Below are 54,050 nucleotides of genomic sequence, written 5' to 3'. Positions count from 1 at the left end.
GGTGCGGCTGGAGGTGGCCACCGACATCAACCCAAACATCCGGGCGCTGCTTTCGCGTGAACTGGGGGTGGAGGATGACGAGGTCTACGTTCTGCCCGCACCGCTGGACCTGCGCGGGCTGAGCGTCATCGGCCGCATTGACCGCGGTGACCTGCACTACCCCAAGCGTGTGCCGCACACCAGCCGCGACCTCAACGAGAGCGAGACGTCCAAGGCGGCGAACGTCTTCGCTGCAATGCGGCGCCGCGATATTCTGCTGCACCACCCGTATGACTCGTTCTCCACATCGGTCCAGGCATTCCTTGAGCAGGCAGCGCTCGATCCCAAGGTTCAGGCCATCAAGCAGACCCTGTACCGCACGTCCGGCGACTCCCCCATTGTTGACGCACTGATCGATGCCGCGGAATCCGGTAAGCAGGTTCTTGCGCTGGTGGAGATCAAGGCGCGTTTCGATGAGCAGGCCAACATTTCCTGGGCGCGCAAGCTGGAACAGGCCGGGGTTCACGTGGTGTACGGAATTGTGGGCCTGAAGACGCACTGCAAACTGTCACTTGTGGTGCGGCAGGAGATCGACGGGCTGCGCCGTTACTGTCACATCGGCACGGGAAACTATCATCCGCGCACAGCCCGCTACTACGAGGATCTGGGTCTGCTCACGGCCAATGAGCAGGTGGGGCAGGACCTCTCCCGGCTCTTCAACCAGCTCTCCGGTTATGCCCCGAAGTCGACGTTCAAGCGGTTGCTGGTTGCACCGCGGTCCGTGCGGTCCGGGCTGATCGACCGGATTGAGCATGAAATCGCCAATAGGAAAGCCGGTCTGGGCGCGCGCGTCATCATCAAGGTCAACTCGATCGTGGATGAGGCGATCATCGATGCCCTGTACCGGGCATCGCAGGCCGGGGTGCAGGTGGACGTGATTGTGCGCGGCACTTGTTCCATCCGGCCGGGAGTGCCGGGCCTCAGCGAGAACATCACCGTGCGCTCCATATTGGGACGCTTCCTGGAGCACTCCCGCGTCTTCGCGTTCGCCAACGGAGGCGATCCGGCGATGTTCATCGGCTCGGCCGACATGATGCACCGCAACCTGGACCGCCGCGTTGAGACGCTGGTACAGCTTGCATCGACCGAGGACATCGCCTACCTGTTGGGCGTCCTGGACCGCTATGTTGACCCGGGCACCGCGAGCTGGCACCTCGCCGAGGACGGGTGCTGGACGCACCATCACAAGGACGACGACGGCAGCCCCCTTGAGGACATCCAGTCCTGGTTGTTGGCATCCCGGTCACGTCAGCGTTCGGCAGCCCGCCGCTGATGGCGCCGTCCCGGTACGAGGTCGGTGATCCTGAAGCTGATCGACCGATCGCTGTCACAGCAGCGGGCGCCCTGTGCTGGAGGAGGGAGCAGGGACAGCTTGAAGTTCTCCTGATTCACCGCCCCCGCTATCAGGACTGGTCGTGGCCCAAGGGCAAACTCGATCCCGGCGAGACGACGCCTGAGTGCGCCGTACGGGAGGTCCGGGAAGAGGTGGGGATTACCGTGCGGCTCGGCATTCCGCTGCCAGCCATCGAGTACAAGGTTCCGTCCGGGCTGAAAATTGTCCACTACTGGGCAGCGCGGGCCGGCAGCATGACGGTCAAGCCGGACGGTAAGGAAGTTGACAGGTTCCTCTGGTGCACCCCGGCACGGGCGTTCGAACTGCTCAGCAATCCGTCCGACAAGGAAACGTTGGAAAAGCTGGTCGCCGCAGATGAGTTGAGCAATCTGGCAACCTGGCCGTTGATCATCGTGCGGCATGCCAAAGCCAAGCCCCGGTCTTCGTGGACCCGTGCGGAAGGCGATCGTCCGCTGGCCGCGACCGGCCGTCGTCAGGCGTTGGCGGTGGGCCGCCTGCTTCAGGCGTGGGGTCCGAAAAAAGTGGTGTGCAGCCCATGGGAGCGGTGCGTGCAGACAATGCTTCCCTACGTGCAGGGCAACAACGCCAAACTGAAACTCGTTGATGCCATCACGGAGCACAATGCAGCTCGCAAGCCTGACAAGGCCAAGGGAATCGTGGAGAAGCTCTTTGACAAGCGGGTTTCCGTGGCCTTCTGCAGCCACCGACCGGTTCTCCCCTTGGCGATTTTGGTGCTTCAGCTCCACATGAGCGGGCGGCTCGCTGAAAACCTGCCGGCGACGGATCCTTACCTGGCACCAGGTGAAGCCATCATCTGTCAGGTGAGCAGCAAGCATCACGGCCGCATTGTGTCGGTGGAGCAGTTCCGGGCGTACGAAGACTGACTCTTCCAGTCCGGGGCGGACCTAATCCTGCACTTTCCATTCCAACCGAGCCGCGTTTTACGGCGTGTCGGGGCTCGACACGCGGTTCGTGCCGCAGAAAGTTCGGAAATGGGTTCGGGCACAGTGGTTGACTCACCGTCTTTTGTATCAAATACTTGACACATTGATACAAAGCCATGGGGGCATGAATGGATCCGGTCAGTTCCACACTTTTGGGCGTGAGCATAGGCGCGCTGCTTATCTACGGCTTCCTGAGGCTCACGGCCTTCCCATCGTCCAAGGACTTCGACGGCCGACGGGCGGCCCGCAGCCATGGGTTCTGGACAGCGGTCATCGCCCTGTTTGCAAGCAGCACAGCAAGCAATAGCAAGTACAGCGAGCTTGGGCCGGTCTGGAACTCTGATCAGTTCTCCCACCTTGAATCCCAGGGCGTTCTCTCTGACCTCCTGCCACTGATCGTTCCCGTGGCGAGCCTCGGCGGCATCTACATCCTCGCGCAATTCACTTGGCCACGGCCTACCTCGGCAGTGCGGGTTGCAGACATATCCGCCCGGAGAATACGGGATTTCCTGCCACGGCACCTCACTATGCTCACCCTATTCATCGCCTTGGTTGCTGCGGCGCTGCTTGTTGCCGCAGCCTTCCTGCCAGCCGTTTCCGGCACCACCGCCGCACAGCAGGGCATCACCATGCCCAGCCGCGTAAGTGGAGCATACTTCGGCAGCCTGATGGGCGCGTCATTCATCAGCCTCCTCACCTTCGCTGCCGCAGCCGTGGCCGTTATTGTGCGACGACGACGGATCCCCACGCTTACGGTTGAGGACGACGCGTTGGTGCGCCGCATAAGCATAAATCGATTGCTGCGAACCGTCATCCTGGCGCTGGCGGGAGTGATCAACGCTACCGTGGCCTACGGAGCAAATGGCACGCCCACTGACCGGTTGCACACCATTGACACGCCGTCGTGGTGGGGTTTCGTCTCCAACCCAAGCGGGATCTTTTCCGTTGTCATCGCCATAACGGTCCTTGCGTGGGCACCGCCCAAACTCGCCGATGATCCTGCAGAGCCCCTATCCGCACCGCTCGCCAGCTCCGGTTCTTATGCCAGAGCGCTGGAGATCAGCAGTGCCGGGCGGCGACTGGGATCCGTACTCTTGGTCCTGCCGGGCATCCCCATCGTCTTGACCATCTGGAATCCGTGGACCGGGGCGCTCCCCCTTGGCTTGATCACGGTAGGGTTCACGGTTTTCCTGGTGGTTCAGCTTGTTGTTGAATACCTTCTCCGACAGAACCACTCCACTGGCCCGTCGGGGGCGGTTCCGATTCAGGGTTTGGTACCTATGTGGCTTCGCCTGGCGCTGGCATTCGCCCTAACTGCGGTCCTTACAGCCGTGCTGGTACTGAATATCCAGTCGCCGCGGGTGGTTCCTGAACTCTTGAGCAGCTTGGGTGCGGTGATGCTGCTTGCCGGGCTCGCAGCCGCCGGGATCTGGAGGGCTCTGACGCGTCCCCGGCTTTCCGGAGTGGACGGCGTCCAGGACCTGCTCCTCCGGGCCGTCACGCTGCACCGGGTGTTCCGCGGATGCACTTCCGGCCTGCTCATGCTGCTTGCCTATCTCCTGACCAGTCAGGAGATTCTCTGGTCAGCCGCCGTTGGGGAGTACCGGGCGTCTTCCGAAGGGCTTCATCCGGCACTGATAGCCGCTCAGGCAGCGGTCATTGCAGCCGCCGCCATCATCGTGCTTCTTCCAGGACCCACCAGGCCACCCGCCCACGCGCCTGCTCCGGCCGGAGAGTCACTGTACCCATGAACATTCCTTCGCTGACTTTGATCTCCCTGCTCATCGGAGCGCTTCTCTTTTACGGTGTGCTCCGGGTCATCGCGTTGACCCCGGGTAGTGACCGCACCGGAGTTGAGACAGCCCGGGTCCATGCTTTCTGGACAGGGCTCATCGGATGGCTTGCCGGCAGTGGAACAGCGCTCTACTCGGTGGGAACCGTCCGCCCTGAGGATGCCGGTAGCGATCCATTTCCAGCAATGCTGCTCGCCTTCGCCATTCCGGGGATTGCCTTGTCCGTGGTCCATTTCATCGGCCAGTTCACCTGGCCCCGGCACCGCCGTCGGGTTCGGCGTGCGTCGCTGGGTACGCGCCGGGTGACCGACTTTGTTCCCACTCGTCTCGCCGCACTGGTGGCGATCCTGTTCATCATTGCCGTTGGGATCTCCATCGTCGTGAGATCTGTCGACCCCCTTGCACCAGTGCAGGTTGCTGGTCCAACACCCGAGGGATTCACGCAGCCAGGACGTGTGGACGGAGAAACCTACTCCGGTGCCCTGCTGATGGCGCTCATCGTCTTTGTGATCGGTTTGGCATTGGCGCTCATAGCCGTTGCCCGCAGACGTCCGTTGGAGACGCTCAGCGAAGCCAACGATCGGATCCTGCGTCGAATCAGTATGAACCGGTTGCTGCGGACGGCAGGGTTTTATCTGCTTGCACTCATCAATGCCGCACTCAACCATGCCCGCTGGCCGGAGTCTGCTTGGGGGAGGGGATTTGACCTGGTTTTCAGCGCCTCAAGTATTGGCGGCCTGGTGCTCATTCTGGTGCTCGCCGCCTGGAAACCGCCGCGCATGAAGCGCGAGGAACCCGACACCCTTGAAACGGAGCCGCACATGGCCGCGCCGCGGGATTCCGCTGCGGGCCTGCTCCCACACATCTTTGGACTGATAGCGGCCGCAATAACCCTGATCGCAGCCGTAGCGATAGTGGGCCTGATCCCCGTTGAAGGCAACGCAACCCGGCTCCAGGACCCCCTCTTTCCACCACAGTTCGCCGCCGCTGGGATTGCGTACCTGATCACGGTCGCCGCCACACGTTCGTTGCCTTCCCGCAGGAACAGCGGGCTGCAAACAACGAATCGTGCAGCAACCCAACGAACCTGCGGGAAGATGCCACGGCCCTCGGCGATCAGTGGAGCCGTTGCAGGCGCAGGGCTGGGATTGCTGATCCTGACCGTTGCGGTCGTCCTGGTCGCGTCGCCCGCTGCGAATCGCGTCCTTCTCCGTGCCAATGCACCGGCGGCCGCTCTTCCCGCACCCTTCCCGGACCTCGCCTTCCTGCTCCCGACTGCCATTGGCCTGCTGATCCTCATCGCCGCCCTTGGGGTCTTCCGGTGGAATACCGGAAGAGAACCAGGCAGCGTGAATGAACGCCAACTTCATCACGCCCTGTGCGTCTTCGGGGCGGTGTGCCTGGCCATGGCGGCTGCAGTCATCTGGAGTGCCGTCCAGCGGTGGAGTGTGAGCGGCGGCTTCACACCGGATGACACCGGCGATATCGGTGAACTAGTGCGGACCGTCATGAACCTCAGCATGCCCCTGTGGATCATCGCCGCCCTTTCCGTATTCACCCCGGCACCGATTTCCCAAGGGCGGACCGAACGAGAACCAGCGCCCACCCGGACACACCCGTGAGCGCACGCATCACCGTCGACGTCGCGTCGGCCATCCCGCCCTATGACCAGATCCGATCACAGATCTCCTCTCTCATCGCCGTCGGGTCGCTGGAAGAGGGTTCCCGTCTCCCGACGGTCCGCAGTCTTGCCTCCGATCTGGGCGTTGCCCCCGGCACTGTTGCCCGTGCTTATAAGGAACTTGAATCAGCCGGGCTGATCGAAAGCCGTCGCCGCAACGGGACTGTCGTCACGGGAGGTGCCCGCGGCACGCACAACCCCGCAGACACCGACACGCCCGAGGTGAGTGCCGCCGTCGTCCATTTGATCCAAAGCGCGCGCCGGGCGGGACTCGACGATGACACGTTGATGAACCTTGTCCGTGCCCGGCTGGAGACGTGACCGGACCGTAGACTGGATGCCGTGACTACCTCGATTCCCACGCCCTATGAAGACCTGCTCCGCGACGTCACCGCGAATGGCGCGGTGAAATCGGACCGCACGGGCACCGGAACAAAGAGTGTCTTTGGGCGGCAGCTGCGGTTTGATCTCAGCGAGTCCTTTCCCCTGATCACCACCAAACGCGTGCACTTCAAATCGGTGGCGTTGGAGCTTTTGTGGTTTCTGCGCGGCGAGTCGAACATCAAGTGGCTGCAGGAGAAGGGCGTCACAATTTGGAATGAGTGGGCGGACGACGACGGCGACCTGGGGCCGGTCTATGGCGTCCAGTGGCGCTCGTGGCCCACACCCGACGGCGGCCACATCGACCAGATTTCCCAGGTGATCCATGGCCTCAAGGAGAACCCGGATTCCAGGCGGCACATTGTCTCCGCGTGGAATGTCTCCGAGCTCCACAACATGGCCCTCCCCCCGTGCCACATGTTCTTCCAGTTCTATGTGGCGGACGGCCGGTTGTCCTGCCAGGTGTACCAGCGCTCGGCTGACATGTTCCTGGGTGTGCCGTTCAACATTGCCTCCTACGCACTCCTGGTCCATCTGATTGCGCAGCAGGTTGATCTTGAGCCCGGCGAACTTGTCTGGACGGGCGGGGATGTCCACATCTACGACAACCATGTGTCGCAGGTGGAGGAGCAGCTCAGCCGCTTGCCCTTCCCCTCCCCGCAGCTGAGCCTGACGCGGAAACCGGACAGTATTTTCGACTACACCCTGGAGGATCTTGACGTGATCGACTACCAGCACCACCCCACCATCAAAGCGCCAAAGGCCGTATGAGTTCCCTGGACGCGGCAGCGGTTCTCAGCGCCCCGGTGATTGGCATGATCTGGGCGCAAACGGTTGACGGCGTGATTGGCCGGGACGGCGGCATGCCGTGGCACCTCCCCGAAGACATGGCGCACTTCAAGCGCACGACGTCGGGACATCCGGTGATCATGGGACGGCGGACCTGGGAATCGTTCCCCGCCAAATACCGGCCGCTGTCCGACCGCACCAACATCCTGGTGAGCCGGCAATCGCTGGATCCATCCGATTACCCGGGCGCCGTCGTCGTTGGCTCGCTGGAAGCCGCACTGGAGGAGGCGCGGAAAAGTCCGGGTGCCGAGGAGATCTGGGTAATCGGTGGTGGACAGATCTATGCAGAGGCCCTCACCCACGCGAACTCGGCGCTGGTCACGTTGATCGACTCCGCTGCCGAGGGCGACACCTTTGCGCCCGCCTTTGGGCCCGACTGGAAACTGCACGGCGTCGACCCCGATGACGGCTGGCTGACGGGATCCGAGGGCACGCGCTACCGGATCAGTCTGTGGGTTCGGGGCGTTGCGCCGTAACCGACTGCAGCACCCGGCGCGCCCTCAACTAAACTGGGCGAATGACAACAGCAGCAACCTCCCTGTCCCGTGACTCCGGCGCCCCGTCGGTTGGTTTTGTCGGGTGGCGCGGAATGGTCGGCTCGGTTCTCATGCAACGCATGCAGGACGAGGACGATTTCCGCTTCATCAATCCCGTCTTCTTCTCCACCTCCAACGCAGGGGGCGCCGCGCCGTCGTTCGCTGACGGCTCCTCCAAGCTGGAGGACGCGTACGACGTCGATACACTCGCCAAGCTGAAGATCATTGTCACCGCGCAGGGCGGGGACTACACCGCCGAGGTCTATCCGAAGCTCCGCGATGCAGGCTGGGGCGGGCTGTGGATCGACGCCGCGTCCACCCTCCGCATGGAGAAGGACTCCATTATTGTCCTGGACCCGGTCAACCGCGACGTGATCGACACCGGACTGGCGCGCGGAGTGAAGGACTTCATCGGCGGCAACTGCACGGTCTCCTGCATGCTCATGGGGCTCGGGGGCCTGTTCAGGAACGGACTCGTCGAATGGGGTACGTCCATGACGTACCAGGCGGCATCCGGCGGCGGCGCGCGCCACATGCGTGAGCTGCTCAACCAGTTTGGCGCCATCCACGGCTCGGTGGCACCGAACCTTGAAGACCCGGCGTCGGCCATCCTCGACATTGACCGAAGCGTCCTTGCCCAGCAGCGGAACCCGGCCATGGACTCCTCACAGTTCGGCGTACCGCTGGCCGGATCGCTGATTCCCTGGGTTGATGCCGATCTGGGAAACGGGCAATCCAAAGAAGAGTGGAAGACCGGGGCCGAAACCAACAAGATCCTTGGACTCGACCTCGCCGACGGCGCCCAGATTCCGTTCGACGGCCTGTGCATCCGGATCGGCGCAATGCGCTCGCATTCGCAGGCTCTCACACTGAAGCTGACCGAAGATCTGCCCGTGCAGGAGATCGAGCAGATCATCGATCAGGACAATGAATGGGCGACGGTCATTCCCAACACCAAAGAAGCGTCGATTGAACGCCTCACGCCGGTGGCGGCTACCGGAACGCTGGAAATACCCGTGGGGCGGATCCGCAAACTCGAAATGGGTCCCGAATACATCAGCGCGTTCACGGTTGGCGATCAACTGCTGTGGGGCGCCGCCGAACCGCTGCGGCGCATGCTGCTGATCGCCACCGGAAATCTCTAGAACACGTCTTCGAACAAAATGTCGGTGGGAGCAGGCAGACTGTCTGCATGGAACAGACATCCGTCGAACACATCCTGCAGCGCTACTTCGCAGCCAATTCAGTCGGCAAGCATCCCGTCACCGCGGCGCGCTACGCGCGGGTCGAAGCGCACCTGCTGCGCTATTTGGAGTACGACGGCGCAGCCAGCCTCGATCCGCGGGTGGCGGTGCTGCTCGCTCTAGAACGCCAGTTTGAGGCGCGGGCGGCGTTTTCCCGGCTCCTGGGGGCGGAGGAACTGGTCTTTGCCCTCCCCCGGTTTCTTGGCCAGGAATGGTTGTTGGAGGATTTCCATGACAGGCTCGCGCAGATCAGCCTGATCTCCCGGTTGGTGCAGTGGCTGTGCGGCCGTCAACTGGTGGACAGCAGGTGGCACAGGCACGCAGTCATACAGACGCGCGCCGCGGCAGAGAAGGCGAGGCGGCGGGCGGTGACGTAAGCGCAGCCAATGATCTTAGAGGGCGCAGCCAATGAGGAGTGGCTCCGGGTGCAGCCGGATACGAAAGGTCTGCTCCACCCCGTCCGCCACCAACCGGGCAACGGCCAGCAGGTCCTTCGCCGACGCTTCGCCGCGGTTGGTCACGGCGAGGGTGTGCTTGGTGGAGAGCGCGGCGCGCCCCCCGGATGCCTCGAAGCCGGCGTCGCCTGCCAGCCCAAAGCCCTTGGTGAACCCGGCCTGGTCAATCAGCCAGGCGGCGCTCAGCTTGACCTTCCCCTTCTCGGTGGCCGGGTAGCGCGGCGCATTGTCCGGCAGTCCGTCGGCAACAAAGGAGTCCACAATCGGGTTGGTGAAGAAGGATCCTGTGCTGTAGGTGTCGCGGTCCGCGGAGTCGAGCACCATGCCCTTCGACCCGCGGAGCCGCAGCACTTCCCTGCGGACATCATTTGCGTAGGCACGCTTACCAATATTCACGTCCAGTGCCCGCGCCAGCTCCGCATAGTGCACGGGCGCGCTCATCCGGCCCAGTGCCAGTTGGAACTGCACCGTCAGCACCACATAGCGGGGGGAGCCTTCAACGGTGGTGTGCTTCAGCAGGGAATCGCGGTAGCCAAACTTCAACTCAAAATTTGTAAAGGACTTAACAGTTTGGGTTTCCCGGTCCCAGGTCCTCACCACTGCCACGGTCTGGGACACATCAGACCCGTATGCCCCAACGTTCTGCACCGGTGTAGCACCCGTCAGACCAGGAATTCCGGAGAGCGCCTCCAGGCCTGAGAAGGCATGCAGAACGGTGTACTCCACCAGCTCATCCCACGGCTGCCCCGCCTGGGCGGTGACCATCACGCCTCCGCAGGTCGCGTCGTCGTCGTTCACGGTGAAGCCGGTGGAGGCGAGCTGGACCACCGTGCCGTCGAACCCCTCGTCCGCGATGATCAGGTTGGATCCGCTGCCCAGGATGAGGACCCGCTCGCCGTCGTCGTCCGCAGACCGCACGGCGTCAATGATTTCCTTCTCGGTGCGCGCGGTGACAAACTTTCGCGCCGGGCCGCCCACACCCACGGTGGTGAACGGTGCCAGCTGCGTTACCACACGCGGACTACCGCCTGCGCTTTGACCAGCACCTTCTGGCCGCCAAACGAAACCGTGAGGTCGATGCGTGCCGTCGCATTATCAGCGTCGACGGCGCCAACCACGCCGGAAACCTCGATCACTGCGCCGGGGGTACCGGGCTGCGCAGTGGTGTCCTCCACCGTCACCGGCCGGGTGAAGCGGGTCTGGTAGTCAATCACGGCGGCTGGATCACCGATCCAGTCGATCACGAGCTGCACCGCGGCGCCCATGGTGAACATGCCATGCGCAATAACTCCGGGCAGGTCAACGCCGCGCGCAAATGCCTCGTTCCAGTGGATGGGGTTGAAGTCGCCCGATGCTCCCGCGTACTGAACCAGGCCAAGTCTGGTCACATCCACGGTGGTGCTGCCGATGTCCTGCCCTACAGTGAGCGCTGCGAGAGTGATTGCCATTACTGCTCCTCCCCGCGGACGAGTATCGACGACGTTGTGGTGGCGGTTTTCTCCCCCTCCACAGTGGAGATTTCAGCCCTGGTGGTGATCATGGCGCCGCCTCCCATGGCACGCACCTGGTCCACGTGAAGTTCAGCAACCAGTTGGTCCCCGGCAACGATTGCGCGGTGGTGGATGAAACGCTGGTCGGCATGCACCACCCGGGTGAAGTCAATGCCGGCGTCTGGATCGTTGATCAACTGGGCATCGGCTCTCTGAGCAACAATTATCGCGAAGGTCGGCGGGGCCACGAGGTCGCGGTGACCGAGCGCCCTGGCCGCTTCGATGTCGAAGTGGGCAGGGTGGGTTGCCTGCACCGAACGCGCAAACTCGCGGATCTTCTCGCGGCCAACGGCGTACACGTCGCCGGCCGGATAGCTGCGGCCCTGCAACTCTGGATTGATGGTCATGCGTCTCCTTGGACATGCGCGGACTTCTCCGACAAGCCTAAACGGTTCAGTGTGGGTTGCGTGCCTGATGACGGCGCTTGGCATCTCGTCCGCGCACCACCAGACCGGCGATGTGAGTGACCATGCCCGCAACAATGATGGGGATGGCTGTGAAGACCAGGGTGTCCATGGAAGTGAGTGCACCGGCAATGGCGAGCAGGATTCCCACGCCGGTAAGGACGAGGGCGGAGAGCACCAGCTTGCGGTAGAGCGGCGAGCCGGTGTCCCAGGGGGTGTTGAGCATGTTCCAAGCGTACCCAGAACTCAGCACTAGAACAGAGCGTGCTGCACGGCGGCCGGCTGGGAGCGGAAGTCGCCGAGTTCAAGCCGCTTACCCTTGAGTCGGGACAAATCGGCCAGCAGCCGATCTCCGCCCACCACGGCCAGCGCACAGGATCCGAGCATCGCTTCGATGAGGAGGCCGTGCTCGCCTGTTTCCAGTGGGTGGGGGTAGAGCTGCGCGCGTGCGCCGAGCACTTTCGCCCACGACGACGGCGGTTTCCACTGTTCGTCGGTCACCGCGAACCCGTCAATGTTAATGCCCGGTCCCAGCAGCTGACGCACCCCGCGCGCCCTGCCGCCGTTGATTTTGTCAAGAGTGTTGGAGTCGAGCGGCGCGGCCAGCGCAGACGTTTTGGCAGCCGCACGCACAGCCTGCTGCAGGCCGGCATGGCGGGTCACCGCGTCCTCGAGAACGCGCACTATCCGGCCATCGGTCGCACAAGCCACATACTGCGCGGCGACTGCACCCTGCTCCGCCAGCCGATGCCACTTCCGCAGGGCGGAAGCGGTGCCCACCTTGGTGGCGCCGTCGGCGAAGGTTGCCACATACAGCCAGTGCTCCTGCGCAAGATAGTGCAAAAGACCCTCGGGTGCATTGCCGGATCGGTGAAAGTCATGCATAAAGCGAAGGTCGTCCCGGGCGAAGCACAGCCCGCACTGGTACCCGCGTTCCGCCGTCGTCTGGGTGGGGCACGCGATATGATCGCTCGATTCCGGCCCTCGGGCGAGGTGGTATCCGAGGCAGTGACGCTCCCCCGGGGCGCTGAGAACACGAAATCCAAGGTCCACGCCGACGTCCAAGCGCACTGCGCCAGGCTCACTGTGCGGGGTATGGAGCGACAGTGATGCCCCGGAACGATCCCATGAGACGCCGCTGCAAAGAAAGCGACCGGTCAGCATGGAACCACGCTACCGGACGCCCCTTCTGAACGGGGTTAGGCCGTTTGGCCCGCGTGCTCCCCTTCCGCAATCTCCTCAAGCATCTTGTCGTTGAAGGCCGGGAGATCGTCAGGGTTTCGGCTGGTGACAAACCCCTGGTCAACCACAACCTCGTCATCGGTCCAGTTAGCGCCGGCGTTTCTCAGGTCCGTCTGGAGCGTGTGATAGGACGTCAGATCGCGGCCGCTTACTACGCCCGCATCGATCAGGAGCCACGGTGCGTGACAGATCGCTGCTACGGGCTTGTGCTGCTCAAAGAACCGGCGGGCAAAGGCCTGTGCGTCTTTGTCCACCCGAAGGTGGTCGGCGTTGACTACCCCACCCGGCAGGACGAGCGCATGGAAATTGTCCGGATTGGCCTGCGCCACTGTCTCATCGATAGTGAAGGTGTCACCCTTCTCCGTACCGTTGAAACCCTGAAGCGTGCCGCTGCCGGGAGCGACGAGCGTGGGCTGGCCGCCAGCGTTCTTCACGGCCTCCCATGGGCTGGTGAGCTCCACCTGCTCCACGCCGTCCGTGAGTAGGAACGCGACCTTCTTGCCTGAAATGTCATGCACAGTCATTGCTTCCTCCAATACGTTGGCTTGAGTTTCCAGCCTAGAAACGAATGAAGTAATAAGCAAACTGATTACTTATTAGAGGCCCTCTGCCACGGCAGCAGCGGCACCAAACCAGGCCCTCTGTGTTGGCGGCCGGAGCGACCCCCAGCGGATGCGGCCCTTCAACAGCGCCACATCGTAGGGAATGGTCACCGCGTGCCTAGCCAGTTGATGGAAGCCATCGGCGATGGCCTGCGCCTGGGCGGCTGTCCCGTTCTTATCCGACTGGCTCACAATCACCACCGCGTTCTGCGACAACTCCTCATATTTGCCGCCGCGGGCACGCAATGCCTCCAGCAACAGGGCGCCCGCCTCGGCATGCTCCTCCAGAGTGGTGGTGGCAATGACCAGCTGATCGGTGTGGTGGATCATCCTGAGCCAGCGCTCGGCTGTCTCGTCGTTTCCGGAGTCCACGATGTTCAGCCGGAAGTACTTGGAGGCGACTTCATGCAGCGCGTCGAAGTCATCGGAGGTGACCTTTTGCTCAGACGCCAGGACATCGGGCTTTGACCGCAGCACGTCGTACTTGTCCTCGATCTGATGGTGGACATACCGGGCAAGCAGCGCCGATTGTGCCGACGGAGCCAGAAGCTGGTCCGTCTGCGGCAGCAGATCCATGACCGTTGAATTGTGTGGACCCTGCTCCGTACGCCAGCCCAGGGTTCCACGCGTCTCATTGTTATCCCAGGCGAGCACGGGCCCGCCCCCGTTGCGCGCAAGGACTGACGCGAGCATGACAGTGGTTGGGGTTTTGTTTGCTCCGCCTTTGCCGTTCACCACGGAAATGGTGCGCGGGCCCGGCCAATGCTGGCTTACTTCGCGGGTGTTGGCACTCTGCGTCAGTTCCCGCTTTGACGGCGGAATCCGTAGGCCGAATTTGGTAATGAACCCTCGGAATCCGGTCTCCGCCGGCACAGTTCCGGTGTCTGCGGCGAGGAAGGAACGACGGCGGCCCTCCGGCGCGTCGGCCGTCTTGCGGGTGGGGCGGTGAGGGACGTTCGGTTGAGCCGGTGCAGCAGCCGAGCGTCCGTTTTCGGTACGCACCACCTGTGGCTGTTCTGCGGGCGGCGGGACGGGCACCGTCACCGGTACGGTGGTTGTCCACGTGGTGGGGGCGTTTTCGTCCAGTCTGATGTCCAGAACCGGCCGCCGCACGGTCGGTTCCCCTTCGGCGTCCGGTGCCGTGCGAGGTGCCTGTTCCGGCGGTGAAAACCTGTCCGCGAACCGGGGTACTTCGGAAAAGGGTCCGGTCGATGCATCGCGTCCACCGCCGCGTCTGCGGCTTGCCCGGGTTGGAAAGTCTTCCGGGTTCTCGCCGGGACCCCAGGCCGATTCTTTGTCAGTCATGGTTCCTGTCCTGTCGGTATGCCTCGATCCATCCTATAAGGATGCTGTGAATTCGCAGGACCGCGGCTGGACGACGGTTTAGTCTTGCGGGTATGACACCGACTACGAGGCTGCCCTGGCGCTGGGCTTCGAGCATGCGGGTCCGCATTGTCGCCGTCGTTGTCGTTTTGCTTCTCTTTTCATCCATCGGGTCAGTCCTGCTTTTGCGGATTGCCCTCTTCGATCAGCTCGATGAGGAAATCGGTGCCAGCCTGGATCGGGAGGCCGAAGAGTTCCAACTACTGGCCGATGGAGTGGACCCGCGCACGGGCCAACCCTTCGACAATGACCTCTCTGCGATTTTCGATGTGTATTTCTCCCGCGAGGTGGCCGACGAGGGGGAAACGCTGATCGCTTTCATCGACGGCGAGCTGTACCAAACGCGGCGGTCGCAGTCCGTACCCGATCCAGAGGAGTACCGGCCCACCATTGATTACTGGCTGTCCCTGGAGGAGCCGCAGTCTGGAGTCATCAACACTCCGGCAGGCCCAACGCAGTACACCGCCATTCCGCTCATCGGCGCGCCGAGCGACGGAATGTTTGTTGTGGCGACCTTCCCCGCCTTCTAACGCAGTGAGATAGATAACGCTGTGCAAACGCAAGTAGTGGTTCAGCTCGCCACCACGGTGGTTGCGTCCCTGCTGGGACTCGCACTCGCGGGCCGTGTGCTCCGACCGCTACGGTCCCTGGCGGCAACTGCACAAAGAATCTCGGATACGGATCTCACCCAGCGCATCGAAGTCCGCGCCCGCGATGAAGCCTCTCAAATTGCAGATGCCTTCAATGACATGCTGGCCCGCCTGGAAGCGTCGTTCACCACGCAGCGGCAGTTCCTTGACGACACCAGCCACGAACTGCGGACGCCGCTCACGGTGATTCGCGGGCATATTGAACTTATGGAGTTTGACGAATCACCGGTCGAACGGGCCGGAACCATAGCTCTGGTAACCGATGAGATAGACCGAATGAACCAGATCGTCTCCGACCTGTTCGTCCTTGCGCGGGCCGACCGCCCGGGTTTCTGCACTTTCGAACCGATGGACCTGCAGGACCTGATTTTGACTGCGCATCAGAAGATGAGCGCCCTCGCCCCGCGGGATTGGCAGATCCGGGTGCCACCGGAAGTACTCATCACCGCGGACCGGAATCGACTGACGCAGGCGCTGCTACAGCTGGCTGACAATGCCGTGAAGCACGCCGGTGACGACGCCACGATCCAGGTAGGGGCCGACGTCGACAATGACGGGGTCCGTCTGTGGCTTGCCGACTCCGGGCCTGGGGTATCCGAGAACGAAGTGGAAGAGATTTTTGCTCGCTTCAAGCGTGGCGGCAAGAGATCAGGCCGGTCCAGCGGCGCCGGTCTTGGATTGTCGATCGTGAGCGCGATCGCCCAAGCCCATGGCGGGTCTGTGGCTCTCGTCCCGCAGAGGGGCGGCGGCGCCCATTTCGAAATGACGATCCCCCGCGATCACCGGGGAAGTGCGCTGCCGTGGTCAATTACCCGTGTGGCTCCCTGAAAACGCAGAAAGCCCCCGGAACCGGAGGATCCCAGGGGCTTGATCTGTAGCGGTGCCGGGACTCGATCCCGGGACCTCACGATTATGAGTCGTGCGCTCTAACCAGCTGAGCTACACCGCCATAAATGAGTATGCCCGCAATACTATCGCGGGCTACTCATTTGAGAGCCCCCCACCGGAATCGATCCGGTGACCTCGTTCTTACCAAGAACGCGCTCTACCACTGAGCTAGGGGGGCAACAGCAGAAAACTTTACCAGCTTTCCACCGTGCTGCGAAATCTCAAAAGCCCGACAAAAGAGGCCAGGAGATCCCACCGTTGGATCCCTGTTGTGACAGGGATCCAACGGGTTTTGACCACTACTGTTTTACCACTTTTCGCGGCGCTGGAAAGTGCCCGCATCGGCACTCTTCTTGTGGCGCGGCTTGCGGTCAGCGGCATCGTGCTCGGAAGCCCGGAAGCCGCCGTCGTGCCCGCGGTCCTTACGGAACCCGCCGCCCTCGCCCTCGCGCTTCTTGAACGGCTTCTTGAAGTCGCCCGATCCGCGGCTGCCGGCAGGCTTGCGGCCCTTATCCAGCTCCAGGTGAATCAGCTCGCCGCCGATTCGCGTCTTGGACAGGGCACGCCACTGGTCCTTGCTCAGTTCCGCCGGGAGTTCCACCAGCGTGTGATCCGCGCGGATGTCGATGCCGCCGATCTGTGCTGACGAGAGTCCCCCCTCGTTGGCAATCGCGCCAACAATCGAACCGGGCATGACGCGCTGTCGACGGCCGACGGCGATGCGGTACGTCGCATTGCCCTCGGTCAGGGTGCGAGTTGGGCCGCGGGAACCGAAGCCGTCCTTACGCCCGGCAGCGCGCTCCTTCTGGCCCGCAGGAGCAACCGGAATGTCCTTCACCAGAATCGGATTGCCATTCTGTGCCATCACGGCAAGAGCGGCGGCGATTTCCGCTGCGGGGACGTTGTGCTCGTCCTCGTAGTTGGCGATCAAGTCGCGGAACACTGAGACATCCTCGGTGGCGATGGTCTCGGTGATCCGGTCCGCGAACTTGTTCAGGCGCAGCGCGTTGACGGCATCGGAAGACGGCAGGTGCATCTGCTCCACCGGCTGACGGGTTGCCTTCTCGATGGACCGCAGCAGGTACTTCTCACGCGGGGTGATGAAGAGGATCGCGTCGCCGGAGCGCCCGGCACGGCCGGTGCGGCCAATGCGGTGCACGTAGGACTCGGTGTCATGCGGGATGTCGTAGTTCACTACAAGGGAGATGCGCTCAACGTCGAGCCCACGGGCGGCAACGTCGGTTGCAACCAGGATGTCGAATTTGCCGTCGCGCAGACCTTCGATGGTCCGCTCGCGCTGCTGTTGTGGAATGTCACCATTGATTGCGGCAGCCTGAAAGCCCCGTGAACGCAACTTGTCCGCCAGGTCCTCGGTTGCCATTTTGGTGCGCACAAACGCAATGATTCCGTCAAAATCCTCAACCTCAAGGATCCTCGTCATGGCGTCCAGCTTGTGCGGGCCCATAACCTGCAGGAACCGCTGACGCGTGTTGGTGCCGGTGGAGGTTTTGCCCTTGACCGTGATTTCGGCAGGGTTCTTCAGGTACTTCTGCGCAATGCGGCGGATCGCTCCGGGCATGGTCGCGGAGAACAGGGCAACCTGTTTGTCCTCGGGCGTTTCGGCGAGGATCTGCTCGACGTCCTCGGCGAAGCCCATGCGGAGCATCTCGTCAGCCTCATCCAGCACCAGGTACTGGAGGTTGGACAGGTCGAGCGAGCCCTTGGACAGGTGGTCGATGACTCGACCGGGGGTACCAACTACAACCTGTGCTCCGCGGCGAAGTCCCGCAAGCTGAGGGCCGTAGGCTGATCCGCCGTAGACAGGGAGCACGGTGAAGTTGTCGATGTGCTTGGCATAGGAGGTAAATGCCTCCGCGACCTGCAGCGCAAGTTCGCGGGTTGGCGCCAGCACCAGGATCTGGGTGAACTTGGCGGGTCCGTTCAGGTCTGCAAGCTCAGCCATCCGGGACAGTGCCGGAACGGCGAACGCTGCCGTCTTTCCGGTTCCCGTCTGGGCGAGCCCAACGACGTCACGCCCTTCCAGCAGTGCCGGAATGGTTGCTGCCTGGATGGGTGAGGGCTTCTCGTAGCCAACGTCACTCAGTGCAGCGAGAATCCGGCCGTCCAGGCCGAAATCGGTGAACTTGATGTCTGGGGCTTCAGCGGTTTCGGTATTCTCAGTGGTCTCTGTGGTCTCTGTGGACAGATTTTCAGGCATGTAGGATTGACCTTCAGGTAGATGCCGGACGGCTGAGGTGACCTCAACCGTATGTACAAGAAATCCGGCACTGTTTCAATCCCGCGGCAGGACTTCGCGTCACATCTTTGCCGCCGCTCTCTCAGCGGTGACGTGTGACGTTTTCTTCTAGCCGGCGCTCCCTGAATGAATCTGCTCGCATGCTTTCTCCACGAGCCCCAACACAACCTATCCAGCCCAAAGTGGGCATAAATTTAGGGAATACCGGTGTGGGGGATGTTTCCAGTGTAGCGCACCGGGCTCTCCGGCTGCGACCTAAGGAACGACGACGGCGCGTGAGCCTGCGCACACCGCCCACCCATCGACTCTCCCCAAAAGGACCGTTTCAGCCCGGAGAAGGCTCTGGGAAGGGCATTTTGGGGAGAGTCGATGACAAAACTCTGTGCAGGTTGGCGCCGAGGACGCCGCCGACTGCTTCCCAGTCCAGCAGTCGTTGGGCATCCTCAACTGACAGCCCTGCAAATACCTGAGCCACCGTGACCCCGTGGTCCGGCCGGGACTCTACTGTTACGGTGTCACCGGCTTTGATCGCACCGCGCTTGATGACCCGAAGGTAGGTGCCAACCCGCCCCTCCGCGGCAAACCGCTTGACCCACCGCGTTTCTCCCATGCGTCGGGCAAAGTTTGCGCACGGCGTCCGGGGCTCGGTGACCTCAAGCACCACGTCGGCGCCTATCCTCCACTGTTCGCCGATCACGGCATGGGAGGCATCAACTCCCTCCACACGCAGATTTTCGCCGAACAGTCCCGGTGTCACATCGCGGTTAATCTCGCCGGCCCAAAAATCGGCGTCCTCCTGCGAGTAGGCGTAGATGGCCTTGAAGGGACCGCCGTGGTGCTTTCGGCTGGCCTGAATGTCGCCGGTCAGACCCAGTGGATGCACGCTGACCGAAGTGGACACGGGACGTTTGTCAATCGCTGTAACGCCGGTGGAATCAGTGGTTGGGAGCAGCGCGTGCACGCGGCACACCGCCAGCAGGGAACCAGTTGTCATGAGGCCCAAGCCTACCGGTCAAGCGCCCGCGGAGAGCGAAACAGGGCGCGGAAGGTGGGCCGTTGCTAGCCCCCGTTACTGATTGACTAATACCAATCAGTCATGCAGGATGGTGCCATGGCTTTCGATCCCGCGGCGGCGCGTGCCCTCCTTACTGAATTGGAGTCCGCCGACACCTTCTCCGGAGTGGTGCGGGCGGACCGCGGGGGAACCACGCTGTTTCACGAGGCCTATGGGACGGCGTCGCGCCGCTGGAACACCCCCGTCACGGTGGACATGCGCTTCGATGTGGCGTCCGTGACCAAGCTGTTCACCTCCGTTGCGGTTCTTCAGCAAGTGGACGCCGGAGCGCTTGGACTCGAATCGACCGTCGCAGAGTTCCTCAACGTCGAGGGCACCAGGATCAGCCCCAACGTCACCATCCGCCAACTGCTCACCCACACTTCGGGCATCGCTGACGACGCCGACGAGGAGGCAGACGAGTCCTACGAGGCGCTGTAGGTTGACCGCCCTAACTACTCGGTCACCAAGACCGCCGACTTCCTCCCCGGCTTCATTCACAAGGAACCCAACTTCGCCCCGGGTCAGGGGTGCCGGTACTGCAACTGCGGCTACATCCTCGCCGGGCTGGCACTGGAGTCCGTTACCGGAATGATCTACCGGGACTACGTTCGCGAGCACGTTTTCGCCACGGCCGGCATGAACGACTCGGGTTTCTTCGACATGCGTGAGGCCGTGCCCAACGTCGCTGAGGGGTGGGAGCCCGTTCCGGGCGTGAACGGAGCAGTTGGCGGCTGGCGGCAGAATATCTACAGCTATCCGCCCATTGGATCGCCCGACGGCGGCGCTCACACCACCGCTTCCGACCTGGCGCTTTTCCTGGACGCTGTGCGTCGTGGAGAACTGCTCTCTCCGTCGATGACGGAATTGTTCATCACCCCCCAGGTCAAACACCACGACCGGCCCGGCAGCGGCCCCCTCTTGTACGGCTTTGGACTCGAGTTCGATACCCGAACGGACGGCAGTATCCGCAGCTACTACAAGGATGGGGTGAACACAGGCGTCAGCGCGATGCTGCGCCACTACCCCGACGCCGATGTCACCCTCGCTATCACGAGCAACTCCGAAGACGGCGCCTGGAAGCCCGAAAAGGCGATTGACTCAATGATCAGTCCCGAGACGTGACCAACGCCGTCGGGCACTTCTTTTTTCCTCCTTCCGATTTGTAGACGGTAGGTTTGGGTGTGACCACTCCCACTAAGAAAGGTCACATCCATGACTGCCACCGCAATAGTCAATGCCCACGTTGTGCCCATTGTCGGCGCGCCCTTCAACGGCACAGTAGTAATGGAGGATGGTAAAGTCTCCGCGCTGGGAGCTGATGTCCAGGCGCCCGCCGGCGCCGACGTCGTTGATGCCGAAGGTCAGTGGCTCCTGCCCGGTTTGGTCGACGCGCATGTACACCTCGGCACCCATGAGGAAGGTGAAGGCTCCGCCGGAGACGACACCAATGAAATGACGGACCCGGTAACCGCCGGCGTCCGCGCTCTGGACGCCGTCAACCCGTACGACCCCGGCTTCGACGACGCCTTGAAGGGCGGCATCACCGCCGTCAACGTCAACCCCGGATCGGGAAACCCGATCGGCGGACTGGCCGTCGCCATCCACACTCACGGACGGTACATCGAGGAAATGCTGCTGCGCTCCCCCAGCGGGTTGAAGTCGGCACTCGGTGAGAACCCCAAGCGGGTATATGGGGAGAAGAAGCAGACGCCAGCCACCCGGCTGGGCACCGCCATGATCATCCGCAAAGCCTTCATGGAGGCGCAGAACTACATGGGCAAGGCTGACGAAAACGGCCGGGATCCCAAGCTTGAAGCGCTAGCCATGGTGCTGCGGCGCGAAATCCCCTGGCGCCAGCACGCCCACCGTGCAGACGATATCGCCACGGCAATCCGCCTTGCGGATGAATTCGGGTACGAATTGGTCCTCGACCATGGGACCGAAGCGCATCTCCTGGCCGATGTCATCGCCGAACGCGGCATTCCGGTGCTCATCGGTCCGCTCTTCACCACCAAGTCCAAGGTGGAATTGCGCGGCAGGTCCATCGCGAACCCCGGCAAGCTGGCAGCAGCTGGCGTCGAAATTTCGATCATCACCGACCATCCGGTCATCCCCATCGACTTCCTGGTCCACCAGGCCACGCTGGCCATCAAGGAAGGCCTGGACCGGGAGACAGCGCTGCGCTCCATCACCATCAACCCGGCTAAGGTCCTCGGACTTGACCACCGCATCGGTTCGCTGGAGACCGGCAAGGATGCCGACGTCGTGCTCTGGAGCGGTGACCCCCTCGATGTGATGCAGCGGGCGCTCACCGTCTGGATCGGCGGCAGGGAAGTGTACCGGTACGATCACCAGACACGGACGGGCGTCGTTGCACCCCGGACGGGACGCGCAGCCTGACATGGCACGCACCCCGCGCCCTGAACTCCCGCCACAGCCAGTGACCCTCAAGGCGGCCATTGCCGTCTGGCTGGTGGTGAGCATCCTTTTCCTGATCGCGGCGGGCTCATTCCTGGTGTCCGCCCAGTTGCAGGAGCAGGACAGGTTTGGGCTCATCGGGCTCGGGGTGCTCATGGCGGTGCTGGCGCTGCTGCAGCTCTTCCTGGTGCTGCGCCTGCGCCGGGGAAAGCGGAGCGCACGGGAACTGCTGTCCACTGTGGGAGTCATTGTGGGGCTGCCGATTCTGGTGCGCAGCACGCCCGGCCTGTCGGTGATCGCCGTGGTGATGCTCGTTGCCGTAGTGCCACTGTGGCTGCCGCCCAGCAATCACTGGTTTCAGAAAATCAGCCCTAAACCCCAGAACAAGTGGGTCCGGCTGGTGAGCCGGACCGTGAGTCCGTTCAAGAAGCGTTGACCCACACGAGTAGTGTTACAGGCTGCTGAAAGCCTGCTCCAGATCCGAGATGAGATCCTCCACATCCTCAATGCCGACGGACAGCCGGATCAGGTTCTCCGGAACGGCCAGTTCAGTGCCCTTGACTGAAGCGTGGGTCATCTCCGACGGATAGTTCATCAGCGACTCGATCCCGCCCAACGACTCGGCCAGCGTAAACACTGTGGTGGACTCGGCAACCTTACGCGCGGCTTTCTCTCCGCCTTTGAAGGACACCGAGATCATCCCACCGAAGTTCTTCATCTGCTGAGCGGCGAGCTGATGACCCGGATGGTCTGTAAGCCCCGGGTAATAGACCCGTTCAACTTCGCTGCGTCCGGTGAGCCACTTGGCAATCGCGAGAGCATTGGAGCTGTGCCGGTCCATCCGCACGCCCAGGGTCTTCAGCCCGCGAGTGGTCAGCCACGCCTCCATCGGCGCGGACACCGCACCCACCGCAAACTGAATGAATCCCACCTTCTCAGCCATACCGGAGTCGTTCAGTACCACGGCACCGCCGCTTGCGTCCGAATGGCCGCCAATGTATTTGGTGGTGGAATGGACGACGACGTCGGCACCCAGCGCGAGCGGCTGCTGCAGGTACGGTGTGGCAAACGTGTTGTCGACCACAAGAATGGCGCCGGCCTCACGGGCAATCGCAGCGATGGCGGCAATGTCGGTGATCTTCATCATCGGATTGGACGGGGTTTCCACCCACACCATGCGGGTGTTGCCCGCCGTGACCGCAGTCCGGACCGTTTCGACGCTGGACATGTCCACCGCCGCGTTGCTGATTCCCCACGGAGCGAGGACCCGGTCGATAAGGCGGTACGTTCCGCCGTATACGTCGTTACCCATGACGATGTGGTCGCCGGGCTTGAGTAGAGCCCGGATCAGTGCATCCTCTGCGGCCAGCCCTGATGAAAAACTGAACGCATGCTCCCCGCCCTCAAGCGCGGCGAGTTGGGTCTGCAGCGAGTCGCGGGTGGGGTTGGTGCCGCGCCCGTATTCGTAGCCGTTCCGGAGCTTGCCGATGCCGTCCTGCGCAAACGTGGTGGTCTGGTACAGCGGCGGGATGACAGCCCCGGTGGTGGGGTCGGGCGTCTGGCCGGCGTGGATTGCTCGGGTATTAAAACCTGGGTTAGTCATGGTGTCTCCTTAGATGCTCATGTAGGTCAGCAGGTCATGCCGGGTGAGTATTCCCACCGGGGCACCAACAAACGTGACCATCAGTGTGTCGCTGTCCTGCAACCGCTCCCGTGCCGTAGCTACGGATTCAAGGGAACCGATGAGCGGCAGCTGGCCATCCATGTGCGCGGAAATCTTGTCGGTCAGCTTCGCTTCGCCGTGGAAAATCTTCTCCGTCAGCGAGCGCTCATCCACCGAACCCAGCACCTCACCCATGACCACGGGTGGTTCCTGGGACAGCACCGGGATATTGGAAACGCCGTACTCACTCATGATGTGGATGACATCGCGTACCGTCTCGGTGGGGTGCGTGTGGACCAGGTCCGGCATGTTTCCGTTCTTGGACCGCAACACCTCTCCGACGGTGGCCTCCTCGCCGCTTTCCATGAAGCCGTAGGACTTCATCCAGTCGTCATTGAAGATCTTGCCCAGGTAGCCACGGCCGCTGTCAGGTAGAAGGACGACGACGACGTCCTCCTCCGTAAGTTCCTTTGCCACCCTCAGCGCGGCCACCACGGCCATGCCGCACGAGCCGCCCACCAGGAGGCCCTCTTCGCGAGCAAGCCTGCGTGTCATTGCGAAGCTCTCCGCGTCGGTCACTGCGAGGATTTCATCCGGCACTGACGGATCATAGGCGTCTGGCCACATATCCTCGCCGACGCCCTCAACGAAGTACGGCCGGCCGGTGCCGCCGGAGTAGATGGAGCCTTCCGGGTCAGCTCCGATGATCTTCACCGGCCCTTTGTCCCGCTTGGCCGAAACTTCCTTGAGGTAGCGGCCCGTTCCGGTGATGGTTCCACCGGTGCCCACGCCGGCCACGAAGTGGGTGATTCCTCCGTCGGTGTCGGTCCAGATCTCCGGGCCCGTGCTCTCGTAATGGCTGAGCGGTCCATTGGGATTGGAGAACTGGTCCGGTTTGAAAGCGCCCGGGGTTTCGCGGGTAAGCCTGTCGGAGACGCCGTAGTAGGACTGTGGGCTGTCCGGCGCCACGGCCGTGGGTGTGACAACAACCTCTGCTCCATAAGCAGCGAGCACGTTGCGCTTGTCCACGCCCACCTTGTCAGGGACCACGAAGATGCACTTGTAGCCGCGCTGCTGGGCAACCAGTGCCAGACCCACGCCGGTGTTTCCTGAGGTGGGTTCGATGATGGTGCCGCCGGGCTTTAGCTTGCCCTCGTTCTCCGCGGCGTCAATGATCTTGACCGCGATCCGGTCCTTCACGGAACCGCCCGGGTTGAAGTACTCCACCTTCACGAGGATTGTTGCCGCAATCCCGTCGGTTACTTTATTGAGTTTTATCAGCGGTGTGTTGCCGATCAGGTCCACGACGGAATTGGCGTACTTCATACTACAAAGTTACCGGTTCGCAGCCGGTGCTTTGTCCGCTGCGGGACCTGCGGCCGCAGCACTTTCCCTCTGACGCACCCGATACCGGCCAACGCGCCGGCTATAGCTGGTGCGCCTGGCGGTTTCGAGTGCGCCCGCAGGGAGTTGGTGCGCCGGCTCTGTCGGCGCCGCATGGCACCATTAACCGCATGAGCCTTTCCGTCCATTCCCCCTCCCCCTCCGCCTTGGCTGCGGTATGGGAGCCTGACGGCGCATACAACCTGGCGGCAACCCTCGGCCCACTACGGTGCGGTTCGCTTGACCCGTCCTTTATCCAGCACGACGGCGCCGCCTGGCTTGCATTCAGAACGGACGACGGCGTGGCCACCGTGCGCCTGGTGCAGCATGGGCCGCTTCGCTCATCCGCAGTGCACGCCACGGCGTGGGGGCCCGGCGCCGAAGCAGCGCTCGCTTCGGTCCCGCGACTTTGCGGGGCGGAGGACGACTGGAGCGTCTTCGACGAACCGGACTATTCCTCCGAGCTGCCCGAACTGGCGCGCAAGGGCCGCTATCTGACGCCGGGGCTCAGGTTCCCGTCGACCGGAAGGATGCTCGACGCCGTCGTGCGCGTCATTCTTGAACAGAAGGTAACAGGCACCGAGGCTAAGCGTGCCTGGCGGTATCTGCTCACCCGGTTCGGCGACGCGACACCGGCCGCTCCCTGCATGCCCGCAGCGCTGCGGTTGCCGCCCACGCCAGAGCAATGGCGGCGCGTGCCCTCCTGGGAATGGCACCGGGCCGGGGTCGATTCGAAGCGTTCAGCCACCATTCTGCGCGCCGCAACTGTGGGAGCATCTCTGGAGCGGCTGGCTGGTGAGCCGCGCGCCGTCGTTACTGCGGGGCTGTGTTCAGTTCCGGGGATCGGCCCGTGGACGGCCGCCGAGGTTCTACAGCGCACGCATGGGTGCCCGGACTCAATCTCGGTGGGCGACTTTCACCTCGCCGCGTTTGTGGGCGCGGCGCTCACGGGACGCAGAACGGACGACGCCGGCATGCTGCGCTTGCTCGAACCGTGGTCCGGGCAGCGCCAAAGGGTGGTGCGAATGCTGTATGCGAGCGGGTTCAGGAAGCAGGCATTCGGGCCGCGGCTTGCGCCGTCGGACCATCGGCGGCGATAACGTGTCCGCTAGCTGGTGAGTGCCGTGATCAGCAGTTTCTCATGGGACTCCAACCAGGTCCCGCGTCTGCGGATGACATCCCCCACGCCCTCGTCCCACATGCGCTTCCAGCCTTCGCCCAGCTGATCGGCGTTGTGTTTCATCCGCTGCCAGGACAGCTCTGCACGTTCCGCACCAAAGGCCGGCAGCCGGCGTCGTTCCTCATCGGTCCAGCCGTAGGCGTCGGCAAAGATCCGCAGCCTACGGGCCACGTCCATTCCCTCCCATTGTGGCGGGGGGTCCGCCGGATCGCGCAGCGGTGACCAATGCAGGGCCGCGTTGTAGGAATCAGCCAATCGGGTGCTGGGCCCCGCGAGGTCGAAGTCGATCAGGGCGAACGCGCGCCCGTCCCGGACAACAACGTTCTGCGGCGTGACGTCGAGATGCGTCACAAGTTCCAGAGAGTCTTGCCGGATTGGCCGGGGCGGAAACGGTTCTACCGACGGGTCGTAGTTCTGCGAAGCATCGTGGAGCCGGCGCACCAGCTGGCCCACCGATGTGAGCAACTCTTCTGACAGGACCCAGGGCTCAATGGGATCCCCCGCCACCCTCCCATCAATGAAAGTCAGTACGTCCCGACCGGCCCTGTCACGGCCGAGGAAGCGCGGGCTGCCCTCGAAGCCCGCGCGCTCCAAATGGTCAAGGTAAGCGCCAACTGCGAAGGACTGCGGCTGATGGGGCCAGCGGACCGTTCCACCAATCCGCACCACGCCCTCGGTGACGTCGCCGGCCGGGAGCGGAATCTCCGGCTCATCGCTTTTATCGGTGAAGGCGCGGCTGCGGAGTTCCGGCACCGTCATGGCCTACCGGAACCGTTCCCACGCGGATTGCCGCGACATTCCCAGCGAGACACCAATACTGGCCCAACTAATCCCTCGACTCTTGGCAACGCCCACCCAGGTCCGCAGGTGCTCTTCAACCTGATCACGGGCTTGTGCAACGTGCGGCAGGCGTTTGAGGAGCTCGGCGTCGTTGAGGATATCCCACGGCGCCTCGGGCAACTTGTCCCCCGCCGGGGCGGCGTCCCTGAGCATTGCAAGCGCCCGCCCCGCGCAGTCCTTGCAAATTGCGGCAGTGGGCGCCCCTGCGAGGAGCCCGGTCTCCTCGCGCGCGCGCAGGCAGAAGGAACACATGAACGGCTGATGTATACCGTCGTCCGATTTACCCGGCTCTGATTCACTCCTCATACGAAAAGTCTATGGCGCGTTTATGTTGTCAGGCATATCCTGACACTATGTAAGGGAGTGCCTGACACATACTTATGAGGGAATACAGTGACGATTCAGGGACATCACGTTATTTCGGAGAGCGGCCGCAGCAAACGCTCCTTTCGATTTCTCCTTGGGACCGGGGCTGCTGAAGGGTTCGGGGATTCGCTCACCCGCACCGTTCTTCCCATCCTCGCCGTAGCCACTCTGGGCCTCGGCACCGCGTATGTAGGAGTCCTGAACGCCATCGGATTGAGTGCGTTCCTGCTGTTAGGGATGCCAATCGGAATGGCTGTGGACCGCCTGAGGAATCCGGTGATCGCCATGGGAACGGCCACACTGCTGCGCTTTGGGGCGCTGGCTGGCCTGTGTGTAGCGTGGTTTGGTGGCTGGCTTTCCGGAACCCTTTTAGGGTGCATCGCGGTTTTGATTGGCCTGGCAGATGTCCTGTTTACCACAGCCGAACGCACCGTGATTCCAGGAATCATCCAACCGCACAAACTGAAAAAGGCATACTCACGGCTGGCGATGGTTGATCAGTCCACCTCCACGGCAGCTGCGGGAACCGGAAGTGTTCTCATCGCCCTCTTGGGCGTTCCTGCGGCGTTGATGGCCTCCGCTGCCTCGTACGCTGCCTCCCGTGCTTTCCAGTTTGGCGTCAAAGTTCCGCAGATTCATCGAACCAACGCACCGCGGGTCTCGGCATCAAACCAATTCCGCAACGGTTTCAGGACTCTGCGCCGCAACCCGGCTGCCTGGGCACTGACCCTCTCGGCCACATTGACCAACGCGGGTGCCATGCTGGGGAACACAGTGCTTCCTGTCTATTCGATGCGCGATCTTTTGATTCATCCTGGGGCATACGCAGCCCTGGGCGTGCTTTCAGCAGGCGGCGCCATCCTCGGGGCGGCTGCCGCTCCCAGAATGTCCGAACACTTGGGTTTGCGGACACTGCGCGCGGGCGCGGCACTTCTTCCCGTGCCCGCGGTGCTTTTAGCCGTCGGATGCCTGTGGTTTCCGGGCCCAGACCTTATCTGGCTGTCCGCCCAAGCCCTCACGTGGAGTTTTCTTGTGTCGATCTCCGCTGTAGCCGGCGCGGAAGTTCTCCCCAGATCCGTTGACCGCAGTGAACTCGCCACGGTTGGCGCGGCGCAACGGACCATTAGCCTCGGGATCATGCCTGTCGCTGCAATTGTGGGTGGCCTCGCCGCCGGCGCTCTGGGTCCGCTTCCGCTCATACTCGTCTGGGGACTTCTTGCGGGGGTGGCTGCTATTCCCGTCGCCAGGTGCCGCGATCTCGCCAACTTTTATTAGAGTTCGATTCCCGCGTGCCGCTGGCTAGGCTTGAACCATGAGCACACTTGTTGATTTGACCGCCACATTCCTTCCCAACGACGGCGAATTCCACCGCGTCAGGCTCGCCCTGGACATTGCCATTGAGCAGGTTGTCCAGGAGCCGGGGTGCATCAGATACGAGATCACTGAGGCCTCCGAAGACCGCATGGTGCTGACGGAGCAGTGGGAATCCGAGGAACTGCTGCAGAAACACCTCAAGGGAACAGCGGTGCAGGACCTGGGTGAGTCGCTGAGCGGTCTGTTGGCTGAGCCGGTTCAGATCAACAGGGCTGCTTAACGGCGGAAGCCCCCGGCTCCTTCCGGATCCGGGGGCTTCTGTAAAGTCTTAGGCTTCTTTCCGCTCTTCCTCGGCAGGCGCTGCCTGTCCGTCGGCCGCAGCTGCCTGTTGCTGTGCAACCTGCGCGTGCACCTCGGTCATGTCCAGGGCCTTCACGGCGTCGACCAATTCGGTGAACTGAGTTGCGTTGAGTGCGCCCGGCTGCGAGAAGACGAGGACCTTCTCGCGGAATGCCATCAGGGTGGGGATGGACGTGATACCGGCCGCCGCAGCGAGGGATTGCTCCGCCTCGGTGTCCACCTTGGCGAAAGTGATGTCCTCATGCTTCTGCGAAACGGTGTCATACACCGGAGCAAATTGCTTGCACGGGCCACACCATTCGGCCCAAAAGTCAACGAACACAATGTCGTTGCTCTCGATGGTCTCGGGAAAGGTTGCCTCGGTGATGTCAATAGTTGCCATGTCTTCACGCTAACGAGAATTTCCGGTTGTGTCGCCCCCTGTTCGCTCTGCGCGAGGTTTCGCGGTACAAGCTCCGTGGTGTGGTTGCGGACAAACGGGCATGTCCATCGGGAATACTGCCACTTGTCCTCAGTGCCGGGTGTCCATAGGCTCATGTACACGGCCGCCGCCCCAGGCGGATTCCGTCCGACCTCTCGAGGGAGACGCATATGGCACTGAAATTTGGATTCCTGGCCCTACTGGAGGCGAAGCCCGGCAAGGAGCAGGAGCTGTGGGACTTCCTCGAAAGCGGACGCAGCCTTGCTGTTGATGAACCCGACACCAAGACCTGGTACGCGTTCCGGGTCAACGAGAACACGTTCGGAATCTTTGACACGTTCGAAACCGAAGAGGGCCGGCAGGCCCACCTCAACGGCGCGATTGTCGCAGCCCTTGGCGAGCACGGGCCCAATCTGCTTGCACGGGACCCGGACATTAATCCGGTAGATCTGATCGCCGCCAAGTAATCCGTCCGGCGATCTTCAGCCTACAGAAGCCCGCTCCAACCTTTGCTGGTGGGAGCGGGCTTTTTGCTGGCTTTGGGTTGTTGCCCAGCATGCTTTTCGCAAGCTTCACGTCCTATGATCCGGGTATATCTTCAGCCTGTCGCCACGGAGGAATACGATGACGCACATTACCCACGGGATGGTTGTCAAGGGATCGGCAATGGCTCTCACTGCGATATCTGCGTGGTTCCTCAACAGGATCAGGCCCGCGGTCCAGGATGCCATTATGCTGCTGTCCATCTTTGACGAGGCGGACGAAGACTCCGACGAGGACTGAGCCTGCCTTGCAACGCTGTGCAGGCACAAAAAACCCCGCCCTCCCTGCGTTTCCGCAGGTCAGACGGGGTTTCCCGATGGTGGCAGATGAGGGATTCGAACCCCCGTAGGCTGTGCCAGCTGATTTACAGTCAGCCCCCTTTGGCCGCTCGGGTAATCTGCCGAACGTCTTCACATGAAGACTGCCCACGGTAACCGCGGGCAAGACAACTTTACAGAACATCCCGCTCAGAATCGAATCGCGATCTGTTCGACAGCAATTACGGGAATCCGATCTGGATCCCACCCCGCGTGAAGTTCAGAGTCCCGCCGCAACCCGCCGCGCGATCTGGTCATAGAAACGACTGGCCTGGGCTGTGGTCACGTGCCCCATTCCCACAGCTGCATCCAGATCCGTCCGCACCCCGCGGAGCCTCTCGCCGTCGTCGTGCTTTCCTGAGCTGACCGGATCCAGCGCGACCGCCGGAGCGGCACCCAACCCGGCCAGTGAAGAAGCGGCAAGCAGTGAGCCTGCGACGGCCCTGCGTATACGGTACCGACGACGCGGCGTGGCGGACATGAATTTCCTCCTGAGTGGGATGACCAACTCCTCAACAATTGCACCCCGGGATGGGAGCCCACTGATGCCGGGCTGTGAATTAGGCTAGACACAGAACCCCAGCCACCAAACAAACCAGGAGGAATTGTGGCCAGCGAATCCACGTTCGATGTTGTGAGCAAGGTAGACAAACAGGAGGTGGCCAACGCCCTCCATCAGGCGCAGAAGGAACTCTCCCAGCGCTATGACTTCAAAGGTGTGGGCGCGGAGGCTGACTTCAGCGGCGAGAACATTCTCATGAAAGCCAACTCTGAGGAGCGGGTACTCGCAGTTCTCGACGTGCTGCAGTCCAAGATGATCAAGCGCGGCATCTCCCTGAAGTCACTGGACACGGGCGAGCCCTACGCTTCAGGCAAGGAATTCCGGCTGGAAACCTCCATCAAGGAGGGCATCGAACAGGACATCGCCAAGAAAATCAACAAGCTCATCCGTGACGAGGCGCCCAAGGGCGTAAAGTCGCAGATCCAGGGCGACGAACTCCGCGTCAGCTCAAAGTCGCGCGATGACCTGCAGGCCACGATGGCACTGCTCAAGGGTTTCGACGAGGCTGACCTTCAGTTCGTGAATATGCGCTAGGCCGGGCTGGCCCTCAGACGTGCATGATCTCTACGTTGTGACTCACCCACAGGCTGAGCACACGGAGCGCGGACTCGTGGGCGGCTGGTACAACTCGCAGCTCACCCCTCAAGGACGCCTCGATGCCCGCCTTGTTGCGGAGGAGCTGATGCGGCGGTGCCGCGACACAACGCGGCCTGTACGCATCACGACGTCCGACCTCTCCCGGTGCGCCGAGACCGCCGAAATCCTCGCCGCACGGCTTGGCGCTCCCGTCACCGAAGATGCACGACTGCGCGAGATCAGCTTCGGCGAGGCTGAAGGGAAATCGCGCGTGTGGCTCGCCGATCGGGAAGTTTCTGCGCCCGATCATGACCGACTCGACTATCGCGGTCCTATCGCCGGGGCCGAGACGCGCCGCGAGGTGGCAACCCGGGTGGGCGACTGCGTCCGTGAGCTTATGGCCGACGGAGACCACACCCACGTCGTCGTAACGCATGGATTCGCGCAGATTTTTGTCATCACTACGTGGCTGCAGATCCCGGTTGAATCAGCTGGCTTCCTGTCCTTCGCACCCAAGCCCGGCTCGATCACCCACCTGCAACACGACGATTACTGGCGCAATCGAACAGTGGCCGCTCTAGCCGAAACTTCTCACCTGAAGACCGGGTAATTCTAAAGTTTCGCCCGGTCTCCACGCGCGCATTTAGGGGGCACCTGGTCGACGGAAACCGGACCCTAGCGCAACGGGCGCCCAGCCATCCGTTCCAGCCGCGAGATACGGTCCGCCATGGGCGGGTGGCTGGCAAACATCTTCTGGATTCCGCCGCCCTTGAAGGGGTTGGCAATCATCAGGTGCGAGGTGTTGACCAGCTGCTGGCTCTGCGGCAGCGGGGCCTGCTGCACGCCACGCTCCAGTTTGCCCAGTGCTGAGGCGAGGGCCAGCGGATCGTCGGTGAGGCGGGCGCCGTCTTCGTCTGCGTCGTATTCGCGGGTGCGGCCAATCGCTGAGCGGATCAGGACCGCAGCGAACGGGGCAAGGATCGCGAGCAGAATCGCCGCGATGGGGTTGCCGCCCTGATTTCCACGTCCGCCCATCATTCCGGTGAAGGCAAACATCTGTGCCACCGACGTAATAACCCCGGCAACGGCCGCAGCAACGGAGCTGGTGAGGATGTCCCGGTTGTAGACGTGCATGAGCTCATGGCCCAGGACACCGCGGAGCTCGCGTTCATCCAGGATCTGAAGGATTCCCTGGGTGCAGCACACCGCAGAATTTTGTGGATTCCGGCCGGTGGCAAATGCGTTGGGAGCCATGGTGGGCGAGACGAAGAGCCGTGGCATCGGCTGGTTGGCCTTGGTGCTCAGCTCCCTCACAATCCGGTACATGGCCGGTGCCTGCTGCTCGGTAACGGGCACCGCTTTCATGCTGCGGATTGCCAGTTTGTCGCTGTTCCAGTAGCTGTACGCGACGGAGGCAACACCAATCAGGGCGAAGATCCAGATGAACGCGGAACTCCTGGTGGCCGCCGCAATGATCGCGCCGAAGACCAGAAAAATGCCCATGAGTGCAGCGAACAGGAAAACCGTTTTGGCTCCGTTGAAATGGTTATGCAAGAGAACTCCTTGTTGAATCGCTACCGGTACAACGTACTGGCCGACCCTGCTGTTCCGCTGAGTCTACGGCTCCGGATGCCGGGAATCATACTGTCCAAACCGCGGCTGCCATTTAGCAAGGACAACCACCAGCGCAATACAAAGCAGCCCGCCCCACACTGCGGTCCATCCTTCTCCCAGCCACTCGGCGCCGCCGCCTCCCAGCAGTTCACCCAGCCGCGGTCCACCGGCGACGACGACAATAAACACACCCTGCAGCCTGCCCCTCATCGCGTCCGGAGTAGCGGATTGCAGGATGGTGCTTCGGAACACTCCGCTGACGGAATCGGAAATTCCGGCCAGCAGCAGGCACAGCGCCGCCGGGATGATCCATGGCGTTACCTGCCCGTCCGGCGATGAACCAGCCATCACAACCACCAGCCCAAACCCGCTCACAGACGCACCCCAGCTGGCCACTGACCACTGCACTGCCCTTCCCTGCCGGTGAATCCGTCCCAGCGGTCCGGAAAACAGCCCGGCCAGGACTGCGCCAACAGCTCCCGCGGCCAGCAGAACCCCCACGGTGAACTCCCCGCCGCCGATCAACACCGCCCCCACGGCAGGAAGCAGCACACGCGGCTGAGCCATCACCATGGCGGCAAGGTCAATCAGAAAGGTCATGCGGATGTTGGGGCGGGTGCCGAGATAGCGGAATCCCTCGAGCACCGTCGCAATCCCCGCACGACGGACCGGGCCCTCCGGCGGCATGGCGGGCAGCTTGAAGAGCGCCCAGAGCGCGGCAGTGAAGGTGACGACGTCGATGGTGTAGGTCCAGCCATAGCCCACCTGTGCGATAAGCAGGCCGGCAAGCATGGGGCCCACGGTGAAGGCGAGCCCGAACGTGATCATGCTGAGTGCGTTGGCGGCCGGCAGCAGTTCCGACCGGACCAGCCGCGGAATGATGGCCGTCCGGGTTGGCTGGTTGATTCCTGCCGCGCCGCTGTGGATACCAATAAGGATGTACAGCAGCCACACGTTTTCCACGCCAATCCAGGCCTGAGCGGCAATGGCAATGGTGGTTCCCCAGAGAGCGATTGCGGAGAAGAGAGCCACTTTGCGGCGGTCATGCGCGTCGGCTATCGCACCCCCGTACAGGCCGGCCACAATCAGCGGCACCAGGGCATACAGGCCAATCAACCCCACGCTGAGGCTGGACTGCGTAATTTCGTAAACCTGAAGGCTGACTGCCACGAGTGTGAGGTTGGACCCGATTGCCGAGAGCGCAGTCCCGAAGTACAGCCTGCGAAATGCCGGGCTCTCCCTGAGCGGCGTAATATCGGCAAGGAGTCTGGGCACCTCTGAAGTCTAGCCGCGTATCCGTTACCCTCGGCAACGACACCGTGGCAGTCCTATCCGGCGTCCGACGGCGGCTCGCCCAGCAAGATGGCCCGGTCCACCTCGCGGAGCAGCCCTTCCTCGCCGAGGATGCGAAAGTGGCCCATGGTCTCCAGCCGCACGTGGACCGCTCCCGGAAGTTCACTACCACCGGGAATATGGGGATCAAAACTGCTGTACACGGAGGTAATCCGGGCATTGGCCTCGAGATTGACGTGCAACGCTTTAAGCGTCCGGTTGCGCGGGGAAAACGCCCTCAGACTGGGCAGCACGGCAAAACTGGCATAGATCGACCCGGAGAACGGCGAGTTCACCGCAACAAGCTGGCGGATGCGGCCCGCGGAAGCTGGCTCGGTCATCACGTACTTACCGATCAGGCCGCCTTTGCTGTGCGCCACGATAATGACCTCGGTAAGCTGCTGCTCCTCCAGATAGGCGGCGACGCGGGCAGCCATCGCCGTCACAGTTCCCCTGTTGTAGCCAAGGGTGCTCACCACATGGACGGGGTGCCCCCTGCGGTTCAGATGGTCCGCGACCGGGTGCATGAACTGCCAGGTCTCATAGATGCCCGGGATAAGCAGCACCGGTGGCCGCTCACCGTGGAGGTACTGCGACGCGTCACGACGGAACAGAAACCCGTGCACTTGCCAGTAGGCAACATAGGCGTAGTCCAATACCCAGGCCCCTCCATACCTAAGCAGGCGCATGCGGCTTCCCTGCCATGCAGCACCGGGCGGTCTGAGCTGCACCCTCGTACATGAATACGTGTGGTGCGCCGGCGACCGTGTCCGTGGTTACCCCGGGACAGGCGCCAACAAGTCGGCCCACCCAGTCTCCGGGAACAATGGGATCCTTCTCCCCGCGCACAATGTGCGCCGGGCAAATTACACTACCGAGGACGTCTTCGAGCCGGTGCTCCAGCATGGGTCTCAGGGTGCGGGCGTACTGAATACAGGAACGGACGTAGTCGCTGAATACAATCCAGTTGACCCCGGCCGGTTCATGCAGTGTGTCCTGCAGCAGCCTCAAACCCTGCATTACCGCTGAGCGTTCGCGGTCATTCACCGTCGGCGCCAGGAGCACAAGTCTTTGCACCATGTGGGGAGCCTGGCGCGCTGCCTCGGCGACCACCTGGCAGCCCATCGAGTGGCCGATCAGCACCACATCCGTCAATCCCAACCGGGCGAGCACTCCGGCGAGAATGCCACCGAGGTCGGGGACATCGAGCGTCCGGGAGGGCCTAGGCGCCGATCCGAAACCGGGCAGCTCCACCGCATACACTGTGCAGTCGCGGGCGAGCTCCGCCGCCAGTGGCCCAAAGTAGCGCGAGGACACCCCAATGCCGTGCACCAACACCACAGCCTGCGCGCCTCTTCCGGCGGACCGGAGCACAACGTCACAGTTGTTGAGAGACATAACCCCCTGTGACTCCCACGGTGCTGGTTTCATCCACTAACAGTAAACCGGAAGTTAGTGCTTTCTTATTATGAATTACTCACAATAGGTGCTTCACTGGGTATATGACCGATTACGCAGTGACTGCCGAGGGCCGCGACGCGGCTTGGGCCACTAGTCTGCGCACCGCCGGACGACGGGTGACACGGCAGCGCTTGGCCGTACTTGCCGCCGTCGAACGCTCACCCCACACCACCACCGACGACGTCGCCGCGGCAGTGCGCACCCAGCTCACCGACATTTCGGTGCAGTCGGTTTACGTGGTGCTGGCGGACCTGACCTCCATTGGTCTGTTGCGCCGGATAGAGCCACCAAATTCTCCCGCACGCTACGAAACCCGCGTCAACGACAACCACCACCACGCCGTCTGCACCGGATGCGGGCGCATCGAGGACGTGGATTGCGCCGTGGGTCACGCGCCGTGTTTAACCCCCAGCTGGGCCGCAGGCACACAACCGATGAGCATCGTGATTGCCGACGTTGTCTACCAGGGGCTCTGCGCGGACTGCCGCGAGAATTCAAACACTTCCCTGACGCAGGAAATCCACAAATAGAAGGAGAACAATGTCCGCGAACTTCAGCACAACCCAATCGGGTGCGCCGGTTGTTGACGACAGCAATTCCGCAGCACTGGGCCGCGATGGCGCAATCCCGCTGACTGACCACTACCTGGTCGAGAAGCTGGCCCAGTTCAACCGCGAGCGAGTGCCCGAGCGAGTGGTGCACGCCAAGGGCGGCGGCGCATTCGGCACCTTCGAGACCACGAGCGATGTCAGCGCCTACACCAAGGCTTCGCTGTTCCAGCAGGGTGCCAGCACCGAGACCCTGCTGCGCTTCTCCTCCGTCGCGGGCGAGCAGGGCTCCCCCGACACCTGGCGGGACCCCCGCGGCTTTGCACTCAAGTTCTATACCGACGAGGGCAACTACGATCTCGTCGGCAACAACACTCCGGTGTTCTTCATCCGCGACGGCATCAAATTCCCCGACTTCATCCACTCCCAGAAGCGCCTTCCCGGATCCAACCTTCGCGACCCGGATATGCAGTGGGACTTCTGGACCCTCAGCCCCGAGTCGGCACACCAGGTGACCTGGCTGATGGGCGACCGCGGTCTCCCCGCCTCCTGGCGCACCATGAACGGTTACGGATCCCACACCTACATGTGGATCAATGAGGGTGGCGAGAAGTTCTGGGTCAAGTACCACTTCAAGTCCAACCAGGGCCACGAGGTGCTCACCGGAGACGAGGCCGAAGCACTCGCCGGGTCGGACGCCGATCACCATATCCGCGACCTGCGCGAGAACATCGAGAAGGGCAACTTCCCCAGCTGGGACCTCAAGGTCCAGGTCATGCCTTACGCGGACGCTGCAGGCTACCGGTTCAACCCATTTGACCTCACTAAGGTGTGGCCACAGGGCGACTACCCGCTGATCCCTGTGGGCAAGCTGACGCTGAACCGCAACCCGGAGAATTACTTCGCGCAGATCGAGCAGGCGACCTTCGCGCCGTCGAACTTTGTTCCAGGCATCGCTGCTTCGCCTGACAGGATGCTGCAGGCGCGGATCTTCTCCTACGCCGACGCACACCGCTACCGCGTGGGCACCAACCACGCCCAGCTGCCGGTCAACGCACCGAAGAACGAGGTGCACAACTACTCCAAGGACGGCGCCGGGCGCTTCCACTTCAACTCCGCATCGACCCCGGTGTACGCGCCGAACTCAGTGGGGGGTCCTGTCGCCGATCCAGCGCGGACCGGTCCCGAGGGCGGCTGGGAGAACGACGGCGGCCTGGTGCGCGCCGCGCACAGCCTCCACGCCGAGGACGACGACTTCGGTCAGGCAGGCACCCTGTACCGGGAGGTGTTCGACGACGCCGAGAAGTCCCGTCTGCTCGATACCATCACCGGTGCGGTGGGCGGGGTGACCATCCTCGAGATCCGTGAGCGTGCCATCCAGTACTGGACCAACGTTGACGAGGATCTGGGCGCCAAGCTCCGCGCAGCACTGGGCGCCGACACCTCCGGTGGAAATACTCAGGCAGAAGCTGCCAACAAGTTCTAAGCACGAAAAGTGAAGGGCGGGTTCATGCTAACCCGCCCTTCACTGCGTCCGGATGCTCCTAACGTTTGGGCGCAGGATGACCGTCTATGACCCGGTCAACAGACTCAAAGAAGACACCGAGCATCAGTTCCAGCGCTGCATCCACTGCCTGACGGTCCCGGTTCACCACAAAGTCATACTGCAGCCCGTAAAGGCTGGAGACGAAGAGTCGCGATGCGGGAGCCGCGCGCTCCGGGGGTACGCCCTGCGTGATTAGCCAGGTTGCCGTGAAATCCGTCCAGAACAGGTACTTCTCGGATGCACTGTTCCTCGGTGTTGAACTCACGGGGTCCTGCAGGGCGGCTTCGAACTCCAGACGCTGAAGCTGGCGGTTCCGCTCAATCAGGGTCCAATTCCAGGACCTGCGCACCCAGTCCTCGTAATCGGCGCGTGAGAGCTGTTCCGGCTGCCCGGGTATCAACGGATCATGCCGGGCTTCGATATGCCGCACAATCTCGTTGACCAGTTCCTCGCGGTTCCCAAAGTGATACACCAGCACGTAGCTGCTGATCCCCAAACCGTCCGCCAACGTGCGGAAGCTCAACCCGGCGAAGGCCTTGTCCAGCATGTAATCGAGAATCTGGTCGAGCAGTTCCGTCTTGCGTTCCGGTCTCGGGGGGCGGGCCATGCCTTGAATGGTACGTCCCATGCGGCACGCCCCCCAAAGCTGCGGCTGTGATTCCCGCCGGCCCAGTGCTGGGTGACCTTCTCAGGCCCGCCGTGTCATGGGATCTCCACGCGCTCGTCCCTCGCTTGGTCGATCACCGGGGAACGCTCGTCCCTCGCTTGGTCGATCGCCGGCGGAGCCAACCCGGATTCCAACCGTGCGCCCTCGACGTCGACGTCCGGTAGGATCCGGTCCAGCCACCGAGGCAACCACCAGGCATGCCGTCCCAACAGGTGCATTGCTGCCGGAATCAGCGTCATCCTCACCACAAGTGCATCCAGCAGTACGCCAAATGCGAGTCCAAACCCGATGGGCCTGACCATGGTCAGGTGCGAGAACACAAACCCGGCGAACACGGACACCATGATGATGGCTGCCGCGGTGACTACACGCGCGCCATGGCTGAAACCGATCCTCACTGCGCTCCTGGCACTACTGCCATGCACGTACGACTCCCGCATTCCCGAGACCAGGAACATTTGATAATCCATCGCCAGCCCGAAGAGCACGCCAATGAGAATGATTGGCAGGAAGCTCAGAATGGGTCCGGGATTGGTTACCCCAAAGAAGTCCCCCAGCCAACCCCATTGGTAGATCGCAACGGTCGCACCGAAGCTCGCCAACAGGGAGAGCAAGAAGCCTCCGGTGGCGATCAGCGGAACCAGGATGGAGCGGAACACCAACAGGAGCAGGACCAGTGACAGCCCGACGACGATTCCCAGGTACAGCGGCATGGCCTCCATCAGTTTCGCCGAAACGTCGATGTTGGCGGCCGTTTGTCCCGTCACCGAGATCCCGACTCCCGTCTCCGACTCGATCTCGGCTGCCTGCGCGCGGAGGTCCCGTACCAGCTGCTCGGTGCTCTCGCTCGCTGGCCCCTCTTCGGGGATGACCTGGTAAATCGCAGTTCGCCCGTCACCACTTACGGAAGCGGGAACGGCGGCGGTAACGTCGGGAACATCCGCCAGGCGGTCAGCCACGTCAAGCTGCAGGTCGGTGCGTTCCGCGTCGTCCGCAGTTTCAGGGAGTGCGCCCACCACCAGCAGCGGGCCGTTGGTGCCTTCTCCGAACTTCTCACCGACCAAGCTATAGGCCTGGTACGCCGTTGAGTCCGCCGGTTCGGAGCCGCCGTCGGGCAGTCCCACGCGTAGGTCCAACGCCGGCAGCGCAACCACTCCGAGCGCAACTACTCCGGCAACCACCGTCAGAATGCGCCGCCGGGTCACGAAGCCTCCCCAGCCGCGTCCCGCCTCGGCGTCGTGATCGGCGTGCTGTTGCGCCGCGTCCTCAGACGCCGTAGCGGCCTTGGCCCAACGCCGTTTGGACACGATCCGGGTGCCGATGAACCCAAGCAGCGCCGGAGTCAACGTGAGGGCAACAAGTACCGAGGCCGCCACCGTTCCGGCCGCGGACAAACCGAGCATGGTGAGGAAGGGCAAACCGGGCACGGCGAGCGCAGCGAGCGCAATGATTACCGTGATGCCGGCGAAGAGCACTGCGTTTCCGGCGGTACCGGCGGCCCTGCCGATGGATTCATCCAGGGGCAGCCCGCGCAGCAGCTGAGTGCGGTGCCGGTTGACGATGAACAGCGAGTAGTCGATACCCACCGCTAGACCCAGCATGAGGGCCAGCACCGGCGAGATGGAACTCATCTCAATGACGCCGGTGAGGGCAAAGGTGACTCCCACCCCTACACCGACGCCTACAACGGCCATCAACAACGGCAGTCCGGCGGCGACCAGGGTCCCCAGCATCACGATGAGCACGATCGCGGCGACAAGCAGTCCGATGATCTCTGCCGCACCAAAGATGTCCGAGATATCCTGGACAATCTCCTTGCTGTAGAAGATGTTGACGCCGGCGTCAGTGGCGGCGTTGGCAGCGTCTTGGACCGCCTGTCGGGTCTCCGGCGTCACTGCGTCAATCTGGTCTGCAAACTGGACGCTGGCAACGGCGGTGGTGCCGTCGTCGGACACGAACTGAATGCCCGACGACGCCGCCAGGGTGCGGGCGCCCTGATCCAGTTCGGCGCGGCCCGCCTCAAGTTCAGCTTCTCCAGCGGCAACTTCTTCGCGCTGGGCGTCTATCTCGGCCTGTGCCGCGTTGAGTTGCGCCTCGTTCGCCGCTGCCTGCTCGGGCGGCAGCAGCGTCCGGTTTTGCTCGAACTGTGCACGTTGGGCGTCCAGCTGCGCCTGCCCCTCGTCAAGCTGGGCCGCCCCATCCGCCAATTGCTGGGTGCTCTGCTCAAACTGTGTCCGGCCATCGTCGATTTCCGCCTGGCTTTCAGCAAGCTGACGCGCCAGATCGAAGGAGTTGATCACGGCCTCGACGCCGTCAACGCGCGAGACCTCATCCAGAGCCGCAGTCATGGTTGACTCCTGCTCGGCGGTGAACTCAGTGCCGCCATCATTCTCGAAGACGATGGTGCCCATGCCGCCCACGGCATCGGGCATGTCCTCCTTAAGCTGATCCAGCACCCGCTGGGACTCGGTTCCCGGAATGGTGAAGTTGTTGGTCAGCGTGCCGGAAAACGCGACGGCCGAACCGCCCACCGCAAGAACAAGCGCAAGCCAGGCAGACACAACCCACCAGCGCCGCCGGTAGGCGAATTTTCCGAGTCGATAGAGGAGGAATGCCATCTCCGGTGCGGTCCTTAGGTGGTGGTGGATTGGGCAAAACCGTCACGCAGCATGGACAGTGCGTTGACGATGTGGTTTTCAAGGTCAGCGGCCGAGCCTTGGACGGGATTTGCGCTGGACCATTCACGCATTGCTGCTTTGGCACAGGACAGGACTGAACCCACCAACGCGAGAATGTACAGATTCGTTGCACTCCCGCCCAGACGTTCCTCGACGGCACGGACAATGCGCGCCTCCGCGCGTTCCCAGGCCAGCAACTGCGTGCTGAGCAGGTCCGGGTTGCCGTCAGCCAGCCTGAAGAGATCCCCGCAGTCGTTCAGGTTTTCCACCTGGGCGGTCGCGGCGAGAGCGGCAATTATTGCGTCCAGCAGCGGTTCGTCCGAGGGGCGGGCGGCGAACTCGTTCACCGCATGCTCCAGGAAAGATTCCGTGGACACTGTCAGGGCGTCCTCGGCACTGTGGAAATAGTTGAAGAAGGTGCGCCGGGAAACTTTTGCTTCCTCGGCTATCTGGTCTGCGGTCACGGCGCCCATACCGTGTGTGCGGGCGAGGTTTAATGCCGCTTCCGCAATGGCCCGGCGGGTATCGAGCTTGTTCTGCTCACGGCGTCCGGTTGGTTGTTCAATCACAGACTTACACTACGTGCAACTTTGCACACTGTGCAACTTATGGTGGGGCGACTGTCGCTGCCGAAACCTTCTACGGTGCGTTCACGTAGTCCAGGCGCGGAAGCGCTAGAACATCAGCCGCGACCGGATCAGGAACCTCTTTCCTTCCGGCGCCTCCACGGAAAACCCGCTCCCCCGCCCGGTGACCACATCCACGGTGAGGTGCGTGTGTTTCCAGTATTCGAACTGCTCACGTGACATCCAGAAGTCAATCGTTCCGCCGTCGTCGTCCTCTGGGCCGGTGGAAATATCCAGCACGCCCAGCAGCATCCGCCTCGGCGGTGATGAACTCGCCGGCCGGGTAGCACATAGGCGACGATCCGTCGCAGCAGCCTCCCGACTGGTGGAACATCAGCGGGGCATGAATGCCCCACAGCTTGCGCAGTAGTTCCACGGCGGAGTCGGTCAGGGCAACCCGGGAGAATGTCTCCCCCGGGATCACAATGCTTGCTTCGACCGTCATTGCAACTCCTAGAAGAAGCCCAGCTTGTTCTCGTTGTGGCTGACCAGGAGATTCTTGGTCTGCTGATAGTGGTCCAGCATCATGGTGTGGTTCTCGCGTCCAATGCCCCACATCCTATCGCCGCAGGCTTGGAATCAAATTGGGGGTGGCTACTCTCCACGGGAAACGGCAATCATCTCCTCGCGCGGAACCACCTTCACACGTTCCCTGACAAGCTCAGGCGGGTTGCCGCCGTCGTGCGCGTAGTTGGTTCCCAGCTTCAACTCGTGGGCGTCGAGCTTGAGCCAGCCATCCCAGGTGGTGAAGCGGACCCCCCGCTCGTTGAGCAGGTCGATGATCGCATCCTCCGACGGGTTCTGTGCGGGAGGAAGATTCAGCCTGTCCTCCAGCAGGAAGCCAATGGTTTCCAGCGCATCACCCTTGGTGTGGCCGATCAGGCCCACCGGTCCGCGCTTGATCCAGCCGGTGGCGTAGATCCCAGGAACGGGCGCGCCGTCCTCGCTGATGACCCTGCCGCCCTCGTTCGGGATCACGCCGCGCTTTTCATCGAAGCCCACCTCGGGCAGCTCGGACCCGAAGTAGCCGATGGCACGGTAGACCGCCTGCACCGGATAGTCGATGAATTCGCCCGTGCCCTCGACCCTGCCTTCGCCCGTCAACGCGGTGCGCTCAAACCGCATGCCCGCCACCCTGCCTGGGGTTTCGGGAGAATCCGTGATTTCCACGGGCGTATGGAGGAAGTGGAGATGAAGCCGCCGGCTGGCGGTCCATGAATCGGGTCCCTCGTCCTCTGCCAGCCAATTAGTCAGGGTCTTAACCATGGTCTTGGTCTGGTTATTGGTGGCGATCTGCTGCTCGGAGGCTTCGTCAAAGTCAAAGTCCTCCGGGTAAAGAACAATGTCGACGTCGCGGGAATGCGACAGCTCCCGCAGTTCCAACGGCGTGAACTTGACTTGAGCCGGTCCGCGGCGGCCGAAGACGTGAACGTCCGTGACAGGCGACTTCCTCAGTCCCTCATAGACGTTGCCCGGAATTTCGGTGGTCAGTAGATCGTCCGCGTGCTTGGAGAGGATCCGTGCGACGTCAAGCGCCACGTTCCCGTTGCCGATGACGGCAATCTCCTTAGCCTCCAGCGGCCACTCGCGGTCCACGTCAGGATGACCGTCATACCAGGACACAAAATCGGCGCCGCCAAAGGATCCTTCAAGGTCCACACCCGGAATATTGAGGTCTGCGTCTTTAATGGCTCCGGTCGCGAAAATCACCGCGTCGTAGAAGTTGCGGAAGTCGGAGAGGGTGAGGTCGCGGCCGTAGTTCACGTTGCCGAGGAACCGGATGTCACCGCGGTCCAGCACCTTGTGGAGAGCGTTGACGATGCCCTTGATGCGCGGGTGGTCAGGAGCCACGCCGTAGCGGATCAGTCCGTACGGAGCTGGGTACTGGTCAAAAAGGTCAATGCTGACCTTGAAATTCCCGCCCTGGACCTCTTGGGCCTTGGTCAGAATGTCAGCCGCATACACGCCGGCCGGACCCGCACCAATGATGGCAACCCGTAACGGTCGGGTTGCAGCCGCGCTGGACACTGATAGCCCTTCTTCCCTCGATGACATCCTTATGCACATTAGCGCACAGTTCTCTATTCTAAATGGCGGGACTTGTGCAGTCGAAAATACCGGCCAATCAGTGATCAGCCTCTCAACCGGTACGACGACGGCGCGAAGCTGGTTCCATGCGTTGCCCTGGCATAGCGGCGCCTTGCGTAGGGTGTTCATTATGCATCCCGCGGCGGCCGATGTGCGCACAACCGACAGTTCCGTCCTCGCGGCCATTGAGCTTGCCACCTCCGCCGCCGTGCTTCTTGGACTGGTGCTCTTTTTCTCCGCCTGTGTGTTGCTGATGGTCAACGGAACCTGGGTGAAAACGCGCGCCGTGGTCTACACCCATGAAGGACGAACCGGCCTGCGCTGGCACAACACCTACTACGAAATCGAAGAGGTACTCCTTGCCGAGGATGCCACGCTGCCCGAGCCGCCGGGAGCCGAGGTGGTCATCTACTACAGACCGCGGCGCCCCGCAGACTTCTCATTGAGAGGGCCGTACCGGAATACCCGCCGATTGGCCATTTCCGGCGTGGTGATCACTGTGCTTGGCACGGCGGCTTCCCTGTTCGGTTTCGTTGAACCGATGTAGGTTGCCCGATGGTGCGCGCATGAACGCGGTGAGCTATCGACACCCTCCGCTGTAGACATGCACGTGCAGATGCCTGGAGTCTTGATACAAGCCAGGGTTGGTCAGCACCGCGGCAGCACCTTGCTGAAGTTTACGTGAGCAATCCGGACAGAAAGCCGAGCCATCCGGACTTCGGTGAGGGGAATTCTGCCCACCCTTGTCCGGGTTCCTCCATCACTTGCAATAGCCGCTGCACATCCGGTGCGTCGTCCTTCGTCAATAGAACGCGTCTGAGTTGCCCAGTATGCGCCCACGAAATCCGGAAAATCGACGGATTAACGCAGGTCCTGTAGCCGCGTTCGGGCGGAATAAACCATGGATACTGTCGGTTGCCCACCTTGTGAGCCGACGCGATCCTGTTACCAAGCGCCCGCCCCGGAGTGAAAACTCCCTGGGCATTCTTTTCGGGATCGCCGCCTACGGGCTCTGGGGCCTGCTTCCGCTCTACTTCCTGATCCTTCTTCCGGCCACCCCCCTTGAAATCGTGGCCAACCGCGTACTCTGGTCCCTCGTTTTCTGTGCCTTGCTGCTGACGGTGATGCGGTCCTGGCGGACCGTGCATGCCGCCGTCGTCAATCCACGTGTGCTGGGGACGCTCACTCTTGCCGCGATGCTGATAGCGGTCAACTGGTTTGTCTATACCTATGGGGTGACCAGCGGGCAGGCGGTGGAGGCATCGCTGGGGTACTTCATCAATCCCATTGTGTCCGTGCTGCTTGGCGTGTTTATTCTGCGGGAACGGCTGCGTCCGCTGCAGTGGACGGCCATCGGAATAGGTTTTGTGGCTGTCATAGTGCTCGCTTTGGGGTACGGAAAAGTCCCATGGATTGCGCTGACACTGGCTTTCTCGTTTGGCTTCTACGGCTTTGTGAAGAAACGGGTTGGCCCAAGTGTGGACGCCGTTTCAAGCCTCAGCATAGAGACGGCGGTGCTGACACCCATAGCGGCCGGCGTCATGATCTGGCTGAGCGTCACCGGAGCAGCCACGGTTCTGTCGGAAGGCAGCGGGCACTTCTGGATTATGGCGGCATCCGGAGTCATCACTGCCATACCGCTGATTTTCTTTGGAGCGGCTGCCCGGAGGCTCCCGCTGACAAGCATCGGAATGCTGCAGTACCTGGCGCCTGTTCTGCAGTTCATCCTCGCGGTCGCAGTGTTGCGCGAAGAAATGCCGCCGGAGCGCTGGGTTGGATTTGGCCTGGTATGGGTTGGCCTCGCCCTGCTGACCGTGGACATGATCCGGACCGTGCGGAAGAACGCCCGCCCCAGGGTGAAGACTCGTGCCAAGAAATCCGCGCTGGTTGGGTGATTTGCAGACTATGCTGCGGCCATATTCCAGTCCCTCGGCACAACCACCATGGGCACGGGCAACGCTCTCAGCATCTTGTTGGCCGTAGAACCGAGGAAGAGCTGACTGCGCTTCGCAAGACGGCTGGACCCTACAATCACCAGTTCGCCGGGATCCCACTCGATGTCATCGATGGCCTGCTCGATGGTGCGGCCGTGAGCAACAGTCACCGTGGCCTCATGCTCCGACGGAAGCTGATCAACCGCCCGGACCAGCACTGAATTAGCGTGCTGGTGGGCAAGGTTGATCGCCTCGCCGGTGTCGGCCTGTTCATTGACGTCCAACGCCACCAGGGAAATGAGCCGGAGCGGCACTCCCCTGCGTGCAGCTGAGTCGACCGCCACGTCCAGCACGGCATCAGCGCCGGCACGGGTTCCAACAGCACAGGAAAGCCTGGTGATCCTGTCCCTGTGACGATACCCGCGGGGCGCCAACGCAACCGGAAGCGGCGAGGAATGCAGCACGGCGTTGGCAACGCTGCCAACGGTGAATCGGCGCAGCAGACCATTGCTGGAAGCACCGATCACAATAAGTCCGGCTTCAAAGTCGACTGATGCCTCAAGAAGACCCTCGGCGAAGGAATCGGCCAACCGCACGTGCGTCCGGACGTGGACCCCTTCGGGGATGCCTTGCAGTGCCTGATCCAGCGCTGCCTTGGCCTTGTTAGTGCCCGGCGCAACGCTCCCGTCCTGCGGGCGGTCCAGGACCGTCACCAGATCGATCGAAGCGCCCTGGGTCCGCGCGAGCGATGTCGCAAGCGCCAAGGCATCCTGGCCGCGGTCATTGTTGGTGTAGCCGACGACGTAGCGCATGGGCAACCCTTCCGGTTGGGGGTGGATCGGAACGGCGCCTCAGTATCGCCCAAGCGCCGCTGCGTGAACTGTAGCTACACTATCGCGGCGCGGCTGCGGATCTCCACGCACGCCCCAGAGAGCGCATGCGAACACGTGGAAACCTCACCGTGAGGCAACACCCTTGCGCAGGGTTTCGCCGCGGAAGAACGCCGGGTTCACCCGGTACATCACCAGCATCAGCACGGCGCCGAGCAGGATCACCCCGAGCCCGAGGACGAAGACCAGCCCCACTCCACCGATGGAGGAGCCCGATCCGTAGGACGGGTCCATCGAGTCGCTGGCGGTCTTGAAGAACATCACCAGCAGGATGGCTCCGCCTACCAGGGGTGCCAGGAACTTCAGCAGGAATGCCCGTGGCGAGGAGAGTGCCACGGCCCGGAAGTACCAGACGCACGCGAGCGCGGTGATCCCGTAGTAGAAGCAGATCATCAGGCCAAGTGCGGTGATGGTGTCATACAGCGCATTCTCCGAAACGATCCGGGTCACCACGTAGAACCCGGACGCGGCGACTGCGGCGGCGATGGTCGCGTAGGAGGGACTCTTGAAGGTTGGGCTGATCTTTGAGTAGGACGACGGCAGCGCCTTGTAGTGCCCCATGGCCAGCAGGGTGCGGGCGGGCGACACAAACGTCGATTGCAGGGAGGCCGCGGAGCTGCTCAGCACGGTGAGTGACATCAGGATGGCAAAGGGTCCCATGACCGGCCCGGCAAGCACGGCGAAGATGCTCCCCTGGTTGTCCTCGTTGCCGGCACCGAGTTCCCCGTCGCCTACACCCGCGTAGGACAGTGTGGCCAGTGCAACGGTGATGTAGATGACCACGATTACCAGGACGGTCAGGGTTGCAGCCCGCCCAGGCGTCCTTTCCGGGTCCTTGGTTTCCTCGTTCATAGTGAGCGTGACGTCCCAGCCCCAGTACACGAAGATAGACAACGAAACTCCGGCTGCAAACGCGGAGAACGACTCGACTGCAAACGGGTTGAACCACTCCGGGCTGATGGCGGTTGCATCGAAAGCGGTACCGCCCGCCACATGGGCAAATGCCGCGATCGCAAACCATCCCAGCACCAGCAGCTGGAACCCAACAAGCACGTACTGCACAGCCTTGGTGGTTTCCATGCCGCGATACGACACCCAGCACGCGAGCGCAACAAAGACCAGGGTGGTGGCGATATTCAGCGGCAAGTTGAGCGTCAGATCAGCAAGAGAGGGATTGCCGGTGAGCTGGGCCAGCATGAGATAGAAGAAGTCCACCGCAACCGCTGCCAGGTTGGACAACACAATGATCGTCGCCGCGATCAGCCCCCAACCGCCCATCCACCCGATCCACGGTCCAAAAGCGCGCGTTGCCCACGTAAAGGAGGTACCGGCGTCGGGCATTGCGTTGTTCAGCTCGCGATACCCCAGGGCAACGAGGATCATCGGGATAAAGCCCACCAGGAAAATGGCGGGCAGCTGCACACCCACTTCCGCCACGGTGGGACCCAGCGCCGCGGTCAGCGTGTAGGCCGGCGCAATGCAGGAGACGCCAATAACCACGGCGCCGAGCAGGCCGACTGAGCCGGAGTTGAGTCCCTTGCTACTCAGTCCGGTGCGGTTGTCTTTGTTGGATACTGTGCTCATAATACTTCCCTGGGCTCGGTTGAAGGGGTGTGGGAGCGCGGGACAACCACCATGGGAACGGTCAGGGCGCGCAGCATTTTATTGGCGGTGGCTCCAAGAAACAGACGGCTGTGCTGGGCCAGCCGGCTTGAACCAACCAACAGAATTTCGCCTTCGTCCCAGGTGAGCGATTCGACGGCCTCCTCGACGGATGACCCCTGCGCCACCTCGACGCTCACGCGTCCGCCGGCTGCCAGGGATCCCGCCGCTTCGGCGAGCCTGGTGTTTGCGTGGTCGTGGGCGCGTTCGACGGCGCTGGCATCAGTTTCGTCAGAGGGTGCAGGGTCCAGCGCCACGAGCGAGACCAGCCGTAGGGCGAGCTGCCGCCTGCCGGCGGAGTCGACGGCAACGTAGATGACGTCGTCGGCCCCGGCCCGTGTGCCCACTGCGCAGGTTAGCCGCGTGATTGGGTCAAGCCGCCGGTACCCCTGTGGTGCAAGCGCCACCGGCACGGGTGAGGCATGCAGCAGGGTCCCCGCCACGCTGCCCACGCTGAAGCGCCGCCTCAAGCCCCGGGAGCTGGCTCCAATCACAATGAGTTCGGCCCCGGATGTCTCCGCCGCGTGAATGAGCCCTTCCGCCTGGGATTCCGCGCTGATCACATGGGCCTTGGCGGTCACATCGTCGGGGACGAGCGCCAGTCCTTCGGCCAGCCACTCCTGGAGCTGTACGGAGAGAATGTCCTCGTAACCGCGCTCCGGCGGGTACACCGCGTTGAACGGCGAGGACTCCGGCATGACCATGACCAGGTGCAGTTCGGCATCCTGTCTTCGTGCCAGCGCTATGGCGAGGCTGACGGCGTCCTTGCCCCGCTCATCCGCGGTGTACCCAACGATGTAGCGCATCTACCCTCCCTGTGAAGTATCAACCAACGACGACGGCGCAGTGCCGGCATCCGCTTGTACTATCAGTGCTGCCGTCCGCTGCCCCATCCGGACCGCGCCGTCCACGTGCTGGTAGCCCTCTGCTGCCAAGTCCGAGGAGGACCAGTAGATCGGCCCCACAGGCTTGAGTTGGTCTGGTCCGTAGCGGTGCAGACCCCCGAGGTCGTAGCTGGAGGCGTAGGCGCCGCGGGTCCATTCCTCGGCGGCCCAGTCGGACTCGTAGTAGACCACTGGTTCCTTGGCCTTCTCACCGAGAAAGCCTGCAATGGACTCAAGGATGACCGCCCGGCGCTGGGCCGGCTCCAGCGCGAACATGGCATCTGCCTTTTCGTCGGAGATGAAACCGACCAGTGTGCCGCGGGTGTCCCCGTGGTTGGTGTTGTCGTAGACCTCCTGCACAATCGAGGATGCACTAAAGCCAGTTCCCGACAGTCCGTCTTCACGCCAGAACGGTGTCTGATACACCGCGTGGACCTTGATGACCAGCCCCAGCGACTGGTGCTGGTGCATCTGGTGTTGTCTACGGGGTAGCGGCGGCTCATAGGACACCCGTGAGTAAAGGTTCGGCGGGACGGCCATGATGGCATACCGCGCCCGCACCTCTGCGCCGTCGGACAGGGCGGTTACGCCTTCACTGTTCCAGCGGATGGTGCGTACCGGGCTGGACAGTTGGACGTCGTCCTCGCCAAGACGCGAGGCAAGGCGTTGGGACACCTTTTGCATGCCGCCGATCACGCGCTTGTCAAGGATGAAGTCCTCGTCCACGAGGTGGGAGAAGGAACCGGCTGAAGCCGCCATCAGGACGGCCTGCAGAGTGGAGAAAGCATGCGCGGGTTTGGTAAGCATGCCGCCGGCGATGAAGAGGCCAATGTTGTTGCAGGCTTCCTCATCGCCGGACTGCTGCCGCAGCCAGTGGTGGAAGGAAATGGTGTCCAGTTCGCGTGCCTGGGGGTGGTTCCAGGGTTCCTCGGCTCCGGCCTCGGCCGCAAGCTTATCCAGCAGTTCGATGAGCCTGTTCATCTCCGCAGCGGTGGCATCGCTGACCGGGAACATCTCGCCCGTGTAGCGGGTGCGTTGCCCGTTGGGACCCACGTAGACGGATTCTCCCTCGCGGTAACGCTCGAACGTTTCGAGGCCCAGTTCCTCCAACAGCGGGATGAGCGCCGCCTGGTCCGGCGAGACCCACTGGCCGCCGATTTCCAGCACGGCGCCGTCGATGGTGTCGGTCCAGGTGCGGCCGCCCACGCGGTCCCGCGCTTCAAGCACGGCAACACTGAGCCCGGCTTTCTTCAGTTCCCATGCCGCAGTCAGGCCGGACGGCCCGGCTCCAATAACGACGACGTCGCGTTGCAAAGACTTCACAGCTGCCTTTCAAATAATCGTGGTGAGGGTTTGTAAAATGAACAGCGTTCATTTATTAGGACTACTGTAGCGATACAGATCACTTTTGGAAAGAGGATGCGTAGAATGGAACGCCATGTGGAATCCAGCAGGGACCCGGCGATGAACGCATCCCGGGTTCCGCACACCCGCCGGGCCGGCCGTCCTACGCAGCGGATCCTTTCACGAACTTTGATTACCGATGCCGCGCTGGCGCTGATCGAGACGCAGGGCTATGACGGTCTCACCATGTCCGCTCTCGCCCGCCGGCTGAAGGTTGCCCCGTCAGCCCTGTATAACCACGCCGAATCCAAGCAGGAAGTACTGCGCTGGATAGAGGACCGGGTGATGACAATGGTGGACTTCAGCGCCTTCCCCACCGAACCCTGGGATGACGCGGTGCGGCGCTGGGCCTTCTCCTACCGGGAGGTATTTGCGCGCCATACACCGCTGATCCCGGTCATCGCTGTGCTGCCGGTAACCGGCGCCCCGGAAACCCTGGCCATGTACGAGGCCGTGACACAGGGTTTCCTGCGGGCCGGGTGGCCTGAGGAACGTATAGTTCCGGCTATTGTCTCGCTCGAATCCTTCATCTTCGGCTCGGCGCTGGATATGTCCGCGCCCGAGGATATTTTCGATTCAGGAAGCCTCGGACCTGACTACCCCTCGTTCACTGCCGCCGTGCGGAACAGCGGCGGCGGATCGGACGGCGCCGATCGCGCGTTCCGGCTGGGCCTCGACGCTCTCATTGTGGGCCTGCAGTCGTGGATACCCACGCAATAGTCCCCTGAGCGTTTCCGGGCCGGGCGCAGGTGCCGCCCCTCCGACACCCGGGTCATGCCGCCGTCGGGCTTTCATTCCGCAACCTCCAGTGCCGGGGTGTCACGGCGCAGCGTCTCGCCGCGGAAGAATGCGGGATGGGTGCGCCGCACCAGCAGCATCACGACAATGCCAAGCGCGATGATTCCAACGCCGATCACAAAGACCAGGCCCACACCGAACACCTCGGATCCGCTGCCGAACGCCGGGTCCCAGCTGTCGATCGCCGTCTGCAGGAAGACCACAATGAGCCCGAGTCCGCCCAGCAGCGGAGCAACGAAACGGAAAAGCAGGTTGCGCGCCGAGGAAAAGGCACTGTGCCGGAAATACCAGACACAGGCCAGCGCGGTCAGGCCGTAGTAGAAGCAGATCATCAACCCCAGCGCCATGATGGTGTCGTTAAGTACGTTGTCGCTGATGATGCGCATCAGGGAGTAGAAACCCGCGGAAATTAGTCCGGCGACAATCGTGGCGAATACCGGAGACCGGAAAGTGGGATGGACGGTGGCGAAGCGGTCCGGCAGCGCCTTGTAGTAGCCCATGGCCAGCAGGCTCCGGGCCGGTGACACAAACGTGGATTGCAGCGACGCCGCGCAACTGGACAGCACCGCGAGGGAGAGCAGAATGGCAAACGGCCCCATCACCGGTGCGGCGAGCGCGGAAAAGACATTCTCGGAAATATCCGGGTTGTTCAGGCCAACACCGTCGGTTCCCACGCCGGCGAACATCACGGTGGCGATGGCTCCCACCAGGTAGATACCGAGCACGACGACGGCGGTCACCGCTGCGGCGAGGCCTGCGGTTCGCTTCCCGTTGTGGGTCTCCTCGCTGACAGTCAGGCACACGTCCCAGCCCCAGAAAGCAAAGATCGAGAGCGAGAGGCCCACGGCGAAAGCGGAGAAACTGTCAATCCCGAACGGGTTGAACCACTCCCAGCTAAATTCGACCGCACTGGCTGCCCCCTGGTTGATGCGGGAGAAGGCCGCGATCACAAACCACCCGAGCACGCCCACCTGCAGTCCAACCAACGCGTATTGCACCGCCTTGGTAGTCTTGACGCCGCGGCAGGAGACCCACACCGCGGCCGCAACAAACACCAGGCAGGTCAGGATATTCAGCCATCTGATACCGGCCAGGTCGGCGATGGCCTCCTGCCCCGTGAGCTGCGCGAGAAACAAGTAGAAGAAGTCCACCGCAACACCGGCCAGGTTAGACAGCACAATAATGTTGGCAGCCAGCAGCCCCCAGCCGCCGATCCAGCCGAGGTACGGACCAAAGGCCTTCGTCACCCAGGTGAAGGTGGTGCCGCTGTCAGGGGTGTCGGCGTTCAGTTCACGGTAGCCAAGTGCCACCAGGAACATGGGAATAAAACCCACAATGAAGATCGCCGGCAGGTGCACCCCAATGCTCTGCACCGTTGGGCCGAGCGTGCTGGTGAGCACGTAGGCGGGCGCAATGGTCGACATACCAATCACGACGACGGCGAGCAGCCCCAGCTGCCCCGTTTTCAGTCCTTTGCCGCTCAGTTTTTGGACGCCGTACTTTTGTGCGCTTGTCCGCACTTGGGTGCTGCTCATGAGTTGTCCTTACGTCTTTGTAGGATGTTTTTGAGTGGCTGCGGCTGCTGCTGGGTGATGCAGTGGATTCCGCCGCCGCGGGCAAACAGTTCGCGGGCGTCTACGCCTATGACTGTCCTGCCGGGATAGGCCGCTTGGAGAATGCTGAGCGCCTTGTCGTCCATCGGGTCGTTGAACGTGCAGGCGATGACGCCGCCGTTGACCACCAGGTGGTTGATGTAGCTGTAGTCCACCCAGCCTTCATCGTCGGTGAGGGTTTCCGGCGCAGGAACCTCAATGATCTTCCAGTTCCGGCCTTTGGCGTCGGTGGTCCCTTTGAGATGCTGCAGGATCTGCTGGCTGACCTCATGGTCCGGGTGCGCTGGGTTTTGTTGGGTGTGGACCAGCAGCGTGCCGGGTTCCGGGATGGCCGCGACAATGTCCACATGTCCGCGGGTGCCGAATTTCTCCGAGTCGCGGGTCAGTCCGCACGGAAGCCAAATGACCTTGGAGGCGCCGATGGTTCGCTGCAGTTCCGCCTCCACGTCACGCTTGGTGAGGCCGGGATTGCGGTACGCGTCCAGCTGCACGGTTTCGGTGACAAGCACCGTTCCTTCACCGTCGACCTGGATACCGCCGCCCTCATTGACGAGGTTCGACTTCACCCGGGGCACCCGCGCCCAGTCGCTAACCTTGGCGCCAATGGCTGAATCCTTGTCCCACTGCGCCCATTCCTGCTGTCCCCATCCATTGAAGACCCAGTCGACTGCGGCGAGGGCGCCGTCGTCGTCGTGCACAAAGGTGGGACCGATGTCCCGCATCCAGGCGTCGTTGAGGGGCGCGACCGTGAGGTCGATTTCGGGACGGAGATAGGTGCGGGCCAGTTCGATGTCCGACGGGTCCACCACCATTGTCACCGGTTCAAAACCGACGACGGCGTGTGCCACTGAAGCCCAGGTGCTGCGGGCCGCGTGGGCTGCCTCAGGTGAGCCACCGAGCGTGTAGCCGCCAGGAGGAAAGGCCATCCAAATACGTTCCTGGGGTGCTGTTTCGCTGGGCATCCTCATGGGTGATCGACCAAAGCCGCTTGGGGCTGCGTGGAGAACCCGGCGACCGGCTCAACCAGCGCACCGTAGGTGTCCGGCCGGCGGG

Annotated in this window: 54 protein-coding genes, 3 tRNA genes and 2 pseudogenes; 26 read left to right on the top strand and 33 right to left on the bottom strand. The window is 62.6% G+C overall.

Translation table 11 applies throughout. The annotated features are described in order from the left end of the window. The 9 genes from ppk1 to Y708_RS0108655 all read left to right on the top strand — a co-directional run. The coding region (gene ppk1 / locus Y708_RS28280) for a polyphosphate kinase 1 (RefSeq protein WP_035775741.1) at positions 1 to 1,312 on the top strand (1,312 nt) is incomplete at its 5' end. After that, positions 1,312 to 2,277: an NUDIX hydrolase gene (locus Y708_RS0108690; protein ID WP_028279624.1), complete on the top strand. Its 966-nt coding sequence runs from the start codon at positions 1,312 to 1,314 to the stop codon at positions 2,275 to 2,277. The genes ppk1 and Y708_RS0108690, both read left to right, overlap by 1 nt. 218 nt (positions 2,278 to 2,495) lie before the next feature. Then, positions 2,496 to 4,088 (top strand): hypothetical protein, encoded by a 1,593-nt coding sequence (locus Y708_RS0108685; RefSeq protein ID WP_216699761.1) that lies wholly within the window; start codon positions 2,496 to 2,498, stop codon positions 4,086 to 4,088. Further along, positions 4,085 to 5,752, top strand: coding sequence for a hypothetical protein (locus Y708_RS0108680; protein WP_028279622.1), 1,668 nt, complete (start codon positions 4,085 to 4,087; stop codon positions 5,750 to 5,752). The genes Y708_RS0108685 and Y708_RS0108680 overlap by 4 nt, the downstream gene beginning before the upstream one ends. Next, the gene (locus Y708_RS0108675; protein WP_028279621.1) at positions 5,749 to 6,132 is read left to right on the top strand and encodes a GntR family transcriptional regulator; all 384 of its coding nucleotides are present in this window, start codon (positions 5,749 to 5,751) and stop codon (positions 6,130 to 6,132) included. The genes Y708_RS0108680 and Y708_RS0108675 overlap by 4 nt, the downstream gene beginning before the upstream one ends. A gap of 21 nt (positions 6,133 to 6,153) precedes the next feature. Further along, positions 6,154 to 6,963: a thymidylate synthase gene (locus tag Y708_RS0108670; RefSeq protein WP_028279620.1), complete on the top strand. Its 810-nt coding sequence runs from the start codon at positions 6,154 to 6,156 to the stop codon at positions 6,961 to 6,963. Next, a complete protein-coding gene (locus tag Y708_RS0108665) occupies positions 6,960 to 7,517 on the top strand; it encodes a dihydrofolate reductase (RefSeq protein ID WP_035775738.1) in 558 nt (185 codons plus the stop codon). The genes Y708_RS0108670 and Y708_RS0108665 overlap by 4 nt, the downstream gene beginning before the upstream one ends. A gap of 41 nt (positions 7,518 to 7,558) precedes the next feature. Further along, positions 7,559 to 8,722: an aspartate-semialdehyde dehydrogenase gene (asd, locus tag Y708_RS0108660; RefSeq protein ID WP_028279618.1), complete on the top strand. Its 1,164-nt coding sequence runs from the start codon at positions 7,559 to 7,561 to the stop codon at positions 8,720 to 8,722. 47 nt (positions 8,723 to 8,769) lie between these two features. Further along, complete coding sequence (locus tag Y708_RS0108655) at positions 8,770 to 9,198, top strand: hypothetical protein (protein WP_028279617.1); 429 nt, start codon at positions 8,770 to 8,772, stop codon at positions 9,196 to 9,198. Positions 9,199 to 9,213: 15 nt separating this feature from the next. Here Y708_RS0108655 and Y708_RS0108650 read toward each other — a convergent pair whose 3' ends face one another. The 7 genes from Y708_RS0108650 to Y708_RS0108620 form a co-directional block, all read right to left on the bottom strand. Continuing rightward, positions 9,214 to 10,290, bottom strand: a complete 1,077-nt coding sequence (locus tag Y708_RS0108650) for a UDP-N-acetylmuramate dehydrogenase (RefSeq protein WP_028279616.1) — start codon at positions 10,288 to 10,290, stop codon at positions 9,214 to 9,216. Then, positions 10,284 to 10,724, bottom strand: coding sequence for a MaoC/PaaZ C-terminal domain-containing protein (locus Y708_RS0108645; protein ID WP_028279615.1), 441 nt, complete (start codon positions 10,722 to 10,724; stop codon positions 10,284 to 10,286). The genes Y708_RS0108650 and Y708_RS0108645 overlap by 7 nt, the downstream gene beginning before the upstream one ends. Then, positions 10,724 to 11,173, bottom strand: coding sequence for an FAS1-like dehydratase domain-containing protein (locus Y708_RS0108640; RefSeq protein WP_028279614.1), 450 nt, complete (start codon positions 11,171 to 11,173; stop codon positions 10,724 to 10,726). Before Y708_RS0108640 ends, Y708_RS0108645 begins: the two co-directional genes overlap by 1 nt. 46 nt (positions 11,174 to 11,219) lie before the next feature. Continuing rightward, positions 11,220 to 11,456: a hypothetical protein gene (locus Y708_RS0108635; protein ID WP_028279613.1), complete on the bottom strand. Its 237-nt coding sequence runs from the start codon at positions 11,454 to 11,456 to the stop codon at positions 11,220 to 11,222. Between the two features lie 26 nt (positions 11,457 to 11,482). Next, entirely contained in the window at positions 11,483 to 12,301 is an 819-nt protein-coding gene (locus Y708_RS0108630; protein WP_253905749.1) for a DUF2797 domain-containing protein, read from the bottom strand. 128 nt (positions 12,302 to 12,429) lie between these two features. Beyond that, positions 12,430 to 12,996 (bottom strand): type 1 glutamine amidotransferase domain-containing protein, encoded by a 567-nt coding sequence (locus Y708_RS0108625; RefSeq protein ID WP_028279611.1) that lies wholly within the window; start codon positions 12,994 to 12,996, stop codon positions 12,430 to 12,432. A gap of 72 nt (positions 12,997 to 13,068) precedes the next feature. Further along, positions 13,069 to 14,379: a MinD/ParA family ATP-binding protein gene (locus Y708_RS0108620; protein WP_028279610.1), complete on the bottom strand. Its 1,311-nt coding sequence runs from the start codon at positions 14,377 to 14,379 to the stop codon at positions 13,069 to 13,071. Positions 14,380 to 14,471: 92 nt separating this feature from the next. Here Y708_RS0108620 and Y708_RS27485 point away from each other — a divergent pair, with 92 nt between their 5' ends. Both Y708_RS27485 and Y708_RS27480 read left to right on the top strand, forming a co-directional pair. Then, positions 14,472 to 14,987, top strand: coding sequence for a hypothetical protein (locus Y708_RS27485; protein ID WP_216699760.1), 516 nt, complete (start codon positions 14,472 to 14,474; stop codon positions 14,985 to 14,987). 21 nt (positions 14,988 to 15,008) lie between these two features. Further along, positions 15,009 to 15,935: a sensor histidine kinase gene (locus tag Y708_RS27480; RefSeq protein ID WP_081746615.1), complete on the top strand. Its 927-nt coding sequence runs from the start codon at positions 15,009 to 15,011 to the stop codon at positions 15,933 to 15,935. 47 nt (positions 15,936 to 15,982) lie between these two features. On the opposite strand, the gene Y708_RS0108610 is transcribed toward Y708_RS27480, so the two are convergent. From Y708_RS0108610 to Y708_RS0108595, 4 genes are all read right to left on the bottom strand, one after another. Beyond that, a tRNA-Met gene (locus tag Y708_RS0108610) sits at positions 15,983 to 16,056 on the bottom strand. Positions 16,057 to 16,101: 45 nt separating this feature from the next. Continuing rightward, positions 16,102 to 16,173, bottom strand: a tRNA-Thr gene (locus Y708_RS0108605). A gap of 129 nt (positions 16,174 to 16,302) precedes the next feature. Continuing rightward, on the bottom strand, positions 16,303 to 18,213 hold the full coding sequence (locus Y708_RS23915) for a DEAD/DEAH box helicase (protein ID WP_035775736.1): 1,911 nt from the start codon (positions 18,211 to 18,213) through the stop codon (positions 16,303 to 16,305). 364 nt (positions 18,214 to 18,577) lie between these two features. Next, positions 18,578 to 19,246, bottom strand: a complete 669-nt coding sequence (locus Y708_RS0108595) for an MOSC domain-containing protein (RefSeq protein ID WP_028279609.1) — start codon at positions 19,244 to 19,246, stop codon at positions 18,578 to 18,580. A 102-nt stretch (positions 19,247 to 19,348) separates the two neighbouring features. Between Y708_RS0108595 and Y708_RS23910 the strand changes: the two are divergent. The 3 genes and pseudogenes from Y708_RS23910 to Y708_RS0108580 all read left to right on the top strand — a co-directional run bounded on the left by Y708_RS23910 (position 19,349) and on the right by Y708_RS0108580 (position 22,163). Continuing rightward, a pseudogene (locus tag Y708_RS23910) lies at positions 19,349 to 20,431 on the top strand (serine hydrolase domain-containing protein). 90 nt (positions 20,432 to 20,521) lie between these two features. Continuing rightward, positions 20,522 to 21,709: an amidohydrolase gene (locus Y708_RS0108585; protein ID WP_028279608.1), complete on the top strand. Its 1,188-nt coding sequence runs from the start codon at positions 20,522 to 20,524 to the stop codon at positions 21,707 to 21,709. A 1-nt stretch (position 21,710) separates the two neighbouring features. After that, positions 21,711 to 22,163 carry a hypothetical protein gene (locus Y708_RS0108580; protein WP_035775733.1) on the top strand — a complete coding sequence of 151 codons (453 nt, stop codon included), beginning with the start codon at positions 21,711 to 21,713 and terminating at the stop codon, positions 22,161 to 22,163. 15 nt (positions 22,164 to 22,178) lie between these two features. On the opposite strand, the gene Y708_RS0108575 is transcribed toward Y708_RS0108580, so the two are convergent. Together Y708_RS0108575 and Y708_RS0108570 are read right to left on the bottom strand one after the other, a co-directional pair. Beyond that, the gene (locus Y708_RS0108575) at positions 22,179 to 23,330 is read right to left on the bottom strand and encodes a cystathionine gamma-synthase (RefSeq protein WP_028279606.1); all 1,152 of its coding nucleotides are present in this window, start codon (positions 23,328 to 23,330) and stop codon (positions 22,179 to 22,181) included. Between the two features lie 9 nt (positions 23,331 to 23,339). Continuing rightward, on the bottom strand, positions 23,340 to 24,716 hold the full coding sequence (locus Y708_RS0108570) for a cystathionine beta-synthase (RefSeq protein ID WP_028279605.1): 1,377 nt from the start codon (positions 24,714 to 24,716) through the stop codon (positions 23,340 to 23,342). 188 nt (positions 24,717 to 24,904) lie between these two features. Between Y708_RS0108570 and Y708_RS0108565 the strand changes: the two genes are divergently transcribed. Further along, positions 24,905 to 25,873 carry a DNA-3-methyladenine glycosylase family protein gene (locus Y708_RS0108565; protein ID WP_028279604.1) on the top strand — a complete coding sequence of 323 codons (969 nt, stop codon included), beginning with the start codon at positions 24,905 to 24,907 and terminating at the stop codon, positions 25,871 to 25,873. A gap of 8 nt (positions 25,874 to 25,881) precedes the next feature. Here Y708_RS0108565 and Y708_RS0108560 read toward each other — a convergent pair whose 3' ends face one another. Together Y708_RS0108560 and Y708_RS0108555 are read right to left on the bottom strand one after the other, a co-directional pair. After that, complete coding sequence (locus Y708_RS0108560; protein ID WP_028279603.1) at positions 25,882 to 26,712, bottom strand: phosphotransferase; 831 nt, start codon at positions 26,710 to 26,712, stop codon at positions 25,882 to 25,884. Positions 26,713 to 26,715: 3 nt separating this feature from the next. Then, on the bottom strand, positions 26,716 to 27,099 hold the full coding sequence (locus Y708_RS0108555; RefSeq protein ID WP_155853786.1) for a ClpX C4-type zinc finger protein: 384 nt from the start codon (positions 27,097 to 27,099) through the stop codon (positions 26,716 to 26,718). Positions 27,100 to 27,186: 87 nt separating this feature from the next. Here Y708_RS0108555 and Y708_RS0108550 point away from each other — a divergent pair, with 87 nt between their 5' ends. Together Y708_RS0108550 and Y708_RS0108545 are read left to right on the top strand one after the other, a co-directional pair. Continuing rightward, positions 27,187 to 28,434 (top strand): MFS transporter, encoded by a 1,248-nt coding sequence (locus tag Y708_RS0108550; RefSeq protein WP_028279601.1) that lies wholly within the window; start codon positions 27,187 to 27,189, stop codon positions 28,432 to 28,434. Positions 28,435 to 28,471: 37 nt separating this feature from the next. Beyond that, on the top strand, positions 28,472 to 28,753 hold the full coding sequence (locus tag Y708_RS0108545) for a putative quinol monooxygenase (RefSeq protein ID WP_028279600.1): 282 nt from the start codon (positions 28,472 to 28,474) through the stop codon (positions 28,751 to 28,753). A 48-nt stretch (positions 28,754 to 28,801) separates the two neighbouring features. Here Y708_RS0108545 and trxA read toward each other — a convergent pair whose 3' ends face one another. After that, entirely contained in the window at positions 28,802 to 29,215 is a 414-nt protein-coding gene (gene trxA, locus Y708_RS0108540) for a thioredoxin (protein ID WP_028279599.1), read from the bottom strand. A gap of 209 nt (positions 29,216 to 29,424) precedes the next feature. Between trxA and Y708_RS0108535 the strand changes: the two genes are divergently transcribed. Together Y708_RS0108535 and Y708_RS29095 are read left to right on the top strand one after the other, a co-directional pair. Further along, positions 29,425 to 29,721, top strand: coding sequence for a putative quinol monooxygenase (locus tag Y708_RS0108535; protein WP_028279598.1), 297 nt, complete (start codon positions 29,425 to 29,427; stop codon positions 29,719 to 29,721). A 157-nt stretch (positions 29,722 to 29,878) separates the two neighbouring features. Beyond that, complete coding sequence (locus Y708_RS29095) at positions 29,879 to 30,037, top strand: hypothetical protein (protein ID WP_155853785.1); 159 nt, start codon at positions 29,879 to 29,881, stop codon at positions 30,035 to 30,037. Between the two features lie 77 nt (positions 30,038 to 30,114). Here Y708_RS29095 and Y708_RS0108525 read toward each other — a convergent pair. Both Y708_RS0108525 and Y708_RS0108520 read right to left on the bottom strand, forming a co-directional pair. Continuing rightward, positions 30,115 to 30,199, bottom strand: a tRNA-Tyr gene (locus tag Y708_RS0108525). Positions 30,200 to 30,334: 135 nt separating this feature from the next. Then, positions 30,335 to 30,595, bottom strand: coding sequence for a hypothetical protein (locus Y708_RS0108520; protein ID WP_028279597.1), 261 nt, complete (start codon positions 30,593 to 30,595; stop codon positions 30,335 to 30,337). Positions 30,596 to 30,721: 126 nt separating this feature from the next. Between Y708_RS0108520 and Y708_RS0108515 the strand changes: the two genes are divergently transcribed. Continuing rightward, complete coding sequence (locus Y708_RS0108515) at positions 30,722 to 31,210, top strand: YajQ family cyclic di-GMP-binding protein (RefSeq protein WP_028279596.1); 489 nt, start codon at positions 30,722 to 30,724, stop codon at positions 31,208 to 31,210. Positions 31,211 to 31,247: 37 nt separating this feature from the next. Next, complete coding sequence (locus tag Y708_RS0108510; protein ID WP_253905748.1) at positions 31,248 to 31,862, top strand: histidine phosphatase family protein; 615 nt, start codon at positions 31,248 to 31,250, stop codon at positions 31,860 to 31,862. Between the two features lie 65 nt (positions 31,863 to 31,927). On the opposite strand, the gene htpX is transcribed toward Y708_RS0108510, so the two are convergent. The 4 genes from htpX to Y708_RS23900 all read right to left on the bottom strand — a co-directional run bounded on the left by htpX (position 31,928) and on the right by Y708_RS23900 (position 35,629). Next, positions 31,928 to 32,806, bottom strand: a complete 879-nt coding sequence (htpX, locus tag Y708_RS0108505) for a zinc metalloprotease HtpX (protein ID WP_028279594.1) — start codon at positions 32,804 to 32,806, stop codon at positions 31,928 to 31,930. 63 nt (positions 32,807 to 32,869) lie between these two features. After that, positions 32,870 to 34,141, bottom strand: a complete 1,272-nt coding sequence (locus Y708_RS0108500; protein WP_028279593.1) for an MFS transporter — start codon at positions 34,139 to 34,141, stop codon at positions 32,870 to 32,872. A gap of 53 nt (positions 34,142 to 34,194) precedes the next feature. Then, positions 34,195 to 34,887, bottom strand: coding sequence for an esterase/lipase family protein (locus tag Y708_RS23905; protein ID WP_035775728.1), 693 nt, complete (start codon positions 34,885 to 34,887; stop codon positions 34,195 to 34,197). Continuing rightward, positions 34,874 to 35,629 (bottom strand): alpha/beta fold hydrolase, encoded by a 756-nt coding sequence (locus Y708_RS23900; RefSeq protein ID WP_051478835.1) that lies wholly within the window; start codon positions 35,627 to 35,629, stop codon positions 34,874 to 34,876. Before Y708_RS23900 ends, Y708_RS23905 begins: the two co-directional genes overlap by 14 nt. A gap of 71 nt (positions 35,630 to 35,700) precedes the next feature. Between Y708_RS23900 and Y708_RS0108485 the strand changes: the two genes are divergently transcribed. Beyond that, positions 35,701 to 36,189: a Fur family transcriptional regulator gene (locus tag Y708_RS0108485; protein ID WP_028279592.1), complete on the top strand. Its 489-nt coding sequence runs from the start codon at positions 35,701 to 35,703 to the stop codon at positions 36,187 to 36,189. 10 nt (positions 36,190 to 36,199) lie between these two features. Beyond that, complete coding sequence (locus tag Y708_RS0108480; protein WP_028279591.1) at positions 36,200 to 37,693, top strand: catalase; 1,494 nt, start codon at positions 36,200 to 36,202, stop codon at positions 37,691 to 37,693. Positions 37,694 to 37,751: 58 nt separating this feature from the next. Here Y708_RS0108480 and Y708_RS0108475 read toward each other — a convergent pair whose 3' ends face one another. The 5 genes and pseudogenes from Y708_RS0108475 to Y708_RS0108450 all read right to left on the bottom strand — a co-directional run bounded on the left by Y708_RS0108475 (position 37,752) and on the right by Y708_RS0108450 (position 43,779). Further along, positions 37,752 to 38,360: a TetR/AcrR family transcriptional regulator gene (locus tag Y708_RS0108475; protein ID WP_028279590.1), complete on the bottom strand. Its 609-nt coding sequence runs from the start codon at positions 38,358 to 38,360 to the stop codon at positions 37,752 to 37,754. Between the two features lie 95 nt (positions 38,361 to 38,455). Next, complete coding sequence (locus tag Y708_RS23895; RefSeq protein WP_051478834.1) at positions 38,456 to 41,038, bottom strand: MMPL family transporter; 2,583 nt, start codon at positions 41,036 to 41,038, stop codon at positions 38,456 to 38,458. Positions 41,039 to 41,052: 14 nt separating this feature from the next. After that, on the bottom strand, positions 41,053 to 41,667 hold the full coding sequence (locus Y708_RS23890; protein ID WP_035775726.1) for a TetR/AcrR family transcriptional regulator: 615 nt from the start codon (positions 41,665 to 41,667) through the stop codon (positions 41,053 to 41,055). A gap of 105 nt (positions 41,668 to 41,772) precedes the next feature. Next, positions 41,773 to 42,169, bottom strand: a pseudogene (locus Y708_RS23885) (DUF779 domain-containing protein). A gap of 149 nt (positions 42,170 to 42,318) precedes the next feature. Then, the gene (locus tag Y708_RS0108450; protein ID WP_028279589.1) at positions 42,319 to 43,779 is read right to left on the bottom strand and encodes an FAD-dependent oxidoreductase; all 1,461 of its coding nucleotides are present in this window, start codon (positions 43,777 to 43,779) and stop codon (positions 42,319 to 42,321) included. Between the two features lie 73 nt (positions 43,780 to 43,852). On the opposite strand from Y708_RS0108450, the gene Y708_RS0108445 reads away from it, so the two are divergent. Then, positions 43,853 to 44,359 carry a hypothetical protein gene (locus tag Y708_RS0108445; RefSeq protein WP_155853784.1) on the top strand — a complete coding sequence of 169 codons (507 nt, stop codon included), beginning with the start codon at positions 43,853 to 43,855 and terminating at the stop codon, positions 44,357 to 44,359. Between the two features lie 379 nt (positions 44,360 to 44,738). Beyond that, a complete protein-coding gene (gene rarD, locus Y708_RS0108440; protein ID WP_028279587.1) occupies positions 44,739 to 45,707 on the top strand; it encodes an EamA family transporter RarD in 969 nt (322 codons plus the stop codon). Positions 45,708 to 45,715: 8 nt separating this feature from the next. Here rarD and Y708_RS0108435 read toward each other — a convergent pair whose 3' ends face one another. The 4 genes from Y708_RS0108435 to Y708_RS23880 all read right to left on the bottom strand — a co-directional run bounded on the left by Y708_RS0108435 (position 45,716) and on the right by Y708_RS23880 (position 50,505). Then, positions 45,716 to 46,558 (bottom strand): universal stress protein, encoded by an 843-nt coding sequence (locus Y708_RS0108435; protein WP_028279586.1) that lies wholly within the window; start codon positions 46,556 to 46,558, stop codon positions 45,716 to 45,718. A 144-nt stretch (positions 46,559 to 46,702) separates the two neighbouring features. Beyond that, positions 46,703 to 48,220 (bottom strand): APC family permease, encoded by a 1,518-nt coding sequence (locus Y708_RS0108430; RefSeq protein WP_028279585.1) that lies wholly within the window; start codon positions 48,218 to 48,220, stop codon positions 46,703 to 46,705. After that, the gene (locus Y708_RS0108425) at positions 48,217 to 49,104 is read right to left on the bottom strand and encodes a universal stress protein (RefSeq protein ID WP_028279584.1); all 888 of its coding nucleotides are present in this window, start codon (positions 49,102 to 49,104) and stop codon (positions 48,217 to 48,219) included. Before Y708_RS0108425 ends, Y708_RS0108430 begins: the two co-directional genes overlap by 4 nt. Further along, entirely contained in the window at positions 49,105 to 50,505 is a 1,401-nt protein-coding gene (locus Y708_RS23880; protein WP_035775723.1) for a flavin monoamine oxidase family protein, read from the bottom strand. Between the two features lie 141 nt (positions 50,506 to 50,646). On the opposite strand from Y708_RS23880, the gene Y708_RS0108415 reads away from it, so the two are divergent. Continuing rightward, on the top strand, positions 50,647 to 51,306 hold the full coding sequence (locus tag Y708_RS0108415; protein WP_028279583.1) for a TetR/AcrR family transcriptional regulator: 660 nt from the start codon (positions 50,647 to 50,649) through the stop codon (positions 51,304 to 51,306). Positions 51,307 to 51,377: 71 nt separating this feature from the next. Here Y708_RS0108415 and Y708_RS0108410 read toward each other — a convergent pair whose 3' ends face one another. Continuing rightward, positions 51,378 to 52,919 (bottom strand): APC family permease, encoded by a 1,542-nt coding sequence (locus Y708_RS0108410; RefSeq protein WP_028279582.1) that lies wholly within the window; start codon positions 52,917 to 52,919, stop codon positions 51,378 to 51,380. Beyond that, on the bottom strand, positions 52,916 to 53,959 hold the full coding sequence (locus tag Y708_RS23875; RefSeq protein WP_081746611.1) for an agmatine deiminase family protein: 1,044 nt from the start codon (positions 53,957 to 53,959) through the stop codon (positions 52,916 to 52,918). The genes Y708_RS0108410 and Y708_RS23875 overlap by 4 nt, the downstream gene beginning before the upstream one ends. Between the last annotated feature and the right edge of the window lie 91 nt (positions 53,960 to 54,050).

Origin of the sequence: Arthrobacter sp. H5 (assembly GCF_000520595.1) — a bacterium.
In the GTDB taxonomy this organism is placed as follows: Bacteria; Actinomycetota; Actinomycetes; order Actinomycetales; family Micrococcaceae; genus Arthrobacter_D.
Note: the sequence above shows the minus strand (reverse complement) of the source record. Positions and strands in the feature narration are given on the sequence as shown.

What these genes read in the sequence shown, in the direction of transcription:
- Y708_RS0108690 (WP_028279624.1), top strand. Translation starts at nt 1,312, where the DNA reads ATGGCGCCGTCCCGGTACGAGGTCGGTGATCCTGAAGCTGATCGACCG.
- Y708_RS0108680 (WP_028279622.1), top strand. Translation starts at nt 4,085, where the DNA reads ATGAACATTCCTTCGCTGACTTTGATCTCCCTGCTCATCGGAGCGCTT.
- Y708_RS0108665 (WP_035775738.1), top strand. Translation starts at nt 6,960, where the DNA reads ATGAGTTCCCTGGACGCGGCAGCGGTTCTCAGCGCCCCGGTGATTGGC.
- asd (WP_028279618.1), top strand. Translation starts at nt 7,559, where the DNA reads ATGACAACAGCAGCAACCTCCCTGTCCCGTGACTCCGGCGCCCCGTCG.
- Y708_RS0108655 (WP_028279617.1), top strand. Translation starts at nt 8,770, where the DNA reads ATGGAACAGACATCCGTCGAACACATCCTGCAGCGCTACTTCGCAGCC.
- Y708_RS0108645 (WP_028279615.1), bottom strand. Translation starts at nt 10,724, where the DNA reads ATGGCAATCACTCTCGCAGCGCTCACTGTAGGGCAGGACATCGGCAGC.
- Y708_RS0108640 (WP_028279614.1), bottom strand. Translation starts at nt 11,173, where the DNA reads ATGACCATCAATCCAGAGTTGCAGGGCCGCAGCTATCCGGCCGGCGAC.
- Y708_RS0108635 (WP_028279613.1), bottom strand. Translation starts at nt 11,456, where the DNA reads ATGCTCAACACCCCCTGGGACACCGGCTCGCCGCTCTACCGCAAGCTG.
- Y708_RS0108625 (WP_028279611.1), bottom strand. Translation starts at nt 12,996, where the DNA reads ATGACTGTGCATGACATTTCAGGCAAGAAGGTCGCGTTCCTACTCACG.
- Y708_RS0108620 (WP_028279610.1), bottom strand. Translation starts at nt 14,379, where the DNA reads ATGACTGACAAAGAATCGGCCTGGGGTCCCGGCGAGAACCCGGAAGAC.
- Y708_RS27485 (WP_216699760.1), top strand. Translation starts at nt 14,472, where the DNA reads ATGACACCGACTACGAGGCTGCCCTGGCGCTGGGCTTCGAGCATGCGG.
- Y708_RS23915 (WP_035775736.1), bottom strand. Translation starts at nt 18,213, where the DNA reads ATGCCTGAAAATCTGTCCACAGAGACCACAGAGACCACTGAGAATACC.
- Y708_RS0108595 (WP_028279609.1), bottom strand. Translation starts at nt 19,246, where the DNA reads ATGACAACTGGTTCCCTGCTGGCGGTGTGCCGCGTGCACGCGCTGCTC.
- Y708_RS0108585 (WP_028279608.1), top strand. Translation starts at nt 20,522, where the DNA reads ATGACTGCCACCGCAATAGTCAATGCCCACGTTGTGCCCATTGTCGGC.
- Y708_RS0108580 (WP_035775733.1), top strand. Translation starts at nt 21,711, where the DNA reads ATGGCACGCACCCCGCGCCCTGAACTCCCGCCACAGCCAGTGACCCTC.
- Y708_RS0108575 (WP_028279606.1), bottom strand. Translation starts at nt 23,330, where the DNA reads ATGACTAACCCAGGTTTTAATACCCGAGCAATCCACGCCGGCCAGACG.
- Y708_RS0108570 (WP_028279605.1), bottom strand. Translation starts at nt 24,716, where the DNA reads ATGAAGTACGCCAATTCCGTCGTGGACCTGATCGGCAACACACCGCTG.
- Y708_RS0108565 (WP_028279604.1), top strand. Translation starts at nt 24,905, where the DNA reads ATGAGCCTTTCCGTCCATTCCCCCTCCCCCTCCGCCTTGGCTGCGGTA.
- Y708_RS0108560 (WP_028279603.1), bottom strand. Translation starts at nt 26,712, where the DNA reads ATGACGGTGCCGGAACTCCGCAGCCGCGCCTTCACCGATAAAAGCGAT.
- Y708_RS0108555 (WP_155853786.1), bottom strand. Translation starts at nt 27,099, where the DNA reads ATGAGGAGTGAATCAGAGCCGGGTAAATCGGACGACGGTATACATCAG.
- Y708_RS0108545 (WP_028279600.1), top strand. Translation starts at nt 28,472, where the DNA reads ATGAGCACACTTGTTGATTTGACCGCCACATTCCTTCCCAACGACGGC.
- trxA (WP_028279599.1), bottom strand. Translation starts at nt 29,215, where the DNA reads ATGGCAACTATTGACATCACCGAGGCAACCTTTCCCGAGACCATCGAG.
- Y708_RS0108535 (WP_028279598.1), top strand. Translation starts at nt 29,425, where the DNA reads ATGGCACTGAAATTTGGATTCCTGGCCCTACTGGAGGCGAAGCCCGGC.
- Y708_RS29095 (WP_155853785.1), top strand. Translation starts at nt 29,879, where the DNA reads ATGACGCACATTACCCACGGGATGGTTGTCAAGGGATCGGCAATGGCT.
- Y708_RS0108520 (WP_028279597.1), bottom strand. Translation starts at nt 30,595, where the DNA reads ATGTCCGCCACGCCGCGTCGTCGGTACCGTATACGCAGGGCCGTCGCA.
- Y708_RS23905 (WP_035775728.1), bottom strand. Translation starts at nt 34,887, where the DNA reads ATGCGCCTGCTTAGGTATGGAGGGGCCTGGGTATTGGACTACGCCTAT.
- Y708_RS23900 (WP_051478835.1), bottom strand. Translation starts at nt 35,629, where the DNA reads ATGAAACCAGCACCGTGGGAGTCACAGGGGGTTATGTCTCTCAACAAC.
- Y708_RS0108485 (WP_028279592.1), top strand. Translation starts at nt 35,701, where the DNA reads ATGACCGATTACGCAGTGACTGCCGAGGGCCGCGACGCGGCTTGGGCC.
- Y708_RS0108480 (WP_028279591.1), top strand. Translation starts at nt 36,200, where the DNA reads ATGTCCGCGAACTTCAGCACAACCCAATCGGGTGCGCCGGTTGTTGAC.
- Y708_RS0108475 (WP_028279590.1), bottom strand. Translation starts at nt 38,360, where the DNA reads ATGGCCCGCCCCCCGAGACCGGAACGCAAGACGGAACTGCTCGACCAG.
- Y708_RS23895 (WP_051478834.1), bottom strand. Translation starts at nt 41,038, where the DNA reads ATGGCATTCCTCCTCTATCGACTCGGAAAATTCGCCTACCGGCGGCGC.
- Y708_RS0108450 (WP_028279589.1), bottom strand. Translation starts at nt 43,779, where the DNA reads ATGTCATCGAGGGAAGAAGGGCTATCAGTGTCCAGCGCGGCTGCAACC.
- Y708_RS0108435 (WP_028279586.1), bottom strand. Translation starts at nt 46,558, where the DNA reads ATGCGCTACGTCGTCGGCTACACCAACAATGACCGCGGCCAGGATGCC.
- Y708_RS0108430 (WP_028279585.1), bottom strand. Translation starts at nt 48,220, where the DNA reads ATGAGCACAGTATCCAACAAAGACAACCGCACCGGACTGAGTAGCAAG.
- Y708_RS0108425 (WP_028279584.1), bottom strand. Translation starts at nt 49,104, where the DNA reads ATGCGCTACATCGTTGGGTACACCGCGGATGAGCGGGGCAAGGACGCC.
- Y708_RS0108415 (WP_028279583.1), top strand. Translation starts at nt 50,647, where the DNA reads ATGAACGCATCCCGGGTTCCGCACACCCGCCGGGCCGGCCGTCCTACG.
- Y708_RS0108410 (WP_028279582.1), bottom strand. Translation starts at nt 52,919, where the DNA reads ATGAGCAGCACCCAAGTGCGGACAAGCGCACAAAAGTACGGCGTCCAA.
- Y708_RS23875 (WP_081746611.1), bottom strand. Translation starts at nt 53,959, where the DNA reads ATGCCCAGCGAAACAGCACCCCAGGAACGTATTTGGATGGCCTTTCCT.